Source organism: Phenylobacterium sp. (assembly GCF_031984885.1).
Classification (GTDB): domain Bacteria; phylum Pseudomonadota; class Alphaproteobacteria; order Caulobacterales; family Caulobacteraceae; genus Phenylobacterium.
Window position 1 is genome coordinate 1 of sequence record NZ_DAMABV010000012.1, and the last position, 55,096, is coordinate 55,096.

Consider the following 55,096-nt stretch of genomic DNA (forward strand, 5'->3'; position numbering starts at 1 on the left):
ACCGACACGGCATTCAGTTGGTGGGTCCAAAGTGAACGCATCGAGAAATACTGCCTGGGCGGACACTCACGAACCAGAGGGGGGAGCGAGAGGCGGCATGTCATCGAACACTGCGCAGCCGTCGGGGTATGCCATCCACGGCATGCCTTGCGCGCACCGTACTGCGATGGTGGGAACCGGCAGCGTCGGATCGGCGAAGCAGCCTCCAGCAAATCCTGTCTGGCCGGGCCTCCATGCTCCGAACGACCTCCAATAGATCGTTGAACCGCACCTTGAGCAGAACCAGCGTTTGCCGAAACCCTCGAGGATCGCCAGCGGACCTTCCACCCGACTGACCTGTTCATCGTGGAAGTAGACCGACCATCCGAACGGCGCGCCCGTACGCCGTTTGCAATTGTCGCAGCTACAGAGCCCGCTGCTGACCGGCTCGCCCTCAACCTCGACTTCGCACGCCTGACACGCACATCGCGCTGTTCGAACGGTCATGGCATTCCCCCTGATCCCGGCGGCCGCCAACATCACGGAGGCGGCAGCGGAAGCCTGATCGTAGCGTCATGCTACGTCCGCATTCCACCCCGCGCAGACCTTGAGCGTCGGCTTCCGGGGCGATGGTTCGACGCGCCCGCCGGTCAGGCCGCCGCGGGGGTGAGGTCGAGGCGGGCGGCGACGGCGGCGAGCGTGGCCATGATCGCCGCGCCGATCCACAGGGCGCCGACGCCGAAATAGCGGAAGGCCAGCGCGCCCAGCGCCGCGCCGAGCACCAGGCCCAGCCACAGCAGCAGGTACGGGGCCCAGGCGAAGCGGTCCTCGCCGAGCAGGGCGGCGGTGATCCCCTTGCCGAGCTTGACGAGGGCGCCGGTCATGTAGGTCAGGCCGATGCGGACCTCGCCGTCCTGGGCGAAGACGGTGTTCTCGGCCCCCATGGCGAAGGCGAGCGCCAGGATCGCCAAGGGCGCGGCCTCGAGCGAGGCCAGGGTCGCGGCGGCGGCCAGGCACAGGGCGACGAGGGTCAGGACCGTCGGCGCGCGGCGCGGGCCGGCCCGGCGTCCGAGCAGCGCCCCGGCCGACACCCCGGCCACGAAGGCGACGATCAGGCCGAGCGCGAAGAGCGCATAGGGCTCGCGGTCGGTGAGCCCGACGGCGAGCCGGGTGGAGTTGCCGCTCATGAAGGAGACGAAGAAGCCGCCGGTGATCAGGAACCCCACGGCGTCGACGAAACCGGCCACGGCCGAAAAGCCCGAAGCCAGCAGCCGGACTTGACCATCGAGACGTTTCAGAGCGCCCTCTCCTTGAACCCGGCGCCAGGGCGCGATCCGTTCCGGTGGAAGCGGATCGCGCTCAGGACTCTTTGAATTTACGGTGTTTTATTCGCCGAACCGGCGTCCGCTCCGGCGAAGGCTGCGCTAGGCCTTGGTGTCGACCGAGCCGCCGGATTCGCCGTCGCCCACGGCGTAGGGGTTGGCGCCGGACGGGGCCGGATCGGCGGCGGGCGCCTCGGCGCCCGAGCCCTTGGCGGCGACCACGACCATGGCCGGGCGGATCAGGCGGCCGAGCAGCTCATAGCCCGGCTGCAGCACCTGGATGACGCCGCCGGCGGGGACGTCGGCCGAGGGCTGTTCCATCATCGCCTGGTGCTGGTGGGGATCGAACTTCTCGCCCTTGGGCGGGTCGATCTTCTTGAGGCCATTGCTCTCGAAGGCGCCGATCAGCGACTTCTGGGTCATCTCCATGCCGATCACGAAATTCTTCACGGCCGGATCGTCGACCGGCGCGGCCAGGGCGCGGTCGAGGGTGTCGGCGACGGCCAGCAGGTCGCGGCCGAACTTCTGGATGGCGTAGGCGCGCGCGTCGTTGGCCTCGCGCTCGGCGCGGCGCTTGGCGTTCTCGGCGTCGGCGGCGACCCGCAGCACCTGGTCCTTCAGGGCCTGGTTCTCGGCGCGCAGGGCGATCAGCTCTTCGGCCGCGGCGTCCGCGACTTCGTTGAATTCTTCGGCCGGCGTTTGATCGTCGGACATCTTGTAATCCTCTACGAGTTCGTCACCTGGGACAGGACGCGGGCGGTATAGTCCACCAGCGGGATGACCCGGGCATAGTTTAGGCGGGCCGGACCGATCACCCCGATCGCGCCCAGCACCTTCTGCCGGCCCGTCATATAGGGCGCGGCGATGACGGCGGAACCCGAAAGGGAAAAGAGTCGCGTTTCGGCGCCGATATAGATGCGCACGCCCTGGGCGTCCCGCACGTCGTCCAGCAAACCGATCAACTGTTCCTTTTGTTCGAGGTCGTCGAACAGCATCCGCACGCGCTCGAGGTCGTCGAGGGTTTCGCGGTCGGCCAGCAGGTTGGCGCGGCCGCGCACGATCAGCGCCCGCTCGGCCCCCTCGCCGCCGCCCCAGGCGGCCATGCCGTCCTCGACCAGCCGCGCGGCGGTCTCGTTGAGCTGGCGGCGGGCGTCGTCCAGCTCGCGGCGGATCTCCAGTCCGGCCTCGCCCAGGGTGCGGCCGCGCAGCCGCGCGTTCATGAAGTTGGACGCCTCCTGCAGCGAGGAGGGGGTGACGCCGGCGGCCAGGCGCATCAGGCGGTTCTCGACCACCCCGTCCTCGAAGACCATCACCGCCAGGGCCTGGTCGGCCGAAAGGGCGACGAACTCGACGTGCTTGACGCCGGCGTCGCGCACCGGGGTGACGACGATGCCGGCCCCGCCGGCCAGCCCCGAGAGGATGGCCGAGGCCTCGTTCAGCGCCTCCTCGAAATTGTGGCCCTTGGCCGAGAGCCGGGCCTCGATCGACTTGCGGTCGTCCTCGGAGACGTCGCCCACCTCCAGCAGGCCGTCGACGAACAGCCGCAGGCCGGCATGGGTCGGCACCCGGCCGGCGCTGATGTGCGGCGCGCCCAGCAGGCCGAGCTGGGTCAGGTCCTGCATGGTGTTGCGGATCGAGGCGGGGGAAAGGTGGACCCCGCCCTTGGAGAGCGTGCGCGAGCCGACCGGCTCGCCGGTCTCCAGATAGCCCTCGACCACCCGGCGGAAGATCTCGCGGGCGCGCTCGTCGAGTTCGGCGAGCGAAGGCCCGGGGGAAAGCAACGGGGTCACCACGGGCGGCGGTGCTCGGTCTGGGCCATGGACGGAACCTCTTTCATCTAGGATAAGCCGCCCGACGCAAGACGCCAGACCCCATAGTTTCCCAGGACCGCCCCATGCGCCCCTCCGACCGCACGCCCGACATGCTCCGCACCGTGACCCTGGAGACCGGGGTCAACCGCTACGCCGAGGGCTCGTGCCTCGTCAGCTTCGGCCACACCAAGGTGCTGGTCACCGCCAGCGTCGAGGAGCGGGTGCCCGGCTTCATGCGCGGCCGCGGCGTGGGCTGGGTGACGGCCGAGTACGGCATGCTGCCGCGCGCGACCCACACCCGCGGCCGCCGCGAGGCCTCGGAAGGCAAGCAGTCGGGCCGCACCCAGGAGATCCAGCGGCTGATCGGCCGCTCGATGCGCGCGGTGGTCGATCCCGCGGCGCTGGGCGAGCGGCAGATCTCCATCGACTGCGACGTGATCCAGGCCGACGGCGGCACCCGCACCGCAGCGATCACCGGCGCCTGGGTGGCGCTGCGCATGGCCACGCAATACCTGCTGGACGAGGGCGTGATCGCCAAGGACCCGATCCTCGACCAGGTCGCGGCGGTCTCCTGCGGCGTCTACGACAACACCCCGGTGCTGGACCTGGAGTACGAAGAGGACTCCAACGCCGAGGCCGACGCCAACTTCGTGCTGACCGGCAAGGGCGACATCGTCGAGATCCAGGCCACCGGCGAGAAGCGCGGCTTCACCCAGGACGAGTTCGAGGCGCTGTTCAGCCTGGCCCGCAAGGGCATCGGCGAGCTGTGCGAAGCCCAGCGCGCGGCGACGGCGAAGTAGGGCGCTTCAACGCGTCGTCCCGCTTTCCGGCCCCAAAAACAAAAGACCCCGCCCCGGGGAGGGCGGGGCGGGGTCTCGTGGACTAGACGGGCGGCTGGGGGGAGGAGGGGCCGCTTGTCGTCTAGAAGCCGTTCAGCAGATAGCGGAACGACGATGCCGGCATGCGCGCGAGCTCGCGGGCGAAGGGGCCCAGCATCCAGTCGATGACGCGTTCGATAGCGTTAGCCATGCCCATCTCCTTTTTTGTGCGGCGCAGCAAATGTTGCGGTGCATCTAGGGAGGTCTTGGCGACTATGCAAGAGGCTTGGGGCTGAATCTTGCCTAGTGAAGCAAAATTTGGGGCATGTCCTTCCGGGTGATGCCTAAAGGTCACGCTCGGGCTTGCGCCGGGGCCGTTCGCGCATGACGCCGGGATAGCCCTTGAGCGGCGAGAGGGCGGCGCCCTCGTAGATCCAGTCGGCCTTCTCGTGCAGGGCGAGGTGGTAGCGCGGCTCGCGGCCGGTGCGGGTCTCGAACACGCCGCGGGGGATGTTGACCATCTTCGGCGAGCGCGGCCGCTCATAGAGCATCGGCGTGCCGCAGCGGGCGCAGAAGCTGCGGGCCGCGCCGGTGTCCGGGTCCTCGTAGCGGGTCAGGTGCTCCTCGCCGTCGAGCAGTCGGAAGCGGCTGCGCCAGGAGCCGACATAGGTGGCGTAGGCGCCGCCGTGGGCGCGGCGGCCGGCCTGGGAATGGTCGTGCCAGGCCCAGACGGCCGGGACGTCGATCTCCAGCCGCACGGCGCCGCAGGCGCACTGGCCGATCGACTGGATGGCGGAGCGTTTGGCGTCGGACATTCGGGACCCTCGACTTCGGACGCGAGCCTAGCGCGGCGCGAGGGCGGCCTCCAACGCGATCAAGCGGCTGGACTTCGCGGCGGCGGGCTTGCTTAGAAGCGCCAGCCTAAATGCGAGACCAGACATGAGCCGCTTCTGGAGCGACCTGACCCACCAGCTCAAGCCCTATACGCCCGGCGAGCAGCCGCGGATGGCGGACCTGGTCAAGCTGAACACCAACGAGAGCCCGACCGGGCCCTCGCCGAAAGCCATGGCGGCGATCGCGGCGGAGGCGGCCGACACGCTGCGGCTCTATCCGGACCCGGAGGCGCGGGCGCTGCGCGAGACCCTGGCGCGCTATCACGGCGTCGCGCCCGAGCAGGTGTTCGTCGGCAACGGCTCGGACGAGGTGCTGGCCCATGCGTTCGCCGCGCTGCTGAAGCACGAGGCGCCGCTGCTGTTCCCCGACATCACCTACAGCTTCTATCCGGTCTATTGCCGGCTGTTCGGGGTCGCCTATGAGACCGTGCCGCTGGACGGCGCGATGGCGGTGCGGATCGAGGACTACCGGCGCCCGGCGGGCGCGATCATCCTGCCCAACCCCAACGCCCCGACCGGGGTGGCCCTGAGCCGCGCGCAGATCAGGCAGTTGCTGGACGAGCATCCCGAGGCGCCGGTGGTGATCGACGAGGCCTATGTCGACTTCGGCGCCCAGACGGCGATCCCGCTGGTCGCAGAGCACCCCAACCTGCTGGTGGTGCAGACCATGTCGAAATCGCGGGCCCTGGCCGGCCTGCGGGTCGGCTATGCGATCGGAGACGCGGCCCTGATCGAGGGGCTGACGCGGGTGAAGGACAGCTTCAATTCGTACCCGCTGGGGCGCCCGGCCCAGGCCGGGGCCATCGCCTCGATCGAGGACGAAGCGTTCTTCCAGGCCTCGCGGGAAGCGGTGATCGCCGAGCGCGGCCGGCTGACGGCGGGGCTGGAGGCGCGCGGCTTCACGGCGTCGCCGTCCAGCGCCAACTTCGTGTTCGCGCGCCACGGATCGCGCGGCGGGGCGGACCTGGCCGCGGCGCTGCGCGAGCGGGCGGTGATCGTGCGCCATTTCGCGGCCCCGCGGACCGCCGACCATCTGCGCATCACGGTGGGGACCCCGGCCCAGACCGACCGGCTGCTGGAGGCGCTGGACGAGGTGCTGGGCGGTGGACCTGGCTGAGGAAGTCCGACAAGCTTGATCGGATGGAGAACGGGCACGGCCATCGGCGCGACCGGATGAGGCTGAGCCGGGTCGTCGCGGGGATCTACGCGCTGCTCTGCGTCGCGGCCCTGGCCCTGATCCCGATCAGCGCCCGGGGCTGGTTCGGCCTGGAGGCCGATCCGCTGGCGGCGGTGCTGGCGATCCTCCTGGCCATGCCCTGGAGCCTGGGCCTGCCCTTTCTGAAGGACCTGGGCGCCTGGACCGGCGCGGCCCTGCTGGCCATCGGCATGGGCGCGAACGTGGCGATCATCGTCTGGCTGGGGGCGCTGCTGCGGCGCCGGCGGGGGATCTAGGGTTGGCGCCCTTTGCTGGGCGATCCGGGATGACGCCTGTTTTTCCTCCGGTGGCGGTTGGCGCAAGCTGCTTGGTGGATTTTGAAACACCAAGACCACGAAGGACACTAAGAGCACGAAGGCGCCGTGGCGGGTGGATGGCGTGGTGCGAGGGGTGGAGTGCGCCTTTGGCGCGGTTGTCGCCTTCGTCGCGGGCGTGCTCCCCGTGTCATCCCGGAAAGCCCGCAGGGCTTGTCCGGGACCCGTTCGCGCCGGGCTTGACGAATGAGGCGCGGCCCCGCCCCAAAAGCTCAACTGCACCCCTGTAGCCTTGCTAGGCCGGGGCGATTTCGCCCTTCAGGAACTCGGCCAGGTCGCCGCCGGTGAAGTGCAGGGCGCGGACGCCGGCGCGGGCGGCGGCCTGGAGGTCGGAGTCCTTGTCGCCGACCATCACCGAGCGGGCGAGGTCGACCGGCCATTCGGCCAGGGCGCGCAGGATCATGCCGGGATTGGGCTTGCGGTCGGGCGGGTCGGGATGGCGATAGACCTCGACCTGGGCCAGCGGATGTTGCGGGCAGTAGTAGTAGGCGTCGATGCGGGCGCCGATCTCGGCCAGGCTCTCGCTCATCCTGGCGTGCAGGGCGACGACGTCGTCCTCGGCGTAGTAGCCGCGGCCGACCCCCGACTGGTTGGTCACCACGAACACCCACCAGCCGGCCTGGTTGAAGGCGGCGACGGCTTCGCGGGCGCCGGAGATCCAGTGGAAGTCCTCCCAGCGGTGCACGTAGCCGGGGTCTTCGTTCAGGACGCCGTCGCGGTCGAGGAACAGGGCGGGGCGGAGGATACTCATCGGGGCGGGCTCACGGTTCGCCATTCTATAGCCAAAGACTTGGGGCCCTGCGCGTGGTTTCGCCATGGCCGCGCACCAGTCTATGGTCGGCGCCTGTTTCTGACCCGAGGTCGAGTTGGCCGAGCCAGTCCTTTCCATCGACGATCTGAAGATCGACTTCAAAACCCACGACGGGATCGTCAGCGCCGTGCGCGGCGTCTCGCTGAACGTGGCGCGCGGCGAGGTGCTGGGCGTGGTCGGCGAGAGCGGCTCGGGCAAGAGCCAGACCTTCATGGCGGCCATGGGCCTGCTGGCCGCCAACGGCAAGGCGAGCGGCTCGATCCGCTTCAAGGGTCAGGAGCTGCTGGGGCTGAAGCCCCGGGCGCTGAACAGGATCCGCGGCTCGAAGATGACCATGATCTTCCAGGACCCGCTGACCGCGCTGACGCCGCACGTGCGCATCGGCGAGCAGATCGCCGAGCCGCTGCGGCTGCACCTGGGCATGAGCGACTCCGCGGCCCGCATCCAGGCGCGCCAGTGGCTGAAGCACGTGCGCATCCCCGAGGCTGAGCGGCGGATGGAGCAGTATCCGCACGAGCTGTCGGGGGGCATGCGCCAGCGGGTGATGATCGCCGCGGCCATGGCCTGCTCGCCGCAACTGCTGATCGCCGACGAGCCGACCACGGCGCTGGACGTGACCGTGCAGGCCGAGATCCTGGACCTGATGGCCGAGCTGGGCCGCGAGACCGGCGCGGCGATGGTGCTGATCACCCACGACATGGGGGTGATCGCGCGGCTGGCCGACCGGGTCTGCGTGATGAAGAACGGCGCCTATGTCGAGGAGGGCGAGGCGAGGGCCCTGTTCGCCGCGCCGAAGGACCCCTACACCCAGGCGCTGCTGGCGGCGATCCCGCGGCTGGACCGCGACGACCGCGGCGGGCGTCCGACCCTGGACCCGGTGGCGGCGGACGCGCCGGTGGTGGTCGAGGGCAAGGACATCAAGGTCCATTTCCCGGTGCGCGAGGGCGTGTTCGGGGCCAGGGCGGCGCTGCGGGCGGTCGACGGCGTCTCGTTCCAGGTGCGCCAGGGCGAGACCCTGGGCGTGGTCGGCGAGAGCGGCTGCGGCAAGTCCACCCTGTCGCGGGCGGTGCTGAACCTGATCCCGCCCACCCAGGGCGCGGTGACCGTGCTCGGCCGCGACATCACCCATGCCGACCGCGAGTCGATGCGCGCCGCGCGCCGCGACCTGCAGATCGTCTTCCAGGACCCGCTGGCCAGCCTCGATCCGCGCATGACCATCGGCGATTCCATCGCCGAGCCGCTGGCGGTGTTCCGCCCCGAGCTGAAGGGCGCGGCGCGCGAGACCCAGGTGCGGGCGATGATGGAACGGGCGGGGCTGTCGACGGGGCTGATCAACCGCTATCCGCACGAGCTGTCGGGCGGCCAGAACCAGCGGGTCGGCATCGCCCGGGCGATGATCCTGGAGCCCAGGCTGGTGATCTGCGACGAGGCGGTCTCGGCGCTGGACGTGTCGATCCGCGCCCAGATCATCGACCTGCTGATCGAGCTGCAGAAGCAGATGGGCATGGCGATGATCTTCATCAGCCACGACCTGGCGGTGGTGCGCGAGATCAGCCATCGGGTGATGGTGCTCTATCTGGGCCGGGTGATGGAGGAGGCCAGCCGCGAGCAGCTCTACGCCGACCCGCGGCATCCCTACACCAAGGCGCTGCTGTCGGCCGCGCCGATCCCCGACCCGGCGGCCGAACGCAGCCGCCAGCGGATCAAGCTGACCGGCGAGCCGCCCTCGCCGATGGACCCGAGGAGCGCCCTGCGGTTCCTGCCGTCCAAGCTGAGCGCCGAGGGGCCGGTCTATGTCCCGCAACTGAAGGAGGTCGCGCCTGGCCACCTGGTCAGCGAGTACGACCCGGCATGAGCGGCGTCGTGAAAGTAGATCCTCCCCCCTTGGGGGAGGTGGCGTGCGAAGCGCGACGGAGGGGGACTGCTCTCAGGCTGCTGAGTCAAAGTCCCCCTCAGTCAGCCATTCGGCTGACAGCTCCCCCAGCGGGGGAGCATCCCTGCGTTTGCGTTCTGGGATTTCCGGCATGACCACCCAGATCATTCCCGTCCTGATGTCGGGCGGTGCGGGGACGCGGCTTTGGCCGTTATCGCGCTCGGGGCGGCCCAAGCAGTTCCACCGGCTGGGCGGCGAGCACAGCCTGATCCAGGACACCGCCCTGCGGCTGGCCGGCGAGGGGTTCGCGGCCCCGGTGGTGGTCTGCGCCGCGGCGCATGCGGACCTGGCGCGCAGCCAGCTTCGGGAGGTGGGGATCACGCCGGCGGCGCTGATCACCGAGCCGGCCCCGCGCAACACCGCCCCGGCCTCGGTGGCGGCGGCGGCCTATGGGGCGGAAATCGACCCGCAGGCGCTGATGGTGCTGATGCACGCCGACAACCTGGTGGCCGACGTGGCGGCGCTGCACGGCGCCATCGCGGCCGGGCGGGCGGCGGCGGAGGCCGGCGAGATCGTGCTGCTGGGCCTCAAGCCCACCGGCCCCTCGACGCTCTACGGCTATATCCAGGCCAAGGGGCAGGGCGCGGTGCGCAAGGTGGCGCGCTTCGTCGAGAAGCCCGACCTGGCCACCGCCCGGCAGTTCGTGGCCGATCCGAACTTCACCTGGAACGGGGGGATGTTCCTGTTCAAGGCCGGGGCGTTCGTCGCCGAGGCGCAGCGGCTGGCGCCGGAGGTGGCGGCGGCGGCGCAGGCGGCGGTGGCCGGGGCGGCGCGGAGCGGCGACGTGGTGGCGCTGTCGGAGGCGTTCCTGGCCGCGCCCAGCATCGCCATCGACGTGGCGGTGATGGAGAAGACCGACAGGGCCAGCGTGGTCGAGGCCGACATCGGCTGGGCCGACGTCGGCAACTGGGGGGCGCTGTGGGAGCTGTCGGCGAAGACCGCGTCCGGCGACGCGCTGGAAGGCGAGGTGGTCGCCGTGGAGACGAAGGACTGCCTGGCGCGGACCGACGGGCCGGTGGTGGTGCTGGCCGGGGTCGAGGACCTGGTGGTGGTGGTCGAGAACGGGGTGGTGCTGGTCACCCGCCGCGACGCCCCCGCCGCGGTGGGGGCCGGGGTCGAGGCGCTGAAGGCCAGGGGGCGAGGCGAGTTGCTCTAGTTTGAGTTGCGGCAACCTCCGGGAAAGACTTGCTGGCTATGGTGCGCGCGAGTTCGGCGCCTGACGCGCCGCCAGGATCGCGCCCGTGGAAATCGACGTTGTTCGCCCGCAGGATCTGACGCCGGCCAGCCTGGAGCGCTGGGCGCAGTTGCAGACCGGGGTGCTGGATTCTCCGTTCCTCTCGCCGCAATGGACGCGCGCGGTCGATCGCGCCCAGAGCGGCGGCCGCCGGGCGATCGAGGTGGCGGTGCTGAAGCAGGACGGCCGCGAGGTGGGATATTTCCCGGCCCGGGTCGGCGCCTATACCGCCATCCCGGTCGGGGCGCCGATGTGCGACTATCAGGCCCTGGTCGCCGAGCCCGGCGTGCAGGTCGATCCCAAGGCGCTGGTCCAGGCCCTGGGCGTGCACCGGCTGGACTTCACCCACATGCTGGAAAGCCAGGCGAGCTTCGCCGCCCATGCGCGCGGCCGGGTGCTGTCGCACGTGGTCGACGTGCGGAACGGCTACGCCGCCTATGAGGCCGAGCGCCGGGCGGCGGGCAAGTCGATCCTGAAGGACAGCGACAAGAAGCGCCGCAAGGTCGAGCGCGAGGTCGGCGAGGCGACGTTCGGGGCGTTTTCGCGCTCGCGGACCGACTTCGACCGGCTGCTGGCCTGGAAGAGCGCCCAGTACAAGGCGACCGGCCAGACCGACATCTTCCAGACCGAGTGGACGCGGGGGCTGCTGCGCGACCTGTTCCAGAGCCGCGATCCCGATTTCGGGGCGGTGCTGTTCACCCTGCATTTCGGCGACCGGCTGGCGGCGGCGCACCTGCACCTGCACGGGCGCCGGACGATCCACGGCTGGCTGATCGCCCACGATCCGGAGTTCGAGCGCTATTCGCCCGGCATCCTGCTGTTCCAGGACATCCTGCGCTGGATGGACGAGACGCCCTATTGCCGGCTGGACCTGGGGGCCGGCGACTACCGGTTCAAGCGCGAGCTGGCCAATGACGGGCTGTGGGTGAACGACGGCTTCGTCGGCCTGCCCTCGCCGGCGGCGCTGGCGCGGGGGGCGGCCTATGGCGTGCGGCGGGCGGCCGAAGCGCTGCCGCTGGGCCGGGCCTCGGATCTGCCCGGCAAGGCCATGCGGCGGATGGACGTCTGGCGCGGGTTGCGCTGAGCGCGCTTTACACCGCCGGGCCCCTGCCCAATGCTCCGGCGACCAGAAGGAGCATGCGATGACCTCCACCATCGGACGGCGTCTGACCCTGGCCGCCGCCGCGGCCCTGGCCCTGGCCGGATGCGGCCAGCAGGCGGCCAAGCCCGCCGACGCCCCGGCCGAAGCCCCGGCGCCGGTCGCGGCCGCGCCGGCGCTCGACCCGGCGGCGCTGCAGGCGCTGCTGACGCCCGACGAGACGCTGGAGGTCGTGAGCCTCGATGCGGCCGGCGCGGCCAGCGCCAGCGGCGAGGTCAAGGGCTACAAGGCGCCGGTCTACGCCGTGCCGGTCGCCGCCGGGCAGACCTTGAGCGTGACCTTCGAGCCCTCGAACGCCAACCTCTACGTCAATGTGGCGGATGCGGCCGACACCAGCGGCGCGGCCGTGCACCGCGGCGAGGTCGATGGTCCCCAGGCCAGCGTCACCGCGGAGAAGGCCGGGGTCTATCTGATCAAGCCGTTCCAGCCGCGCGCCACCGCCCGCCGGGGCGAGGGCGGGACCTTCAAGCTGGCGGTGGCGGTGAAGTAGGCGGAACTCGGCCGGGTCAGCCGGCGGCGGTCATCGACACCACGACCTTCCCCTTGGCCCGGCCGGCTTCGAGGTAGGCCATGGCGTCCGCAATCCTGGAGAACGGGAAGGTGCGGTCGATGACGACCTGCAGCTGGCCGTCGGCGATCCACTGGGCGAGCTGGGCCAGGTCCGCGCCGCTCGGCCGCATGAACATGTAGCGATAGTCGACGCCCGCCGCGCGGGCCTGGCGGCGGACGCCGCGGCTGATCAGCCAGAAGAGGGCGGCCAGGCCCTTGCGTCCGCCCAGGTCGAGCATCGCCGTGCGCGGCTCTGGAACCGCAGCGACCGACACGACCTTGGCGCCCGGCTTCACGACCTGGAACATCCGCTCCAGCGTCGCGCCGCCGACGAGGTCGAGGCCGGCGTCGAACTCCCGGTCCAGGCGCGAGAGGTCGTCGCTCGTGTAGTCGATGACCGCGTCGGCCCCGAGGGCGCGGACCAGCGCCTCGCCGCGCGGCGAGGCGGTCGTGGTGACGTGGGCGCCCAGCAGCTTTGCGATCTGGATCGCGAACGTGCCCACGCCCCCGGCGCCGCCGGAGATGAAGACCTTCTGGCCGGCGGCGACGTGCAGTTCGTCGCGCAGCGCCTGCAGGGCGGTGAGCGCGGCCAGCGGGACCCCGGCGGCGGTCTCGAGGTCGAGCACGGCCGGCGCCAGGGCGGCGTAGTCCTCGCTCACGACGGCCAGTTCGGCGAAGGCGCCGGGACGGTCCTTCTCGACCCGCGCATACACCCGATCGCCCACCGAGAAGCGCGTGACCGTAGCGCCGACCGCCACGACCTCGCCCGCGAACTCGCAGCCCAGGACGATGGGGAGCTTCAACCGATAGAGGGGGCGCAGCCGGCCTTTGCGGAAGCCGATGTCGACCGGGTTCAGGCCCGCCGCGCGCACGGCGACGAGCAGCTCGTGGGGACCGGGCGTGGGCGCGGGGAAGTCCGTCAGAACCGCGTTGCCGGCGTCGCCGTACCGCTGGAGAACATAGGCTCGCATGGGGATGCTCCTCTCGACGACGGCTGCTCTAACCTTTAAGTCAAGTTGAAGGTCAACAGCGGAGGGCCGGGATCGTGCTGATCGGTGAGATCGCGAGACAGACGGGGCTGTCGGCGTCGCGCATCCGTTTCTACGAGTCGCAAGGACTGCTGAACGCCGAGCGCCGGCCCAACGGCTATCGGACCTACGCCGCCGATACGCTGACCGCGCTCAGCATCATCACAAGCGCGCAGGACGCCGGCTTCTCGCTGGACGAGATCCGTCGGCTGTTGCCGAGCGATCCGGCGGCCCCGCGCCACGGCGACCTTGTCGCCGCCCTGCGCGGGAAGCTCGCCGACATCCGCGCGATGGAGAAGCGGCTGGCGCGAACGCGGCGGCGGCTGGAGGACCTGGTCGCCGACATCGAGGCGCGGCCCGACGGGCTGTCCTGCGAGGAGAACGCCGACCGGATCCTGCGGAATTTCGCGGCCGCGCAATAGGCCGCGGCCAAGCGGTGATTGCCGTTGGGGGCCTGCACGGCTAGACGTGGCCCATCTCCCACATCGGCTCCGACATGACGCTTTCCATCGACGACATCCGCGCCGCCGCCGGCCGGCTGAAAGGCCACATCGAGCGCACGCCCTGCCGCCATTCGCGGACCCTGTCGGAGATCACCGGCGCCGACGTGTGGGTGAAGTTCGAGAACCTGCAGTTCACCGCCGCCTACAAGGAGCGCGGGGCGCTCAACACCCTGCTGCAACTGTCGGACAACGAGCGCGGGCGCGGGGTGATCGCCGCCTCGGCCGGCAACCACAGCCAGGGCCTGGCCTATCACGCCGCGCGGCTGGGCATTCCGGTGACCATCGTCATGCCGCGCTCGACCCCGTTCGTGAAGGTGCAGCAGACCCGCGGCCACGGCGCGCAGGTGGTGCTGGACGGCGACAATTACGACGAGGCCTCGCAGGTCGCCATGCGGCTGCGCGACGAGCAGGACCTGGCCTTCATCCATCCGTTCAACGACCTGCAGGTGATGGCCGGCCAGGGGACGGTGGCGCTCGAGATGTTCGAGGACGTGCCCGACCTGGAAGCCCTGCCGATCCCGATCGGCGGCGGCGGGCTGATCGCCGGCTGCGCGACGGTGGCCAAGTCGCTGAACCCCAAGGTCGAGGTGATCGGGGTCGAGCCGGCCATGTACCCGTCCTTCACCGCCAAGATGCGCGGCGTGAACGGGGCGACCGTCACCGGCGGCGGGGCGACCATCGCCGAGGGCATCGCGGTCAAGCAGGTGGGCGACCTCTCCTACGCCATCGCCCGGCCGCTGATCGACGACGTGCTGCTGATCGAGGAGCCGCACTTCGAGCGGGCGGTGGCGCTGTACTGCAACGTCGAGAAGACCGTGGTCGAGGGCGCGGGCGCGGCCTCGCTGGCGGCGCTGCTGGCCTATCCGGGCAAGTTCAAGGGCAAGAAGGTCGGGCTGATCATCACCGGCGGCAACATCGACACCCGGCTGCTGGCCTCGGTGCTGACCCGCGAGCTGGTGCGCGACCAGCGGCTGGTCTCGCTGCGGATCATCGGCGACGACCGGCCGGGCCTGCTGGCCACGGTCTCGGCGGTGATCGGCCAGATGGGGGCCAACATCATCGAGGTGGCGCACAACCGCCTGGCCCTGGACGTGCCGGCCAAGGGCGCGGAGTTCGACATCATGATCGAGACCCGCGACGCCCAGCACACCCAGGAAATCATGGACGCCCTGCGCGAGCACGGCTATCCGCCGCGCGCCGTCTAGGAACAGCCGACATGAAGCGCCTTCTTCCCGTCCTCGCCGTCCTGCTGCTGGCCGCCTGCGGCCGCGGCGGCGCCGATCCCGCCGACCTCGCCAAGTCCGCCGCCGAGGCCCAGGCGTTCATGGAGACCAACGGCAAGGCCGAGGGGGTCCAGACCCTGCCCTCGGGCGTGCAGTACAAGATCGTCCGCTCAGGTCCCGCCGGCGGCCTGAAGCCCGGTCCCAACGACGAGGTGAAGGTCCACTACGAAGGCAAGCTGACGGACGGCAAGGTGTTCGACTCGTCCTACGAGCGCGGCGCCCCGGCGGCGATGCCGCTGCCGGCGCTGATCCCGGCCTGGAAGGAAGCCCTGCAACTGATGCGGCCGGGCGACGAGTGGACGCTCTACGTCCCGCCGGCCCAGGGCTATGGCGAGGAAGGCGCGGGCGGCGGCGAGATCCCGCCCAACAGCGTGCTGATCTTCCGCATCGAACTGATCGACGTGCTGCCGGCGCCGGGGCGCATCGGGCGGGGGTAGGGACGGCCGGCGCGCCGGCTCAAGCAAGAGTGTCATCCCGGTTTGCGAAGCAGGACCGGGACCCATGAACACCGGATGGATCGAGGGGCGGCTCGTCCGCAGCCTCATCCCAGGGCCCAGGCGCGAATGGGTCCCGGTCTTCGGCCCTTGGCCGAAACCGGGATGACACGCGTGTCGGGAGCTTCCTCAGCCCAGCTTCATCCGCAGCGCGCCCATGTAGTCGCGCTTGCCGATCGGCACGCCGCGCGAACGCAGCAGGTCGTAGGCGGTGGTGGCGTGGAAGTGCAGGTTGGGCAGCGAGAACGACATCAGGAAGTTTTCGGCGACGAACGGGATCTTCGTGCCGCGGAATTCGAAGAACACGTCCTTGCCTTCGTAGGCGTTGATCTCGTCCGGCTTGATCGCCGAGAGCTTGGCGTGCGCGTCCTTGATCAGCGCGATCAGGGCCGGCAGGTCCTGGGCGCTCTGGTCGCCGCCGGGCGAGAAGACGCCGGCCTTCACGCCCTCGATGGCGCCCAGCGAGTGGTGGGCGACCGAGATCACCTGGAAGCGGAAGTCGAACATGTCCTCGCACATCTTCGAGGTCACGATGTCCTGCGGGTCGATCCCGTTGTCCTGGCAGTGGGCCAGGCCGCGTTCCAGGAAGCCGGCCACGCCGCCTACCGTCTGGAGAAATGAAGCCACGCTGACATCGTAGAGTGAGATCGCCATGTTCCGCCCTTATGTGATTTGGGCGGGCAATCTCCTCCGGCGCAGGCGCTGACGCCAGCGGTTTTGCTTCCCTACTTGAACATGCCCTCGCGCAGGTTGATCCCGTGCTCGAGCCAGGCCTTCAGCGCGCACTGCATCTGGGTCCAGCCCTGGCAGTTGCCGTAGGAGGCCTTGAGGCCGACCGGCGTCTGCTTCCAGCCGTGCTCCTCGATGGCGACCAGGGTGCGGCCGTCGTCCAGGCCCTCGAAGGTCATGGTGACCTGGGTCTTGTAGCCGACGTGGGTGACCAGGTTGTCGGCGTTCTCCGGCGGGCCGTCGTTGGCCTCCCACTCGAAGACGATCTTCTCGTTGGGGACCACCTCGATCACCCAGACCGGGAAGGCGCCGGGGAAGTCGGCGAAGTCCCAGTAGACGGTGGCGCCGGTCTCCAGCCGGCCCTTGGCGCCGCCGGTGGTGAAATAGCGCGACAGTTGGGCCGGATCGACGACGGCCTCGAACACCTCGGCCACCGGCCTGGCGATGCGGGCGCTCACCTTGAAGGTCAGATCCATGATCTTGCTCCTTGTTCTGCGGCCATTTATGTTATAAATTTATAACATGTCAAGCGATGACGAAAACGACCTGATTTTCAAGGCGTTGGCCTCGTCGACCCGGCGTCGGATGCTGGACGAGATCAAGGATCGGCCGCTGACCACCGGCGATCTTTGCCAGCGCTTCCCGGAGCTGGACCGCTGCACGGTGATGCAGCACCTGAAGGTGCTGGAGAACGCCGACCTGGTGATCGCCCGGCGCGAGGGGCGCGAGCGCTGGAACCACCTGAACTCGCTGCCGATCAAGCACATCCACGACCGCTGGATCGGTCCCTACGCCGAACGGGCGGTCGGCTTGCTGGACCGCCTGAAGAGCGACCTGGAGGGATGAGCATACCGCTCGCTTGAAGGGTTGCGCCGAGGGGCCGCGCCCTGTTTGCTGGACGCCAAACCAGAAACGAAAACAGGGAAACGCCGCATGCGCCTCGCCAAGCCCCGGATCGCGCCGGTCCAGGACGCCGACCTCAACGACGAGCAGAAGGAGATCCTGGCCCCGATGGGCGAGCGGGTGCTGAACATCTTCCGCACCATGGTCACCGCGCCGAAGGCGGCGAAGGGCTTCCTGGCCTGGGGCAACTATGTGCTGTCCAAGAAGAACGACCTGCCGGCCCGCGAGCGGGAGATCGTGATCCTGCGCATCGGCTATCTCTGCAGGTCGGGCTACGAGTGGACGCAGCACGTGCCGATCGGCCAGCGGGCCGGCCTGACCGACGAGGAGGTGGCGCGCATCAAGGGCGGGGCCGAGGCGGGCGGCTGGAGCGCCGCCGACCAGGCGCTGCTGCGCGCTTCCGACGAGCTGCACCACGACCAGTTCATCACCGACGCGACCTGGGCGGCGCTGAAGGCGCACTTCAGCGACAAGCAGTGCATGGACGTGGTGTTCACCGCCGGCCAGTACACCCAGGTCTCGATGATCCTCAATTCGTTCGGCGTGCAACTGGACGCCGGCCAGACCCTCGATCCCGACCTCAAGGGGTTCTGAGCGTGCGGCTGGCGGGCAAGAGCGCCATCGTCGTCGGCGCGGGCCAGACCCCGGGCGAGACGATCGGCAACGGCCGGGCGATCGCCATGCTGTTCGCCCGCGAGGGGGCGGACGTGCTCTGCGTCGACCGGGTGGCCGAGCGGGCCGAGGAGACGGTGGCGCTGATCGCCGCCGAGGGCGGCCGGGCCGCGGCCTTCGCGGCCAACATCACCCGGGCCGACGAGTGCGCGGCGGCGGTGGAGGCGGCCAAGGCGCGGTTCGGGGCCATCGACATCGTGGTCAACAATGTCGGGATCGGCGGGGGCGGCGACGGGCCGGTGCACAGGCTGACCGAGGAGGCCTTCGACCGCATCCTGGCGGTGAACCTGAAGGGCGCCTGGCAGGTCACCAAGGCGGCGCTGCCGACCCTGCGCGAGCAGGGGAAGGGCGCGATCGTCAACATCTCGTCCCTCGCCTCGATCGCCGGGGGAAACCAGGCCGCCTACGAGATCTCCAAGGCGGCGCTGAACCGGCTGACCACCAGCACCGCCCAGGCCAACGCCGGCAAGGGGGTGCGCTGCAACGCCATCGCCATGGGGCTGCTGGACACGCCGATGGCGGTGGCCGGCATCGCCCAGGCCAGCGGCCAGGAGCAGCAGGCGGTGCGCGAGGCCCGCAACGCCCGCGTGCCGCTGGGCGGCCAGATGGGCACGGCCTGGGACACCGCCTATGCGGCCCTGTTCCTGGCCAGCGACGAGGCGCGGTTCATCACCGGGACGGTGCTGTTCGTCGACGGCGGGATGTCGAGCCGGATCGGGTAGCGGGGACGCCGCCCCCGCGCGCATGCTAGGTCGGGGCTCTCGGCATCAACGGACGAAGCGCGATTCGGATGAAACTCCCCGGCCCCTCCTATGTGAACGACACCTTCTACGGCGTGGCCGACCTGAACAGCGCGATCGAGGCGCGCGGGGCCCTCATCGACCAGATCCGTGTGAAGTCGGGCATCTTCGCGGCGGACAACCTGATGACCTGGGACAAGACCCTGGGCTTCATCCGCGAGGAGGCGTTCGCCACGGCGGTGAACGCGCACACCCGGCCGGGTCCGGAACGCGCGGCGGTCTGGCGCTACAACACCCTGGTCTGGGCCGCGCGCCAGGCCGCGCCCCTGGAGGGGGATTTCGTCGAGTGCGCCTGCTATCGCGGCAACACCGCGCGCATCGTCGCCGACCTAGTCGACATCTCGAACCGCCGCTACTTCCTCTATGACCTGTTCGACCACGACGAGACCATGCCGCACCACGCGATGCCGGCGCATTCCAAGACCCTGTACGACGAGGTCCGGGCGCGCTTCCCCGAGCCGAACGTGATCATCACCCAGGGCCGCGTGCCCGAGAGCCTGGCGATCGCCTCGCCCGAGAAGATCGCGCTGATGCATATCGACATGAACAATGTCGACGCCGAGATCGGCGCGCTGGAGGTGCTGTGGGACCGGGTCGCGCCGGGCGGGGTGGTGGTGCTCGACGACTACGGCTGGCTCGCCTACCACCGCCAGCATTTCGCCGAGCGCGACTGGTTCAAGGCGCGGGGCCAGTTCGTGCTGGAGCTGCCGACCGGCCAGGGGCTGGTCGTCAAGCACGGCTGAGCCGCGAGGCTAGAGCCCGATCCCCCGCGCCATCATCGCGGCGAAGACCGGGATCAGGGCGAAGACGGCGACTTCGGCGATGAGGAAGGGGCGGACGGCCTTCACCTCGGCCAGGCCAAGGGCGAAGGCCGGTTCGGCGCGGGCGCGCTTGCGCCATTGCAGGATGCGGACGGTCGGCGGGGCCGAGAGCAGGCCGACCACGACGAAGGCGCCGATCTTGGCCCAGAACGTCCAGGCGCCGAGATAGGCCTCCGGGCCCTTGACGCCCATATAGACGCGCGCGAAGCCGACGATGAGGATCAGCGTCGCGATCAGGCCGTAGTGCATGTCGACGATCCCCAGCCGGCGCAGGGACGCGCCGGTGAGGCCCGGCCGGATCGTGGCCAGCTCGGCGGCCAGGATCGCCGCCAGGCTGAAGACCAGCAGGTGATGGACGATGGCGAGGACAAGGTCGGTCACGGGCGCGCTCCGTTGGCTGTCGGGCGACAGTGACGCTTTCGGCTTACAATGTAAATAGTCGACCTCAGGCCAGGCGCAGGACGACGGCGCCGGCGGCGATCAGCAGGGCCGAGGCGATCCGGGCCGGGGTCGGCTTCTCGCGCAGGACGAACACCGCGATGACCGTGGCGAACAGGATCGACGTCTCGCGCAGGGCTGCGATGACCGCCACCGGGGCGTGGGTCATGGCCCAGAGGGCCAGGCCATAGGAGACGAGGGTGCCGAGGCCGCCGACGACGCCCAGGTGCAGGTTGGCGCGGGCGTAGGGCAGGAAGCTGCGCCAGCGGGCGGCCAGCACCCAGACGACCAGCGGCGCGCCGCTGAGCAGGTTGAGCCAGAGCGTGTAGGCCGCCGGCGCTCCCGACGCGCGCACCCCGACCCCGTCGATCAGGGTGTAGCCGGCGATGACGAAGGCGTTGAGCAGGGCGGCGCGCACGCCCTTGCCGCTGGTCCCGCGCCCGGCCAGGGCCAGGCTGAGCACGCCGCCGCAGATCAGGGCGACCCCGGCCCAGGCGGGGGCGCTGAGGTGCTCGCCCAGCCACAGGCGGCTGACCAGGGCGACGATCAGCGGGGCGGTCCCGCGCATCAGCGGATAGGCTTGGCTCATGTCGGCGCCGCGATAGGCGCGGGCGACCAGCAGGTAGTAGCCGACCTGCAGCACGGTCGAGGCGGCCAGGAACGGCCAGCTCTCGCGCGCCGGCTGGGCCAGGAACGGCAGGGCCAGGGCCGAGATCGCCGCCGCCGAGGCCGCGACCAGGATGGTGGTCAGCAGCTTGTCGGGCGCGAGCTTGACGATCGCGTTCCAGCTTGCGTGCAGCAGGGCCGCGAACAGGACGACGCCGAAGACGCTGAGGGGCATGGGGCGACCCTAGCCGCGGGGGGCCTAGTCCGTGAACACCACGGTCTTGGCGCCGTTCAGCAGCACGCGGTCTTCCAGCCGCCAGCGGACGGCCCTGGCCAGGACCCGGCGCTCGATGTCGCGGCCCTTGCGGATCAGGGCGGCGGGGGTGTCGCGGTGGCTGATGCGCTCGACGTCCTGCTCGATGATCGGGCCTTCGTCGAGGGCGGCGGTGACGTAGTGGGCGGTGGCGCCGATCACCTTCACCCCGCGCTCGTGGGCCTGGTGGTAGGGGCGCGCGCCCTTGAAGCCCGGCAGGAACGAGTGGTGGATGTTGATGCAGCGCTCCTCCAGCTTGGCGGCCAGGCCGTCGGACAGCACCTGCATGTAGCGGGCGAGGACGACCAGCTCGGTCTGCGTCTCCTGGATCAGCTTCCAGATCGCCGCTTCCTGCTCCAGCTTGGTCGAGCGCGTCACCGGCAGGTGGTGGAACGGTACGTCCGAGAGGTCGAGGTTGGCGTAGGTCTCGATCGGGTGGTTGGAGACCACGGCGGCGATCTCCATCGGCAGCTCGCCGCGGCGCCAGCGATAGAGCAGGTCGGCCAGGCAGTGGTCCTGCTGGCTGGCCAGGATCATCACCTTGCGCCTGATCTTCGGGTCGCGCAGCGACCAGCGCATGGCCAGGCCCTTGGCCAGGTCCTCGAACTCGGCCCGCATGGCCTCGACGTCGGCGCCCTTGGCGTCGAAGACCACGCGCATGAAGAACTTGCCGGTCTCCTGGTCGTCGTACTGCTGGGCGTCGAGGATGTTGGCGCCGCGTTCGAACAGGAAGGCCGAGACGCGGGCGACGATACCGGGCTGGTCGGGACAGGCGAGGGTCAGGATCATGATGGCGCTGTAGGGCGCAATCCTGATCAATCCGTCAAGGCTGGAGGCTTCCCGGCTTGGAGGCGGACGGGGGGCGGGCGTAGGCTGGGCCCATGCCGAACCCGCAAGACCTGACCGCCCGCGCGCTGGAGATCCTCGAGACGCTCGTGGCCTTCGACACCACCTCGCGCCTGTCCAACCTCGCCCTGATCGAGTGGGTCGAGGCCTATCTGGACGGCCATGGCGTCGCCCATCGGCGGGTGCCCAATCACGACGGCAGCAAGTCGAACCTGATCGCCAGCGTCGGGCCGGCCATCCCGGGCGGGGTGGTGCTGTCGGGCCATACCGACGTGGTGCCGGTCGACGGCCAGGCCTGGACCAGCGACCCGTTCGTGCTGACGCCCAAGGACGACGGGCGGATCTATGGGCGCGGGACCTGCGACATGAAGGGGTTTCTGGCCCTGTCGCTGGCCGCTGTCCCCGGCCTGCTGGCCGTCCAGCCGAAAAAGCCGGTGCACCTGGCCTTCTCCTATGACGAGGAGATCGGCTGCCTGGGGGCGCCGGACCTCATTCGCGTCATCGCCGCCGAGCTGCCGCGCCCGGCGCTGGTGGTGGTGGGCGAGCCGACCGACATGGAGGCGGTGCGCGGCCACAAGGGCATCTCGACCTTCACCGTCACGGTGACCGGCAAGGAGGCCCATTCCAGCCAGACCCACCTGGGCGTCTCGGCGATCATGGAGGCGATCCCGCTGCTGGCCTCGCTGAAGGCGCTGGCGGCGCGGCTGGAGGCGGCGGCGGACCCGGCCTCGCCGTTCCTGCCCAGGCACGCGACCCTGACGGTCGGGCTGCTGCACGGCGGCACGGCGGGGAACATCCTGGCGCGGGAGTGTTCGTTCCAGTTCGACCTGCGCTGCCCGCCGGGGCAGGACCCGCTGGCGCTGCTGGCGCCGTTCCGAGCCGAGGTCGAGGCGCTGGACGCGCGGCTCAAGGGCCTGTTCCCGGCCGCCGGCGCGAAGATCGTCCAGCGCTCGGGCACCCCGCCGCTGTCGCCGGAGGAGGACGGCGTGGCTGAACGGTTCGCGCGGCGGCTGGCCGGCGACAACGGCCCGGCCCGGGTGGCGCCCTATGCGGCCGAGGCCGGGCAGTTCCAGGCGGCCGGCTTCTCGACCGTGATCTGCGGCCCCGGCTCCATCGACCAGGCGCACCAGGCCGACGAATATGTCGAGCGCGCCCAGATGGAGCGCGGCGGGGCGTTCATGGCGCGGCTGATCGACTGGGCCGCAACGGGCGAATGACCGCCCGGCGCTGGAAGAGGTCGTAGGGGTTCCAGGTCATGGCCCGGGCGATCTGCAGGGTCGAGGCGCGGCGCCGCTTCTGGACCTGGCGGCGGCTCTTCAGGATCGTCGGCAGGCCCTTGAGCGACTCCTTGAAGGCGCGCCAGACGATGTGGGCGTGGGGGTGGTTCTCGCGCCGGCTGGAGATGTAGGCGACGGCCGCCAGGTGCAGCGGCGCCACCACCGGCAGCAGCGGCCAGGGGGTGTCCTTGTAGACCACGTAGAAGCGGTTGCGGGTGCCGTGGAAGACCGCGAACTCGGACTTGCGCCCGCCGCTGGAGGCCGAGCCGACGTGGTGGATGGTGGCGGCGGGGACCAGGACGGTCGGCTCGCCGGCCAGTTGCAGCCGGTAGCCGAGGTCGACGTCCTCCGAATAGCAGAAGAAGAACTCGTCGAATCCGCCGAGGTCCAGGAACAGCGCCCGGTCGATCATCATCGCCGCGCCGCAGGGGGAGAACACCTCGCCCTCGGGGGTGTCCCCGGGATCGGGGGCCAGGTAGCCGCCGCGATAGGGAATGCCGTAGCCGGACATCACGTCGCCCAGCCCGTCGAGGTGGGTCGGGTCCTCGGCCATGACCTGGCGCGAGGTGAAGGAGCGCACCTGCGGATGGCGGCGGGCGGCGTCCACCAGCTTCTCCAGCCAGTCGGGCTCGGCATAGGCGTCGGGGTTGAGCAGCACGAACCAGCGGCCGCGCCCCAGCCGGGCGGCCTGGTTGCCGGCCCCGGCGAAGCCCAGGTTCTCGGCGTTCTGAATCAGCCGCACGAACGGGAACTCGCGCGCGATCGCCGCGTCGCCGGGGTCGGGCGAGGCGTTGTCGATCACCAGGGTCTCGAAGTCGCGCCAGGTCTGGCCGGCCAGATGCTGCAGGCAGGCGCGCAGGGTGGGGCCGGAATTGTAGGCGATGACGCAGACTGTGATCTGGACCGGGATCTCGACGGGGCTTTGCGGCGCTGGCGACTTGTGTTCCTGCGCGTGGTCGTTCATGCGGGGGCGGTTCCAAACTTGCAGGCAGTCATGACGTCGATCACGCCGCTTTCCATTCCAGAGGTCCTGCTTATCACGCCCAAGCGCCATGGCGATGCGCGCGGGTGGTTCGCCGAGACCTGGAGCCGGCGGTCGCTGGCGCAGGCGGGCGCCGACCATGAGTTCGTGCAGGACAACCAGGCCTTCAACGCCAGGGCCGGGACGGTGCGCGGCCTGCACTTCCAGAACGCGCCGCATCCGCAGGCCAAGCTGGTGCGGGTGCTGCGCGGCGAGATCTTCGACGTGGCGGTGGACATCCGCCCGGGCTCGCCGACCTATGGCCGCTGGGTCGGCGCCCGGCTGACCGCCGAGGGCGGCGAGCAACTGCTGGTCCCGCGCGGGTTCGCGCACGGCTACCAGACCCTGACCGACGGCTGCGAGCTGTTCTACAAGGTCGACGGCCAGTACGCGCCGCAGACCGAGGGGGCGCTGCTGTGGAACGATCCCGAGGTGGGGATCGAATGGCCGTGGGACGGCGAGGTCGTCCTGTCGGACAAGGACCGCGTGGCGCCGCGGCTGAAGGACATGCCGGTCCCGGCCTTCTAGCGGGACTTGCAAGAAAGACGGTCGGGGGGCCGAAGCGAGTGACGGGTATGAGTGAGCTGGTGCGGATCCTCGATATCGAGGCCATCGACCTGGACATGTTCCGCGGCCACAACGCCGACGGCGAGACGCGGCGCATCTATGGCGGCCAGGTGGTCGCCCAGGCGCTGGCCGCCGCCTACCGCACGGTCGACGCGCGGGTCTGCCACTCGATGCACGCCTATTTCATCCGCGGCGGCGACCCGAAGATCCCGATCCTGCTGAAGGTCGAGCGGGTGCGCGACGGCGGCAGCTTCACCATGCGGCGGGTCACGGCCCTGCAGCACGGCCAGCAGATCTTCAACCTGTCGGCCTCGTTCCAGGCCCCCGAGCCTGGCCTGGAGCACCAGATCGAGATGCCGGCCCTGCCCGGGCCCGAGGGCCTGCTCGACGAGGACCAGTTGCGCGCGGCCGGCGGCGAGACCGAGCAGCGGCGGACCTGGCCGGTCGAGGTGCGGCCGATCGATCCGCCGCCCTATGGGACCGCGCCGGTCATGGATCCCGAGCAGGCCATCTGGTTCCGGGCGCGCGAGCCGCTGGGCGCCGATCCGATGATCCACCAGTGCGCCCTGGCCTACGCCACCGACATGACCTTGCTGGACACCTCGCTGCGGCCGCACGGCATCCCATGGAGCGAGGGGCGGCTGCAGGTCGCCAGCCTCGACCACGCGCTGTGGTTCCACCACGCGACCGACTTCACGCAATGGCACCTCTATGTGCAGGACAGCCCCTCGGCCTCGGGCGGGCGGGGCTTCAACCGCGGCTCGATCTTCGATGCGAACGGCAAGCTGGTGGCCTCGGCGACGCAGGAAGCGCTGATCCGGTATCGGTAGAGCGCCGCTGTCATTCCGGTTTGCGCAGCGAGACCGGGAGCCATGAGCACTGAGGGCGGCGCCTCATTCGTCAGGCGCGGCGCGAATGGGTCCCGGACAAGCCCTGCGGGCTTTCCGGGATGACACTTGAGCGTGCGCGCGCCTTATTTTCCTCTCCCATTCATGGGGGAGGGGGACCGGCGCAGCCGGTGGAGGGGGCGGCGGCTGGCGATGAGCTTGCGGCTCGCCCCCTCCACCACGCTGGCGCGTGGTCCCCCTCCCCCGCTTCGCAGGGGAGGAAAGGATATGCGGGGCGTCTGCGGGTTCAGACCGTCTCTTCCTGCGCGACGAAGCCCTTCCAGGTGTTCATGTACTCGACGAAGGCGGGGCCCAGGCCCTCCTTGCGCAGGTGCTCGCGGGTGACCGGCAGGGCGATGGCCGCGAAGTCGGGGTCGGCGGCGACCTGTTGCGGGAAGTCGTGGTGCAGGATGGCGGCGCGGCCGATCAGGACGTAGTCGGCGCCGTCCGCCAGGCACTGGCGCGCGGTGGCGGCGGTCATGATCTTCCCCGCCACGCCCAGGCGCACCGAGCCGCGGTCGAGCTCGGTGAAGTAGGACATCAGGGTGCGGCCCTTGAACGCCTCTTCCACCGGCTCCTTGGCCACGTCCCAGAGCGACATGTCGAGATAGTCGATCGCGGCCTCGCTCATCAGCGACTGGGCGAGGTCGCGGATCTCGGCCAGTCGCAGGTCGAAGCGCTCGGGCGAGAGGCGGACGCCGAGGTTGAAGTCGGGGCGGCAGGCGGCGCGGACGCCGGCGATGATCTCGCGCAGCAGCCGGGCGCGGTTCTCCGGCGAGCCGCCGTAGCGGTCCTCGCGCCGGTTGAGGGTCGGGGAGAGGAACTGGCAGATCACATAGCCGTGGGCGCCGTGCAGCTCGACGCCGTCGAAGCCGGCCTTCTGCGCGCGGACGGCGGCGGCGATGAAGTCGTCGCGCAACTGCTCGACCTCGGCCAGGGTCAGGGCGCGCGCGCCGGTGTCGGCGTCCTGCGACGGGCAGACCGGGGCCTGGCCGATCAGCTCCTTGGGCGAGCGCATGCCGGCATGGTGCAACTGGACGACGGCGAGGCTGCCCTGCGCCTTGATGGCCGCGGCCAGGCGGGTGAGGCCGGGCAGGTGCTGGTCGCCGAACACGCCGAGCTGGCCGGGGAAGCCCTGGCCGACCGCCTGGACGTGGGCCGCGCAGGTCATGGTCAGGCCAAAGCCGCCCTTGGCCCGGAAGGTCAGCCAGGTGAACTCGTCGTCCGACAGCACGCCGTCGACATGGCTCTGCAGGTTGGTCAGCGGGGCCAGCATGAAGCGGTTCTTCATGGCCGGGCCGTGGTTGAAGGTCAGGGGGGCGAAGAGATCGGTCATGCTTCCACCTCGAACGAAAGGCCGGCGTTCTTCTGCAGGCGGGCGATGAGCCTGTCGCCGAGCGCCGCGCCGGGGACCCAGATCCCGCCCGGGACCTCGGGGGCGTCCTTGACCAGGCAGATGGCGGTTTCGGCGATGATCTTGGAGGTCGAGCCGTAGCCCGGGTCCTTGTCGCCCTTCACCGAGACCACGACCTTGCGGCCGTCGGCGGCCACGCCGATGAAGACGGCGTCGTAGAAGCCGGTCTCGCGCTCCTCCTTGCTGGGGCCTTCGCCCGGCTGCGGGCCGGCGCCCTCGTCCAGCGCGAACGAGGCCGGGGCCTTGGGATCGACCACGGCCATCTCGTCGTAGACGAAGTCCTGCCCGTAGGCGTGGCCCTGGAGGAAGTTCGAGCGGTGGACGTTCTTGGTGTTGATGGCGGCCATCATGAACGGGCCGACGTCGGCGCCCAGGTCCTCGTCATGCTCGACGGCGTCGCCGCGCGGCTGCTCGGGGCCCTTGAAGCCGGGGGTCAGGGCGAAGGGATCGACCATCAGGGCCAGCAGGCTGGGGTCCTTCTGGATCGCGGCCATGGTGGCGCGGCCGCTGGCGGCGGTGCCGCCGGAGAGGCCGCCCTTCAACTGGCGCATGCGGCCCTTCACGCGCGGGACCACGCCGCCCAGCTTCTGCCTGGCGGTCTGTTGCGCGAAGTAGACGCCGAGCTCGAAGGGGATGGAGTCGAAGCCGCAGGAGAACAGGATGCGCGCGCCGCTCTTCTTCGCCGCGGCCTCGTGGGCGCCGATCATCTGGGCCATCCAGTTCGGCTCGCCCGAGAGGTCGAGATAGTCGGTCCCGGCGGCGGCGCAGGCGGCGACCAGGTCCGAGCCGTAGAGCTGGTAGGGGCCGACGGTGGTCAGCACCGCCTTGGTGCGCTCGACCATCGCCTTGACCGAGGCGGGGTCGCCGGCGTCGGCGACGATCAGCGGGGTGTCCTTGGGGGCGCCGATCTCGTCGCGGACGGCCTGGAGCTTGTCCAGGCTGCGGCCCGCCATGGCCCATTTGACCTCGCCGCCGACGCCGTAGCGGGCGGCCAGGTGTTCGGCGACCAGCCGGCCGGTGAAGCCGGTCGCGCCATAGACGATGATGTCGAATTCCGCGCCTGGGTTCATGGCGTTCCTCTGTTTTCCACCCCTGGATGGGGGCGACCTTGCCGGGAAATTCGGGGCGGCGCAAACAAGCGTTTGAAAATTAGGACGTGTCGAACGGCGTCCGAGGCGTTTTTCTCGCGCCCAGCGCGTCTCGCCCTTGCCCCGACACCGGGGAAGCGGGTGAATGGGGGCGTCCGACGTCGGCGGCGACCGGCGCGAAGGGAGACGTCCGAGTGACAACGAACGCGCCGGCCCCACGGCCGCTGTCGACGCCGATGGCGCTCTCGTTCTCCACCCTGGCCCTGCCGCTGGGCGCCCTGGCGGTGGCGGTCTCGGTCTACATCCCGCCCTTCTTCGCCAGCCAGCTCGGCGTCAACCTGACCTCGATCGGCCTGGCCTTCTTCATCGTGCGGATGCTGGACCTGGGGGTCGACCCGGTGCTGGGCCTGGTGATGGACCGCACCCGCACCCGGATCGGCCGCTACCGCCTCTGGGTGCTGATCGGCGGGCCGATCCTGATGGCCGCGGTCTACGCCCTGTTCGAGGCGCCAAATGGAATCGGGCTCGGCTACCTGGTCGTCTGGCTGCTGGTCTTCTACCTCGGCAACTCGATCCTGAGCCTCGGCCACTCGGCCTGGGCCGCGACCCTGGCGACGGAGTACCACCAGCGCTCGCGGGTGTTCGGCATCCTGGCGGCGGCCGGGGTGGTCGGGGCGATGAGCGTGCTGCTGATCCCGATCGGCGCGGCCCACGTCGGCCTGAGCGAAGGCGAGGGGGTGCGGGCCATGGGCTGGTTCATCTTCGCCCTGATCCCGGTGGTGGTGATCCTGGTGGCGCTGCGCACGCCCGAGCGCGTCGTGCCCACGCCGCACGAGCATTTCGCGTTCAAGGACTACCTGTCGCTGATCACCAAGCCCGACCTGCTGCGGCTGTTCCTGGCCCAGATGGCCCTGACGCTCGGCCCCGGCTGGATGAGCGCGCTCTACATGTTCTTCTTCACCGACTCGCGCGGGTTCTCGGTGGAGCAGGCCTCGGCCCTGCTGCTGGTCTATGTGGTGGCGGGCATCGTCGGGGCGCCGCTGACGGCGCGGCTGGCCATGCGGTTCAGCAAGCACCGCACGCTGATGGTCACCACCACCGCCTATTCGCTGGGCCTGTGCACGGTGATGTTCCTGCCCAAGGGCAGCATGGCGGCGGGCGTCCCGATGATGTTCTGGCAGGGCTTCATGGCCGCCGGCTTCGACCTGATGATCCGCGCCATGCTGGCCGACGTCGCCGACGAGGTGCGGCTAGAGCAGGGCCAGGAGCGGCTGAGCCTGATCTATGCGCTGAACGCCCTGGCCAACAAGATCGCCTCGGCCTTCGCCATCGTGCTGACCTTCCGGCTGCTGGCGCAGATCGGGTTCAACGCGGCCGACGGGGCGGTCAACAGCGACGCGGCGATCCGGGGGCTGGAGCTGGCCTTCATCGCCGGGCCGATCGTGTTCGTGATGCTGGGCGGGGCCTGCGTGGTGGGCTGGAAGCTGGACGCGGCCAAGCACGCGGCGATCCGCGAGGAGCTGGAGCGGCGCGACGCGCTCTATGCCGAGGCCCCGATCCTGGAGAGCTTCGCGCCCGACCCGGCGCCGCCGGTGCTGCCGCAGGGCGGGCGCGACTGACGCGGGGTCATGGTGGGCGGCGGGGCAAATCCGTGACAGCGTAAGGCCAAAGCGCGCAGGAGGACGCCCCATGGAAGACCGCATCACAGTCGAGCTGAAGGACGGCGTGGCCGACGTCCGCCTGGTCCGCACCGACAAGATGAACGCCCTGGACGACGCGATGTTCTCGGCTCTGATCGAGACCGGCGAGCGGCTGAAGACCGAAAAGGGCGTGCGCGCCATCGTGCTGTCGGGCGAGGGGCGGGCGTTCTGCGCCGGGCTCGACATGGGCAATTTCGGCAAGATGGCCTCGGGCGAGCGCAAGGGCGGCCAGTCCTCGACCGGCGAATCCCTGCTGACCGACAAGCGCACGCCCGGCGGTTCGAACCGCGCCCAGCATGCGGTGATGGTCTGGCGCGAGCAGCCGGTCCCGGTGATCGCCGCGGTGCATGGCGTGGCCTTCGGCGGCGGCTTCCAGCTCGCTTTGGCGGCCGACCTGCGCCTGGTCGCCGCCGACGCGCGGATGTCGGTGATGGAGATCAAGTGGGGCCTGGTGCCGGACATGGCCGGGATGGTGCTGCTGCGCGGCCTGGTCCGCGACGACGTCGCCCGCGAGCTGACCTATACGGGCCGGGTCTTCGAGGGCGAGGAGGCCGCGCGGATCGGCCTGGCCACCCGGGTCTGCGCCGACCCGCGGGCCGAGGCCCTGGCCCTGGCCGCCGAGATCGCCGGCAAGAGCCCGACCGCGATCCGGGCGGCCAAGCGGCTGCTGGACATGACCCTCGACGCCGACCAGCACGCGATCCTCAAGGCCGAGAGCGTCGAGCAGGCGGCGCTGATCGGCTCGCCCAACCAGGTCGAGGCGGTGATGTCGAACCTGCAGAAGCGCGCCGCCGCCTACGCCGACTGATGCCGACGCTCTATCACTGCGCCGACGCCCGCTCGTTCCGCGCCCTCTGGGCGCTGGAGGAGCTGGGCGTTCCCTACGAGTTGAAATTGCTGCCGTTTCCGCCGCGGGTGCGGGCGCCGGAGTACCTGGAGGTCAACCCGCTGGGCACCATCCCGTTCTTCGTCGACGGGGAGACGAAGATGACCGAATCCTCGGCCATCCTGCAGTACCTGGCCGTTCGGCACGGCGGGCCGCTGAACGTGCCGAGCGACGATGGCGACTACGGCGCCTGGCTGAACTGGCTCTATCTGGGCGAGGCGACCCTGACCTTCCCGCAGACCCTGGTGCTGCGCTACACGCGGCTGGAGCCGAAGGAGCGGCGCAACCCGCAGGTGGCCGAGGACTATGCCCGCTGGTTCATGGCGCGGCTGCGGGTGGTGGACAACGCCTTGCAAGACAAGGACTTCCTGGTGGGCGGGCGGTTCACGGCGGCGGACATCTCGGTGGGCTACGCCCTGCTGCTGGCCGGGACCCTGGGGCTGGCCGAGCGGTTCAGCCCGGCGGTGAGCGCCTACTGGGCGCGGCTGCAGGCGCGCGAGGGCTTCGCGCGCGCCAAGGCGGCGCAGGGCGCCGAGGGAACCCCGGAGTGGCAGGTTTAGCGGCCGGCCCCGCAGGAACCCGCCGGTTCCGCTCCCAAAGGAATTTTCTATCGAAATAGATTGTTCAATCGATTGGACTGTGGGTCCACACGGGTGTCATCTCGAAAGTCCAGGGTCTAGCGCAAGATCCGAACTCAGGGAGGTACGTCATGGACGCCGAGAACAAATGCCCCGTGGACGGCGGCAGGGTCAGCGGCAAGGCTGTTCTGTTCGGGATGACCAACCGGCTTTGGTGGCCGAACCAACTGGACCTGTCGGTCCTTCACCAGAACCCGCCGGCGGGCAATCCGACCCCCGATCTCGACTACGCCTCGGCGTTCCGCAGCCTGGACCTGAAGGCGGTCAAGCAGGACGTCTTCGACCTGATGACTAAGTCGCAGCCCTGGTGGCCGGCCGACTATGGCCACTATGGCCCGCTGTTCATCCGCATGGCCTGGCACAGCGCCGGCACCTATCGCGTCGCCGACGGCCGGGGCGGCGGCGGGGACGGCGCCCAGCGCTTCGCGCCCCTGAATAGCTGGCCGGACAACGCCAACCTCGACAAGGCCCGCCTGCTGCTGTGGCCGGTGAAGCAGAAGTACGGGCAGAAGCTCTCCTGGGCCGACCTCCTGATCCTGGCCGGGAACTGCGCGCTGGAATCCATGGGCTTCAAGACCGCCGGCTTCGGCGGCGGCCGCGAGGACGTCTGGGAACCGCAGAACGACATCTTCTGGGGCCCCGAGCGCGAGTGGCTGGGCGACGAGCGCTATAGCGGCGAGCGCGACCTGGCCCACCCGCTGGCGGCGGTGCAGATGGGCCTGATCTACGTCAATCCCGAGGGGCCGAACGGCAAGCCCGACCCGGTGGCGGCGGCCCACGACATCCGCGAGACCTTCGCGCGGATGGCGATGAACGACGAGGAGACCGTCGCCCTGATCGCCGGGGGCCACACCTTCGGCAAGACCCACGGCGCGGCCAAGCCGGACGAGTATGTCGGCCCCGAGCCGGAAGGCGCGAGCATCGAGTCGCAGGGCCTGGGCTGGAGCAACAGCTTCGGCGACGGCGCGGGCGTGCACACGATCACCAGCGGCCTCGAGGGCGCCTGGACCAAGAACCCCATCAAGTGGGACAACAACTTCTTCGAGAACCTGTTCGAGTTCGAATGGGAGCTGACCACCAGCCCGGCCGGCGCCCATCAGTGGAAGCCGAAGAACCCGGAGGCGGCGAACACCGTCCCCGACGCGCACGACCCGGCCCGGCGGCACGCGCCGACCATGCTGACCACGGACCTGGCCCTACGGTTCGACCCGAACTACGAGAAGATCTCGCGGCGGTTCTATGAGAACCCCGAGCTGCTGGCGACGGCGTTCGCCGAGGCCTGGTACAAGCTGACCCACCGCGACATGGGGCCCCACAGCCTGTTGCTGGGGCCGGAGGTTCCGGCCGAGCCGCGGCTGTGGCAGGACCCGATCCCGCCGCTCGATCATCCGCTGATCGACGAGGCCGACATCGCCGCGCTGAAGGCCCAGATCCTGGGCTCGGGGCTGTCGACCGGCCGGCTGGTGGCCACGGCCTGGGCCTCGGCCTCGACCTTCCGCGGCTCGGACAAGCGCGGCGGCGCCAACGGCGGGCGCATCCGCCTGGCCCCGGCCAAGGACTGGGCGGTCAACGAGCCGGCCGAACTGGCCGACGTCCTGGCCAAGCTGGAAGCGATCCAGGCCGCGTTCAACGCCTCGGCGGCGGGTGGCAAGAAGGTCTCGATCGCCGACCTGATCGTGCTGGGCGGCAGCGCGGCCGTCGAGCAGGCGGCCAAGGCGGCGGGCCATGACGTGAAGGTCCCCTTCACGCCGGGCCGCACCGACGCCTCCCAGGAGGAGACGGACCCGTACTCCTACGCGGTGCTCGAACCCAAGGTGGACGGCTTCCGCAACTTCATCAGCGGCGACCAGACGCGCTCGCCCGAGGAGATGCTGCTGGACCGCGCCCACCTGCTGACGCTCAGCGCGCCGGAGATGACGGTGCTGATCGGCGGCCTGCGGGTGCTGGGGGCCAATGTCGGCGGCTCCAAGCTCGGCGTGTTCACCGACCGGCCGGGGGTGCTGACCAACGACTTCTTCGTCAACCTGCTGGGCACCAGCTTCGGCATGAAGTGGGCGGCGGCCGACGACAGCGACGACGTCTTCGAGGCCAGCGACCGCGTCACGGGCGAGAAGAAGTGGGCCGGCTCGCGGGTCGACCTGATCTTCGGCTCGAACTCGCAACTGCGGGCGCTGTCGGAAGCCTATGCGACCGACGACGCCAAGGAGGCCTTCGTGAACGCCTTCGTGGCGGCGTGGACCAAGGTGATGAACCTGGACCGCTTCGACCTGGCGGCCTAGCGGGCCGGCTCTGTTTCCTCCCCTGCGTCAGCGGGGGAGGAAAGGGCTTGAGGTCAGGCCGCCCACTCGGCGCGGACGTCGGGGTCGTTCTCGGCGGTCGCCGCGCGAAGGGCGGCGAAGTCGGCGGGGGCCAGCAGGCGTGAAAGCGCCCAGACCGCCGCGCCGCGGACCAGGGGCGCGGGGTCGTCCAGCAGCCGGCGGGCGGACGCCGCCAGGCCGGGCGCGCTCGAATTGCCGATGGCGTAGAGCACGTTGCGGATGAAGCGGTCGCGGCCGATGCGCTTGACCGGGCTCTTGGCGAAGAGGGCGCGGAAGGCGGCGTCGTCGAGGGCGGCGAGGTCGGCCAGCGCCGGCTCGCGCAGGGCCTCGCGCGCGTGCAGCCGCTGCTCGCGGGAGGTGGCGGCGAACTTGTTCCAGGGGCAGACCGCCAGGCAGTCGTCGCAGCCATAGATGCGGTTGCCGAGCAGGGGCCGGAACTCGGCCGGGATCGGGCCCTTCAGCTCGATGGTCAGGTAGGAGATGCAGCGGCGCGCATCGAGCTGGTAGGGCGCGGGGAAGGCGTTCGTCGGGCAGACGTCCAGGCAGGCGCGGCACTGGCCGCAGGAGCCGCCGCTGGGGCCGTCGGGGGGCAGGTCGAGTTCGGTGAGGATCGAGCCGAGGAACAGCCAGGAGCCGAACTCGCGGCTGACCAGGTTGGTGTGCTTGCCCTGCCAGCCGAGGCCGGCGCGCTCGGCCAGCGGCTTTTCCATCAGCGGGGCGGTGTCGACGAAGACCTTCAGCTCGCCGCCGAAGCGCGAGACCAGCCAGCCGGCCAGTTGCTTGAGCCGGCCCTTGATCAGCTCGTGATAGTCGTCGCCCTGGGCGTAGACCGAGATCGCCGCCCGGTCCTTGCGGGCCAGGACCTCCAGCGGGTCGTGGTCGGGGCCGTAGTTGACGCCGAGCATGATCGCCGAGCGGGCGGCCTCCCACATGGCGGTCGGATGCTGGCGGCGGCCTTGCGTGTCCTCGATCCAGCCCATCTCGCCGTGGCGGCCGTGTTCGACGAACGCGCGCAGTCGCTGGGAGGCGGCCCACTCGGCGCGGGCGTCGGCGATGCGGCAGGCGTCGAAGCCGAGCTCGGCGGCGCGCTGGCGGATCAGGTCTGCGGCCTTGGGATCAGAAGTCGAGGTCGTCATAATGCTGCGCCGGCGCGAGGCCGGGCCAGCGATCGGCCAGCAGCGGCCGGAAGCACGGCCTCGATTTCAGCTTCATGTACCAGGTCTTGACCGCGGGGAAGTCGCGCCAGGGCACGTCGCCGAAATAGTCGATCACCGACAGGTGCGCGGCGGCGGCGAAATCGGCCATCGACAGCCGCCGGCCGGCCAGCCAGTCGCGGCCCGACAGCAGCGCCTCGACATAGACCAGGTGCGCGCGCAGGGCCTCGCGGCCGGCGCGCATGGCGGCTAGGTCCGGGGCGCCGAGGCCGAGCAGGCGCTTTTCCATCTTCTCGTGCAGCAGGAAGCCGCCGACCTCGTAGTCGAACTTGCGGTCGAACCATTGCAGCAGGCGGCGGGCCTCGGCGCGCTCGGCCGGGTCGCGGCCCAGCAGCGGCGGCTCGGGATGGGCCTCCTCCAGGTGGTCGAGGATGGCGCGGCTCTCGCACAGCACGAGCTGGTCGCGGCCGCTGGCGGCGATCAGCACCGGGGTGAGGCCCGAGGGATTCAGCTTCACCAGCGCCGCGGGCCGTTCCCAGTAGCGCACCTGCTCCTCGCTGAACGGCAGGCGCTTTTCCCCGAGCGCCAGGCGCACCTGGCGAGACGCGGGATCCAGGGGGAAGTGCAGGAGGGTGAGGTCGGGGCTCATCAGGCGACCGAGTATCGCTAATCCTCGTTAAGGCCGCGTTTACCGAGGGCGGTCTCGGCGAAGGCGCCGCCGTGCGGTTCGGCCGCGCCGCGGGGGTCGGGATGGATGATGATGTCGGCGCTGGGGAATTCGGCCAGGATGCGCTTCTCGGCGGCGACCACGGCGGCGTGGGCCTGCTGGAGCGACAGGGCGGGGTCGAGGTCGACGTGCATCTGCATGTGAACGTATGGACCCGAGGCGCGGGTCCGGAGCTGGTGCACGTCGGTCAGGCCGGGGTCCTGGGTGACCAGGGCCTTGATCCGCTCGCGCGCCTCGTGCGGCAGTTCGCGGTCCATGAGCTGGTTGGCCGCCTCGCGGAAGACGCTGATCGCGCCCCAGAGCAGCAGGGCGGTCACCACCAGGGCGGCGATGGCGTCCAGGCCGTTCCAGCCGAGCACGGCGGCGGCGGCGATGCCGATCAGGGCCGCGGCGTTGGAGGCCAGGTCGGTGGCGTAGTGGGCGCGGTCGCCGGCCACGGCCACGGAGGCGGTCCGCCGCAGGACGTAGCTCTGGGCGGTGATCAGGCCGGCGGTCAGCAGGGTCGAGACCAGCATCACCGCCACGGCGAGGCCCTCCTGGCGCATCTCCTGCGGTTCGACCAGGCCCATGATCGCCTCGCGGCCGATCAGGGCGGCGGAGGCGAAGACCAGGCCGCCCTGCATCAGGCTGGCGAAGGCCTCGGCCTTGCCGTGGCCGAACCGGTGCTCGGCGTCGGGCGGGCTGGCGGCGTAGCGCACCGCGAAGAAGGTGATCAGCGAGGCCAGCAGGTCGAGCGCCGAATCGGCGGCCGAGGCCAGCAGCGCGACCGATCCGCTCAGCGTCCAGACCACCGCCTTGAGGGTGACCAGCAGTAGCGCCACCCCGGTCGAGGCCAGGGTGATCCTGCGGGTCAGGACGGAAGCCTCGGCGAGGCTGAGGCGGGGTTGAGCGGCCATGCCCCCCTCATAGCGCCGCCGCGGCGGCGACCCCAGCGCGAACGACTCGCGGCGCTGAGCGGAGGGGGCGGGGCCGAGCCGCCTCCTGGTCCCATCCGGTGTTCATGGGCCGCGGTCTTGCTGCGTAAACCGGGATGACACCTGTTTTTCTCCGGTGGCGGTTGGCGCAAGCTGCTTGGTGGATTTTGAAACACCAAGATCACGAAGGACACGAAGAGCGCGAAGGCGCCGTGGGGGTGGCGGGCGTGGTGCGAGGGATGGAGTGCGCCTCTGGCGCGTTTGTCGCGGGCGTGCTTCCCGTGTCATCCCGGAAAGCCCGCAGGGCTTGTCCGGGATCCATTCGCGCCGCGCCTGACGAATGAGGCGCGGCCCCGCCGCAAAAGCTCAACTGACTTGATGACACCCTGGGGGTTTAGGCGGCCTTCAGCGGGGCGGGGCCGACATAGACCGACTGCGGCCGGATCAGGCGTCCGCCGGCGACCTGTTCGCGGGCGTGGGCGATCCAGCCGGCGACGCGGCCCATGGCGAAGACGCAGGTGAAGGCGCTGGGCGGGAAGTCCAGCGCCTCCAGCAGCAGGGCCGTATAGAACTCGACATTGGTGTCGAGCGGGCGGTTGGGCTTGTGCGCCTTGAGGATCGCCAGGGCGGCGGCCTCGACCGCCTCGGCGAAGGCGATGCGGCCGGGGCGCGCGTCGCCGGCCAGGCGGCGGACGGCGGCCTTCAGCGCGTCGGCGCGCGGGTCGCGGACCCGGTAGACGCGGTGGCCGAAGCCCATCAGCCGGTCGCCCCGGGCCAGGGCCTGCTCGATCCAGGCGCGGGCGTTGGCCGGTTCGCCGATCTCGTCCAGCATCTCGATCACCGGGCCGGGGGCGCCGCCGTGCAGCGGGCCCTTCAGCGCGCTGATCCCGCCGAGCACGGCCGAGGTCAGGCCCGCGCGGGTCGAGGCGATCACCCGGGCGGCGAAGGTCGAGGCGTTGAGGCCATGGTCGCTGACCGTGACCAGGTAGGTGTCCAGGGCGCCCGCCTGGGCCGGGCCGGGGGCCTGGCCGCTGATCATGCGCAGCGCGTCGGCGGCGTGGCCGAGCGCCGGGTCGGGGGCGACCGGGGCCTGGCCGGCGTGGGCGCGGACCACGGCGGCGGTGAAGACGGCGGGCGCCGCGATCAGGCGCAGGGCGGTCGCCAGGTCGTCGCCGTCCGCGAGCCGCGCGGTCAGGGCGCGCACGGCTTCGACGGGGCTGAGGTCCAGCAGGCCGGGGTCGAGGGCGGCGACCTCGGAGAACACCTCGGCGCGGGCCGCGCCCAGGGCCGGGGCCAGGTCGGCGGGCAGGTCGTCGAAGAAGCCGTCGAACAGGATGCGGACCAGATCCTCGAACCGCGTGGCGCCGGCCAGTTCGTCGAGGGAATGGCCACGGATGATCAGCACCCCGCGCTGGCCGTCGACCTCCGACATCACGGTGTTGGCGGCGACGACGTCTTCAAGGCCATCGGACATGGGAAACTCCTCTTGCTGAGCGCGATATTTGCTCGCAAGCTGAATGGGTCAATCTTGATCAATATAATCAACGTATGAGCCCCCAGGCCGCCGCCGCCCGACCGCCCGAATGGATCGCCGCCGAGGAGGCGCGCGAGCGGCTGGGGGTGCGGGCCCAGACGCTCTACGCCTATGTCAGCCGCGGGCGGGTGCAGGTGCGGCCCGATCCGCGCGATCCGCGCCGCAGCCTCTACCGGGCCGCCGACATCGCCGCCCTGACCGACCGCAAGAGCCGCAGCCGCAAGGTGGCGGAGGTGGCGGCCGGGGCGATCACCTGGGGCGAGCCGGTGCTGACCTCGGCGATCACCACGATCTCGGGCGGGCGGCTGTTCTATCGCGGCCGCGACGCGGTGGAGCTGGCCCAGACCGAGACCCTGGAGTCGACGGCCCGGCTGCTGCGCGGCGGCCATGGGGCGGCGCTGAAGCGGACCGACCGCCCGCCGCCGCCGCAGGCCGGCGACATGCGCTCGCGCGCGTTCCTGGCGCTGGCGACGCGGGCCGGGGCGGACCCGCCGGCGCGGGGGCGCAACCCGCTGGCCCTGGCGGTGGAGGCCGCGACCCTGCTGGACGTGCTGACCGACGCCGTCGCCGGCCAGGTGGGCGGCGGGGCGATCGCCGGGCGGCTGGCCCTGGCCTGGGGGCAAGGTCCCGGCGGGCCGGGGGCGGACCTGATCCGCCGGGCGCTGGTGCTGCTGGCCGACCATGAACTCAATCCCTCGACCTTCGCCGCGAGGGTGGCGGCCTCGACGGGGGCCTCGCTGGCCGCCTCGGCCCTGGCCGGGCTGGCGGCGCTGTCGGGTCCGCGCCACGGCGGGGCGCCGGCCGCGGTGCAGGGCCTGGCGCGCGAGGCCGCCGCGGTCGGGCCGCGGGCGGCGATCGCCGCGCGGCTGGCCGAGGGGCGGACGGTCCCGGGCTTTGGCCATGTGCTCTATCCCGACGGCGACCCGCGCGCCCAGGCGCTGCTGGAGCGGTTCGAGCCCCCGCCGGAGATGGTCCGCCTGCAGTCGGCGGTCGGGGCGGTGACGGGGCTGGCGCCCAATGTCGACTTCGCGCTGGTGGCGATGTCGCAGGCGCTGAAGCTGCCGGACGACGCCCCCTTCGCCCTGTTCGCCGTCGCCCGCTGCGCCGGCTGGATCGCCCACGCCATCGAGCAGGGCCAGGGCGGCGGGGTGATCCGGCCGCGGGCGCGGTATGTCGGCGAGGCGGGGTAGCCCCTCACCCAACCCTCTCCCTGGGGGAGAGGGCAGGCCGATCGCATATGGCCCGGACCCCTTTTCCTCCCCTGCGCAGCGGGGGAGGGGGACCGCCCGAAGGGGGGTGGAGGGGGCGAGCCGCGAGCTCATCGCCGGCCGCCGCCCCCTCCACCGGCTGCGCCGGTCCCCCTCCCCCATGAATGGGGGAGGAAAATAAGGCGCGCTCGATCTGCGATCGCCCTGCCATGAATGGGGAGAGGGGTCGTTCCTAGGCCCGGTGGTGCACGGCTTCTTCCTCGGCCAGGGGCTTGTCGAGGCGGTGGACCATTTCCTTGGGGACGACCTGCCAGAACTTGGGCAGCAGGCGGTCCCAGTCGCGCAGGACGCCCTGGGCGAAGCTGGAGCCGGTTTCGCGGGCGTGCTCCTCGACCAGGGCCTTGAGCTCGGCCTCCCAGTGCAGGGTCCCGATCCGCTGGACCACGACGCTGTCGGGGTTGAGCATGGTCAGGAAGCGGTCGTGCAGGTCGAGCACATAGGCCATGCCGCCGGTCATGCCGGCCGCGAAGTTGAAGCCCACGGGCCCGAGCACCACCGCCCGGCCGCCGGTCATGTATTCCAGGCCGTTGGCGCCGCAGCCCTCGACGACGGCCGAGGCGCCGGAGTTGCGGACCCCGAACCGCTCGCCGGCCAGGCCCGCGGCGAACAGCTTGCCGGCCGTGGCCCCATAGAGGACGGTGTTGCCGATGATGGCGTTGGACTCCGCGCCGGCCAGGTGCGGCGAGGGACGGACGACCAGGGTCGCCCCCGACAGGCCCTTGCCGACATAGTCGTTGGCCTCGCCGGTCAGCTCGATGCGCAGGCCCTGGACGGCGAAGGCGCCGAGGCTCTGGCCGGCCGAGCCCTTGAGCTGGACGGTCAGGTGGCCCGGCGGCAGGCCCTCCATGCCGAACTTGCGGACGATGTGCGAGGAGGTGCGCGAGCCGATCGCCCGGGCGGTGTTCCTCACGGTGTAGGTGAGCTGCATCTTCTCGCCGCGCTCGAGCAGCGGGGCGGCGTCGCGGACGATCTGGGCGTCGAGGGTGTCGGGCACCTCGTTGCGGCCCTCGACCGTGCAGAACGGCGCGTGCGGGCCGGGGTCGGCGCGGACCAGCAGCGGGTTGAGGTCGAGGTCGTCGAGGTGCTCGCCGCCGCGGGAGACCTGCTGCAGCAGGTCGGTGCGGCCGACGATCTCGTTGAGGCTGCGGAAGCCCAGGCCCGCCAGGATCTCGCGCACCTCCTCGGCGATGAAGGTGAAGAGGTTGATGACCTTTTCCGGGCTGCCGGAGAACTTGGCGCGCAGGGCCTCGTCCTGGGTGCAGACCCCGACCGGGCAGGTGTTGGAATGGCACTGGCGGACCATGATGCAGCCCATGGCGATCAGGCTGGCGGTGCCGATGCCGAACTCCTCGGCGCCCAGCATGGCGGCGATGACCACGTCGCGGCCGGTGCGCATGCCGCCGTCGGCCCTCAAGCGAACCGAGTGGCGCAGGTTGTTGAGGGTCAGGACCTGGTTGGCTTCGGAAAGGCCCATCTCCCAGGGGCCGCCGGCGTACTTGATCGAGGTCTGCGGCGAGGCGCCGGTGCCCCCGACATTGCCGGAGATCAGGATCACGTCTGCTTTCGCCTTCGCGACCCCGGCGGCGATGGCGCCGATGCCGGTCATGGCCACCAGCTTCACGCAGACCCGCGCCTCCGGGTTGATCTGCTTGAGGTCGTAGATGAGCTGGGCCAGGTCCTCGATCGAATAGATGTCGTGGTGCGGCGGCGGGCTGATCAGCATCACGCCGGGCGTGGAGTGACGCAGCCTGGCGATCAGCTCGGTGACCTTGAAGCCGGGCAACTGGCCGCCCTCGCCGGGCTTGGCGCCCTGGCTGACCTTGATCTCGATCTCGCGGCACTCGTTCAGGTACTGGGCGGTGACGCCGAAGCGGCCCGAGGCGATCTGCTTGACCGCCGAGTTGGGGTTGTCGCCGTTGGGCAGCGGCCTGTAGCGGGCCGGGTCCTCGCCGCCCTCGCCCGAGACGCTCTTGGCGCCGATCCGGTTCATGGCGATGTTGAGCACGCCGTGCGCCTCGGGGCTCAGCGCGCCCATGCTCATGCCCGGCGTCAGGAAGCGCTTGCGGATCTCGTTGACGCTTTCGACCTCGTCGAGGCTGACCGGGCGCTCGGTGGAGCGCAGGTCGAGCAGGTCGCGGAGCTGGATGGTCGGCATGCGGCGCATGCCCTCGGAGAACGCCTTGAACGCCCCGTAGTCGCCGGTGTCGCAGGCGCGCTGCAGGGTGTGGATCATCCGCGCCTCGAAGGCGTGGGCCTCGCCGGCGCGGCGGGCCTTGTAGAAGCCGCCGACCGGCAGGGAGATGGCGCCGGCGTCCCACGCCTTGCGGTGCAGCTCGATCGCCTTGGCCTCGATGCCGGCCAGGCCGATGCCGGAGATGCGCGAGGGCATGCCGGGGAAGAACTCGGCGACCAGGGCGCGCGAGAGGCCCAGCGCCTCGAAGTTGTAGCCGCCGCGATAGGACGAGATCACCGCGATGCCCATCTTGGCGATGATCTTCAGCAGGCCGCCCTCGACGGCGTGCTTGAAGTTCACGCAGAGGTCGCGGAGCGTCAGGTCGCCGGTCAGGCCGCGGTCGAGGCGGTCCTGGAAGCTCTCCTGGGCCAGGTAGGCGTTGACCGCCGTGGCCCCGACCCCGACCAGCACCGCGAAATAGTGGGTGTCGAGGCACTCGGCCGAGCGGACCACCAGCGAGACGTAGGAGCGCAGGCCCTTGGCGACCAGCGAGGAATGCACCCCGCCGGTGGCCAGGATCATCGGCAGGGCGACGCGGCCCGGACCGCTGCCCTCGTCGGTGAGCACGATGGTGGCGCAGCCGCGCAGGGCCGCGTCCTCGGCCTCGGCCCGGATGCGGTCGAGATTGGCGCGCAGGGCGTCGCCCGGCCGGCTCTCGGGCGCGGGGAGGGGCATGGTGCAGTCGATGACCGCGACGTTCTTCTCGCCGATGAACTCGATGATGCGGCCGTACATGCCGGTGGTCAGCACCGGGCTTTCCAGCACGAAGACGTCGGTCTGGGCCTCGTCCTGGGCCAGGATGTTGCCGAGGTTCTTGAACCGGGTCTTCAGGCTCATCACCGAGGTCTCGCGCAGCGAGTCGATCGGCGGGTTGGTCACCTGGCTGAAGTTCTGGCGGAAGTAGTGCGACAGCGGCCGGTACTGGTCGCTGAGCACGGCCAGGGGCGCGTCGTCGCCCATCGAGCCGACGGCTTCCTTGGCGTCCTCGACCATGGGGGCGAGGATCAGCTCCAGGTCCTCGAGGCTGAGGCCGGCGGCGACCTGGCGGCGGACCAGCTCCTCGCGCGAATAGGCGCGCGGCTCGGGGCCTGGCGCGATCTCGCTCTCCAGGTCGATCATGTTGCCCAGCCACTGGTCGTAGGGGTGGCGCTGGGCCAGGTGGTCGATGATCTCGTCCTCGCCGTAGAGGCGGCCCTCGACCAGGTCGACGGCCAGCATGCGGCCGGCGGCGATATGGGTCTTCCTGACGATGCGGGCCTCGTCGACGCGGCACATGCCCGCTTCCGAGCCCATGATCAGCAGGCCGTCGTCGGTATAGGCCACGCGCAGCGGGCGCAGGCCGTTGCGGTCCTTGCCGGCCACGACCCAGCGGCCGTCGCTGGCGCAGATGGCGGCCGGGCCGTCCCAGGGCTCCATCACCGCGTTGCAATAGGCGTAGAGCGCCTTGTGCGCCGGCTTGATCTGCTCGTCCGAGCGGGCGTTCCAGGCCTCCGGGATCAGCAGGGCCTTGGCCATGGGCGCGTCGCGGCCGGCGCGGACCAGCACCTCGAAGGTGTTGTCCAGCGCCATGGAGTCCGAGCCGTGCGGGTCCTGGATGACCGGCTTCACGTCGTCGCCCATCTCGCCGAAGGCGTCGGCCGCCATCCGGATCTCGTGGGACTTCATCCAGTTGACGTTGCCCTTCTTGGTGTTGATCTCGCCGTTGTGGGCCAGCATGCGGAAGGGCTGGGCCAGGCGCCATTCGGGGAAGGTGTTGGTCGAATAGCGCTGGTGGAAGATCGCCACCGCGGCGGCGAAGCGCTCGTCGCGCAGGTCGGGATAGAACTCGTCGATGTGCTGGGCGAGGAACATGCCCTTGTAGATGAGCTGCCGGGCCGAGAACGAGCACAGGTAGAAATGCTGGATGCCGGCGGCGGCGACGCGCTTCTCGATGCGCTTGCGGCACAGGAACAGGGCGCGCTCCAGCGCCTCGCCGGTCAGGCCGGCGGGGGGCGAGAGCATGATCTGCTCGATCTCGGGGCGGGTGGCGTTGGCTTTCTCGCCGATCACCGAGGTGTCGACCGGCACCTGGCGCCAGCCGTAGATGTAGAAGCCGAAGCGCAGGGCCTCGGCCTCGACGATGGTGCGGGCCGATTCCTGGGCGCCGAGGTCGTTGCGCGGCAGGAAGACCTGGCCGACGGCGATGGGGCCGGGGCGCAGGACGTGGCCGATGCGGGTCACCTGGTCGGCGAAGAAGTCCTGCGGCACGGACAGCAGCACCCCGGCGCCGTCGCCGGTCTTGCCGTCGGCGTCGACCGCGCCGCGGTGCCAGACGCTCTTGAGCGCGGTGATGGCCAGTTCGACCACCTCGCGGCGCGGCTTGCCGTCCAGCGCGCAGACCAGGCCGACGCCGCAGGCGTCGCGCTCGTCGCCGGGGGAATAGGCGTGGGCCGCGGTGAGGGCGGCGCGGTTGGCGAGGTAGCGGGCGGTGTCGCCCTCGAACCATTCGTCGTGGTGGTCGCTCATCGGGATCACTCCGCGGCCAGCAGCGCGCGCTGCGAGAGGTATTGGTGGATGGCGTCGGCGGCGTCGCGGCCGTCGCGGATGGCCCAGACCACCAGCGAGGCGCCGCGGACGATGTCGCCGGCGGCGAAGACGCCGGGCAGGCTGGTCGCCTGGGTCCTGAAGTCCGCCTTCAGCGTGCCCCAGCGGGAGACGGCGAGGTCGGGGGCGCCGAACAGGTTCGGCAGGTCCTCGGGGTCGAAGCCCAGGGCCTTGATCACCAGGTCGACGGGCAGGTCGAAGTCGCCGCCCTCGACCTCCTCGGGCGCCTGCCGCCCCGAGGCGTCGGGCGGGCCGAGCCGCATGCGCGCGGCGCGCAGGCCGTCGGCGCGGCCGGCGTCGCCCAGCACGGCGCGCGGGGCGGCCAGCCATTCGAACACCACGCCCTCCTCCTCGGCGTGGGCGACCTCGCGGGCCGAGCCGGGCATGTTGGCGCGGTCGCGGCGATAGAGGCAGGTGACGGACTTCGCGCCCTGGCGCACGGCGGTGCGCACGCAGTCCATGGCGGTGTCGCCGCCGCCGACCACCACCACGTCGCGGCCGGCCGCATTGAGCTCGCCGCTGTCATAGGCCGGGACGTGGTCGCCCAGGCCCACGCGATTGGAGGCGATCAGGTAGTCGAGGGCCGGCGTCACCCCGGCCGAGCCGGCGCCCGGGGCGATCAGCTCGCGGGCCGCATAGACGCCGGTGGCGATCAGGATCGAGTCGTGACGGGCGCGCAGCTCGGCCAGCGAGGCGTCGCGGCCGACCTCGAAGGAGAGCTTGAACTGGACGCCGCCCTCGGCCAGGCGCCGGGTGCGGCGCTCGACCACGTCCTTCTCCAGCTTGAAGCCGGGGATGCCGTAGATCAGCAGGCCGCCGGCGCGGTCGTGGCGGTCGTAGACGACGACCTCGTAGCCGGCTTCGCGCAGCCGCTCGGCCGCGGCCAGGCCGGCCGGGCCGGCGCCGACGATCCCCACCGACTGGCCGCGGGCGGGGCCGGGGCGGAGCGGCTGGACCCAGCCTTGCTCCCAGGCCTTGTCGGTCAGGTAGCGCTCGACCGCGCCGATGGTGACGGTGCCGTGGCCGGACTGCTCGATGGTGCAGGAGCCCTCGCACAGGCGGTCCTGCGGGCAGATGCGGCCGCAGATCTCGGGCATGGAGTTGGTGGCCTGGCTGAGGGCGTAGGCTTCCTCCAGCCGGCCCTCGGCGGTCATCCGCAGCCAGTCGGGGATGTTGTTGTGCAGCGGGCAATGGGTCTGACAGAACGGGATGCCGCATTGCGAGCAGCGCGAGGCCTGCTCGGCGGCCTTGGCGTCGATGAAGTCGGCGTAGATCTCGTGGAAGTCGCCGGCGCGCGCGTCGGCCGCACGCTTCGGGGGCGTAGTCCGCTCGACGGTCGTGAACTTCAGCATGCGCTCGGCCATGGCCGCAAAACCTCCACACCCGGATGTCAGGCAGGCTGCTGTAGCGGCGAATGCGCCTCGGCAAAAGTTGATGGTAAAATTATGAGACCAATTGAGGCGTCACGACTTCGCGTTCGGGCCAGCATATCGTTTTCCACCCGCTAAATAGTCCCAAAAATGGATGAACTGGAAATTTACCCTGTTCATCGCCCTTGATCGCTCAACCTCGTTCCATGGAGTCGCCAGTGTCGGACTGGATCGCCGCCGTCATCCTCGGCCTTGTCGAAGGCCTGACGGAGTTCATTCCAGTCTCCTCGACCGGGCACCTTTTGCTGACCAAGAAGCTGCTGGGGCTGCCCAGCGGGTTCTGGGACACCTTCAGCGTCATGATCCAGCTCGGCGCGATCATGGCGGTGGTGGTGCTGTATTTTCAGCGGCTGTGGGGGGTGTTCGTCCGCCTGCCCAGCGATCCGAAGGCGCGGTGGTTCGCCGCCAGCGTGGTGATCTCGGTGCTGCCCTCGATGGTGGTGGCGTTCTTCGCGCACGACTTCATCAAGACCGTGCTGTTCGAGAGCATCGGGCTGATCTGCGTGATGCTGATCGTCGGCGGGGTGATCCTGCTGGTCGTCGACCGCTGGGCGCCGGCGCCCAAGGAGCACGACGCCATGGACCTGACCTGGAAGCGGGCGCTGGGGGTCGGCTTCTGCCAGTGCCTGGCCATGGTGCCGGGGGTGTCGCGCTCGGGCGCGACCATCGTCGGCGGGGTGCTGATCGGCATCGATCGCCGGGCGGCGGCCGAGTTCTCGTTCTTCATGGCCATCCCGACCATGGTCGGGGCCTTCGTGCTGGACTTCTGGGAAAACAAGGACGTGCTGACCAGCGACAACCTGGGGCTCATCGCCATCGGCTTCGTGGTCAGCTTCATCTCGGGCCTGGTCGTCGTGAAGACGATGCTCGACTTCATCAACCGCTTCGGCCTGGCCCCCTACGGCTGGTGGCGGATCGTCGCGGGCCTGGTGGGGCTGGGCGTGCTCTACGCCCACGGGGGCTGAGCGGCCGGTCTTCGCCCCTTTTCCTCCCCTGCGAAGCGGGGGAGGGGGACCGCCCGAAGGGGGGTGGAGGGGGTGAGCCGCTAGCTCATTGCCGGCCGCCGCCCCCTCCACCGGCTGCGCCGGTCCCCCTCCCCCATGAATGGGGGAGGAAAAATAAGGCGGGGGATTAGTATTCCGGTGTCATCCCGGATTGCGTAGCAAGACCGGGATCCATTCGCGCGGTGATGGCGGAATGGGGCGCGGGCGGGCTAGAGCTTGCGAGATCAGGCCGCGGGGACGACCTGGTCGGCGAACTGGCCGCCCTTGCGGAAGCGGTAGAGATAGGTCGGCAGCACCGCCTCGACGGAGATCGGCGCGGTGACGCCCAGCTCGGCCAGGCCCGGCGCGGCCGGGTCGACGACGTTGTCGCTCTTGAGCAGCTCGACCTGGTCGGCGGTCAGCGGCGGGGCGATCGGGGTGAGCAGGGCGATCGGCTGGCAGAGCTTGCCGATCAGGGCCGCGACGCCGAACGGCAGCGGAACCAGGATGCGGCGGCGCTCGGTCTCGGCCAGGACCAGCTCGAGGATCTGCCGGAAGCTGAACACGCCCGGGCCGCCCAGCTCGTAGGTGCGGCCGGCGTCCGCCGGCTTGACGATCGCGGCGGCCACGGCGCGGGCGACGTCGGCCACGAACACCGGCTGGAACCGGGTTTCGCCGCCGCCGATCAGCGGCAGGACCGGGCTGAACACCGCCATCTCGGCGAGCTTCTCGAACAGGCCGTCGCCCTGGCCGAAGGCCACCGAGGGACGAAGGATCACCGCGTCGGGGAACGCCTCGCGGACGGCGGCTTCGCCCTCGCCCTTGGTGCGGGCGTAGCTGGAGGACGAGGCCGGGTCGGCGCCGATGGCGGAGATGTGGACCAGGCGCTCGACGCCGAGCTCGCGGGCGGCCTTGGCGACGTTGCGGGCGCCGTCGACGTGGATGGCCCGGAACTTCTGGCGGCCGGTCTCGTAGAGGACGCCGACCGCGTTGATCGCGGCCTGGGCGCCGCTCAGCGCCCGGCGCACCGAGGCCTCGTCGCGGATGTTGGCCTGGACCACCTCGACCTGGCCGACGTCGCCCATCAGCCGCATGGTGTGGGCCAGATGCGGCTGGCGCACGGCGACTCGAATGCGCAGGCCCTGCTTGGCGAGGGCCCGAACAATCTGGGTTCCGATGAAGCCCGATCCGCCGAAGACCGTGACCAGATCCTGCATGCCGTGCGTCCGCATATAAAACAAAGAGGGTTCCGAGCCGCCCGGATAGACGAAGCCGCCGCGCGCCGCAACGTGACTCACATAAACACTCACGAGGGCGTTGACCGCGATCAGGCGGCGCCCTAAGAGACGCGCCTCGCTCGATCCGACGGGTCGGGCCCAGGTGGCGGAATTGGTAGACGCGCTGGCTTCAGGTGCCAGTGGCCGAAAGGTCGTGGAGGTTCGAGTCCTCTCCTGGGCACCATTCTCTGGCAAGGGAATGGCGCCGTTCAGCTCCCAGACATCATGGTTCCTGCAGGTTGCGCCGGCGTGGCGCGGCCGCGACAGGTGTAGGTTCATGACGCGTCTGCGCCTGTGCGGCGGAGATCGCGCGCTATATAGGGTGGCGCGACGTGAAGTTTCGGAGACGGCCCTTGGCCAATCATCTGCATGTGGGCGACCTGCCCGACGGCCTTTTCGCGGACGCCGAGGCGGTGGCCGTCGATTCGGAGACCATGGGCCTGCAACTGGGGCGCGACCCGCTCTGCGTGGTGCAGCTCTCGGACGGCAAGGGCGACGCCCACGTCGTCCAGCTCGACCGCTCGACCTATGACGCGCCGAACCTGAAGCGGGTGCTGACCGACCCGAAGATCGTGAAGATCTTCCACTTCGGCCGCTTCGACATCGCCATGTTCCACCTGCACCTGGGGGTGGTCACCGCGCCGGTCTACTGCACCAAGATCGCCTCGAAGCTGGCCCGCACCTATACCGACCGCCACGGCCTGAAGGACGTCAGCAGGGAACTGCTGGGCGTCGACATGTCCAAGGCGCAGCAGAGCTCGGACTGGGGGGCGGCCAAGCTCAGCGACGAGCAGATCGCCTATGCGGCCTCGGACGTGCTGCACCTGCACGCCCTGCGCGACAAGCTGGACGCCATGCTGGCGCGCGAGAACCGCGACGGCCTGGCCCGGGCCTGTTTCGACTTCCTTCCGCACCGCGCCCTGCTGGACGTCAGGGGCTGGGAAGAGGTCGACATCTTCGCCCACGCCTGAGGCCCGGGATGACGCTGGCCGCCGCGACCGTCCATCAGCCCGTCCGGGGCGACTTCGAGCGCTGGCGCCGCCGCTCGCGGCTGATCCGGCGGCTGCGGGTGATCCTGCCGGCGCTGATCGTGGCGATCCTGCTGATGCTGCTGGGCTTCATCCTGCACACGACCTTCCTGGGCCGCGACGCCGCCCCGCGCGAGGCGGACGCGCCGATCGAGCTGGTCAATCCGCGGTTCGTGGGCAAGGACGACAAGGGCCGGGCCTTCGTGCTGACCGCGGCCACGGCGGTGCGCGACGAGAACGACTACCAGCGGGTGCTGCTCGACCAGCCGGCCCTGATCCTCGACGCCGAGGGGGTCAACCCGACCCGGGTGACGGCCAAGTCGGGGGTCTATCGCGAGGACCGGCGGGTGCTGAACCTGGACGGCGGGGTCAAGATGAGCGGCGGCGACGTCACCTTCGACACCGCCAGTTCGATCTTCAACACCGCCACCGGCGAGCTGGAGGGCGAGGGGCTCATCTCGGGCGCCTCGTCGCTTGGAGAAATCACGGCGAAGTCCTATGGCGTGTACGACAAGGGCGAGCGGCTGGTCTTCAAGGGCGGGGTGCGCGGACGCATCGATTCGAAGTAGAGCTTACGAACTCGACTTTTCGCACTCGACCTTTCGGACCGGGCATCCCAAATGGGCTTCATGAGCATGAGCGGGCTTGAAATGACGAAGCTGGCGGGCCTGGCGGCCGTCGCGATGGCGCTGGTCGCCGGCCCTGCGGCCGCGCAGCTCAGCCAGAGCTCGGACGCGCCGGTGGACATCACCGCCGACGCGCTGGAGGTCGTGAACAACCAGTGCATGTCGATCTGGAGCGGATCGGCCGAGGCGCTGCAGGACCGCACGCGGCTGCGGGCCGACGTGATCAAGACCTTCTCCAAGAAGGCGACGGGCCGGCCGGGCGTGGCGACGGGCGCCTGCGGCACGCTCGACCGCATGGAGGCGATCGGCAACGTCTATTACGTGACCCCGCAGCAGAAGGTCCGCGGCGACAACGCCAACTATGACGTCGCCGGCGAGCGCATCGTCATCACCGGCGACGTGGTGGCGGTCTCCGGCCAGAACGTGATCCGCGGCGACCGCCTGGTGGTCAATGTCGCGACCGGCGACGCGCAGATGGAATCGGGCGCCAAGGGCCCGGGCAAGGCCCGTCCGCGCGCGGTGATCTATCCGAACCAGCAGGCGGGCCAGCCCGCCGCGCGGCGCTAGGAGCTCCCTTGAAGGCGGACGCCGATCAATCGCTGCCGGGGCTGGCCGGCGAAGGCCTCGTTGTCGACAACATCGGCAAGTCCTTCCGCAAGCGCCCGGTGGTGAAGGGCGTCTCGCTGCGCCTGGCGCGGGGCGAGGTCGCGGGCCTGCTGGGCCCCAACGGCGCGGGCAAGACCACCTGCTTCTACATGATCACCGGCCTGATCCCGGCCGACTACGGCTCGATCTATCTGGACGGCGAGAACATCACCCGCCAGCCGATGTACCAGCGCGCGCGCATGGGCGTCGGCTACCTGCCGCAGGAAACCTCGATCTTCCGCGCCATGACTGTGGAAGAGAACGTGATGGCCGTGGTCGAGCTGCGCGAGCGCAGCCAGGCGCGGGCCCGGCAGACGGTGACCGAGCTGCTGCAGGAGCTGCGCATCGAGCACCTGCGCAACTCGCCGGCCATCTCGCTGTCGGGCGGCGAGCGGCGGCGGGTCGAGATCGCCCGCGCCCTGGCCAGCGAGCCCTCGTTCATGCTGCTGGACGAGCCGTTCGCCGGCATCGACCCGCTGGCCATCGCCGACATCCGCGAGGTGATCACCTATCTGAAGGGCCGCGGCATCGGCATCCTGATCACCGACCACAATGTCCGCGAGACCCTGGACATCATCGACCGCGCCTCGATCATCCACGCCGGCGAGGTGCTGTTCGAAGGCACGCCCGACCAGATCGTCGACGATCCGGAAGTGCGCCGCGTCTATCTCGGCGAGCGCTTCGGCCAGGATTAGGCGGGACGACGGCTTTCCCAGCCTGAAAGACGGTCAGTTGGCCGGGTGCTGTTCGTGGTAGCGGCGGCGTTCCGCCTCCAGCGCCGCACGCCAGCGGGCGCGGAGCAGGGAGGGGCGCTCGGGGTAGCGGTCCTCGAGGAACTGCGCGCTGACCACGCGGTCGGTGCGGAAGTTGCGGAAGTCGGTGCGCAGCTCGCACCAGGCCACCAGCATGCGGACGGTCTCGTGGTAGCCGACGGTGACCGGCCAGACCGTGCGCTCGCTCTGGCGGTCCTGTTCGTCGCGGTAGCGGAGGGAGATCTTGCGCCCGCCGCGGATGGCGGCGCGGACCTGCGCCATGTCGAGCTGGTCGGGAGGCTGGGTGCGCCAGCCGGCCACGGCGCGGCCGGCCGGCTCCAGCACGTAGGGGCGCAGGCGTTCGGGCACCGAGGCGCCGATCTTGGCGATCAGGTCCTGGGCGGCGCGGGCCAGGGACGGGTCGCCCCGGCTGGCCACCCACTGGGCGCCGAGCACGGCGGCCTCGATCTCGTCGGGGGTCAGCATCAGCGGCGGCAGGTCGAAGCCCTGGTCGAGCACGTAGCCCATGCCGGCCTCGCCGCGGATCGGCACCCGCTGGCCCATCAGGGTGGCGATGTCGCGATAGACCGTGCGCTTGGAGGTCTCGAGCTCCTCGGCGATGGCGTCGGCGGTGATCGGCGCGCGCGCCCGGCGCATGATCTGGATGATCTGGAACAGGCGGTCGGCGCGTCGCATGGAGATCCGCTTCATGGGGCTGGAGCATCGGCCTGCGATGCTGACAGCATGGTGGCAGCAGCAGGCTTCTAAGCCAACGGAGTTCTTTCAGGGAGAGACTCCATGATCACGCTTTACGGAACCGGCGCGAACTTCGGTCTGCCCGAGGCGAGCCCCTATGTGACCAAGACCGAGGTCCATCTGCGCCTGGCGGGACTGCCCTACGTCAAGGAGGCGGCGGCGCCGCAGATGTCGCCCAAGGGCCAGTTGCCCTGGCTGGACGACGACGGCGAGCTGATCGCCGACAGCCACTTCATCCGCCAGCACCTGGAGCGGAAGTACGGCGTCGACTTCGACGAAGGCCTCGGCGTGGCCGAGCGGGCCCAGGCCTGGGCCATCGAGCGGATGGTCGAGAATCACCTGGGCTGGACCCTGGTCGCCATGCGCTGGCTGATCCCGGAGAACTACGCCAAGGGCCCGGCGCGGTTCTTCAGCGCCCTGCCGCCGGCCATGCAGGAGGACATGCGCCGCGACATCCAGGGCCGGATGGGCGAGAGCCTGCGGGCCGTCGGCATCGGGCGGCATACGGAGGACGAGATGCTGGGCCTGGGCGTGCGCTCGCTGGCGGCGCTGGCGGCCCTGCTGGACCGCAAGCCGTTCCTGATGGGCGCGCGGCCGACCGGCGTGGACGCCATCGCCTTCGGGGTGCTGGCCGGGCTGATGGTCCCGTTCTTCGACGCCCCGATCCGCGAGCGGGCGATGAACTTCTGCAACCTGAAGGCCTATGTCGACCGGATGATGGCCGGGGTCTATCCCGAGTTCGACTGGGCGCCGCTGGCCGCGGAGACCCAGACCATGGCGGCGTGAACAAGCGCCGCCGTGCGGTTAACACTTCGGTTGCGATGCGCGCGCTAACCTCGCCAGCAAGAAACAGGCCAGGAGGCGGATTTGGCGCTCGGCGCGCGTTTGGAGCTGAGGCAAGGGCAGGGGCTGGTCATCACGCCCCAGTTGCAGCAGGCGATCAAGCTGCTGCAGTTGTCGAACCTCGAGCTCGAAGCCTTCGTCGAGGGCGAGCTGGAGCGTAACCCGCTGCTGCAGCGCGACGAGCGCGACGCGGAGGGCGAGCGCGAGGAGCCGCCGCGCGAGGCCGCCGACGATTTTTCCGCCGACCAGGTCTCCGACCACGCCGCCGCCGCGGACATGGACACCGCCCACGACCAGGCCTCGCCCGGCGAGCACGCCACCGGCGACGCCCACGAGGCGCAGCACGCCGGCGGGGCGGTCGACTGGTCGAAGGCCGGCAAGGGCGGCGGCTTCGAGGACACCGACGACTTCGAGGGCCGGCTGACCCGCGAGAAGACGCTGGCCGAACACCTGCACGACCAACTGGCGGTGGCCGGGCTGACGCCGACGCAGAACGCCATCGCCGCGATCCTGATCGACGGGGTCGACGACGGCGGCTACCTGCGCTGCGACCTGGTCGAGACCGCCGAGCGGCTGGGCTGCGAGCCGGCTGCGGTCGAGGGGGTGCTGACCACGCTGCAGGGCTTCGAGCCGACCGGGGTGTTCGCCCGCGACGTGCGCGAGTGCCTGATGCTGCAGCTCAAGGAACGCGACCGCTGCGACCCGGCCATGATGGCCATGCTGGACAATCTGGAGCTGCTGGCCCGCCGCGACATGGCGGCCCTGCGCAAGGTCTGCGGCGTCGACGACGAGGACCTGCGCGACATGGTCGCCGAGCTGCGCGGCCTGACCCCGCGGCCCGGGGCGGCGTTCGGCGGCGAGCCGAGCCAGCCGGTGGCGCCCGACGTCTTCGTGCGCGAGGGCCTGGGCGGCCTGTGGCACGTGGAGCTGAACACCGACACCCTGCCGCGGCTGCTGATCGACCAGCGCTATCACGCCCGCGTGGCCGGCGGGGCGCGGACCGACCAGGAGAAGGTCTTCGTCTCCGACTGCATGGCCAGCGCCAACTGGCTGGTGAAGAGCCTGGACCAGCGGGCCAAGACCATCCTGAAGGTGGCCAGCGAGATCGTGCGCCAGCAGGACGGCTTCCTGGCCTTCGGGGTCGAGCACCTGCGGCCGCTGAACCTGAAGACCGTGGCCGACGCCATCGGCATGCACGAGAGCACGGTCAGCCGGGTGACCTCGAACAAGTACATCGCCACCCCGCGCGGCATGTTCGAGCTGAAGTTCTTCTTCACCTCCTCGATCGCCTCGAGCTCGGGCGGCGAGGCGCACTCGGCCGAGAGCGTGCGCCACAAGATCAAGCAGCTCATCGACACCGAGCGCGGCGAGCGCGACGTGCATTCCGACGACCGGATCGTCGAGATCCTCAAGGAGACCGGCGTCGACATCGCCCGGCGGACGGTGGCCAAGTACCGCGAGGCCATGCGCATCCCCTCGTCGGTGGAGCGTCGCCGGATGCTGAAGGAAGCGGTCTAGGTTCTGGGCTGTCATCCTGGTTTGCGCAGCAAGACCGGGACCGATGAACACCGGATGGAGGGGGATGCGGCAAGGCCGCGCCTCGTTCGCCAGGCGCGGCGCGAATGGGTCCCGGACAAGCCCTGCGGGCTTTCCGGGATGACACGGGACCGCGCCAAAGGCGCGCTCCACCCCTCGCAACGCGCTAGCCACCCCCACGGCGCCTTCGTGCTCTTCGTGTCCTTCGTGGTCTTGGTGCAGAGCAGCCGCGCGAGGAAAGCAGATGTCATCCCGCCGGCGCAGCCGAAGACCGGGACGGCACTTGGCGGGGCGGAGCCGATGGGGCGCGGCTGCGTTCATCCATGATCAGCCGGAGCTGGATGGTCATGGACGTCATCAGAGAAAATCGCAGTGAGCGGCTTCCCGGGCGCAGTGCGGAATACGCCGTGGTCCTGGTGCTGCTGCTGGCCTTTTCGGGCCTGTTCTTCGGGTTCTCGGTCGCCACCTTCATCGGGATCCTGAACGGCACGGGCTGAGCCCGTGGGGCACGTTCGACCCTTGAGCTAAGCCCTTTCCGAGAAATTCTGTCTTGAGCCTGGCCGGTCTCGGGCTAGGGATGGGCGGTGATCAGCTTTCAATCCGTCGGCAAGACCTATGCGCGCGCCCCGGCGCCGGCGCTGCGCGACGTCAGCCTGGAGATCGGCGCGGGCGAGGTGTTCGGCGTCATCGGCCAGTCGGGCGCAGGCAAATCCACCCTCATCCGCCTGATCAACGGGCTGGAGCGGCCCGGCGCCGGGCGGGTCGTCACCGACGGCGAGGATGTCGGGGCGCTGGACCCGGCCGCGCTGCGGGCCTTGCGCCGCCGGGTCGGGATGATCTTCCAGCACTTCAACCTGCTGTCCTCCAGGACCGTGGCCGACAACGTCGCCTATCCGCTGAAGGTGGCGGGCGTCCCGAGGGGCGAGATCGGCCCGCGGGTGGCGCAACTGCTGGGCCGGGTGGGCCTGGCCGACCAGGCGCACAAGTATCCGGCCCAGCTCTCGGGCGGGCAGAAACAGCGGGTCGGCATCGCCCGGGCCCTGGCCAACGGCCCGAAGATCCTGCTGTGCGACGAGGCGACCAGCGCCCTGGACCCGCAGACCACCGAGCAGATCCTCGACCTGCTGGCGAAGCTGAACCGCGAGCTGTCCCTGACCATCGTGCTGATCACCCACGAGATGGAGGTGATCCGCCGGGTCTGCCACCGGGTCGCGGTGCTGGACGCCGGATCGGTGGTGGAGAGCGGCGAGGTCGCGCAGGTGTTCCTGCATCCGCAGCATGCGGTGACGCGGGCGCTGGTGGCGGACGCCGCCGGCCTGGGCGCGGCCGCCACGCCGGGCGCCTTGCGGCTGACCTTCCGGGGCCAGGCGACCTTCGAGCCGATCCTGGGCCGCATCGCCCGCGACACCGGGGTCGACTATTCGATCCTGGCCGGGCGGATCGACCGCATCCGCGACGAGCCCTATGGCCAGTTGCTGGTCTCGCTGGTCGGCGGCGACGTGGCCGCGGCGCGCGCGCGGCTGAGCGCCGCCGGCG

Annotated in this window: 54 protein-coding genes and 1 tRNA gene (1 of these 55 cut by a window edge); 32 read left to right on the forward strand and 23 right to left on the reverse strand. The window is 70.5% G+C overall.

What is annotated here, in order from left to right; translation table 11 throughout:
* Window positions 1-66 precede the first annotated feature (66 nt).
* The 4 genes from RTL41_RS20900 to hrcA form a co-directional block, all read right to left on the reverse strand.
* Window positions 67-519, reverse strand: coding sequence for a GFA family protein (locus RTL41_RS20900; protein ID WP_409418344.1), 453 nt, complete (start codon window positions 517-519; stop codon window positions 67-69).
* Window positions 520-629: 110 nt separating this feature from the next.
* Window positions 630-1,313: a YoaK family protein gene (locus RTL41_RS16095; protein WP_409418345.1), complete on the reverse strand. Its 684-nt coding sequence runs from the start codon at window positions 1,311-1,313 to the stop codon at window positions 630-632.
* A gap of 90 nt (window positions 1,314-1,403) precedes the next feature.
* Window positions 1,404-2,015, reverse strand: coding sequence for a nucleotide exchange factor GrpE (gene grpE, locus RTL41_RS16100; RefSeq protein ID WP_312166096.1), 612 nt, complete (start codon window positions 2,013-2,015; stop codon window positions 1,404-1,406).
* A gap of 11 nt (window positions 2,016-2,026) precedes the next feature.
* A complete protein-coding gene (gene hrcA / locus RTL41_RS16105) occupies window positions 2,027-3,094 on the reverse strand; it encodes a heat-inducible transcriptional repressor HrcA (RefSeq protein WP_312166097.1) in 1,068 nt (355 codons plus the stop codon).
* Between the two features lie 101 nt (window positions 3,095-3,195).
* Between hrcA and rph the strand changes: the two genes are divergently transcribed.
* Entirely contained in the window at window positions 3,196-3,912 is a 717-nt protein-coding gene (rph, locus tag RTL41_RS16110; RefSeq protein WP_312166098.1) for a ribonuclease PH, read from the forward strand.
* A 362-nt stretch (window positions 3,913-4,274) separates the two neighbouring features.
* Here the strand turns inward: rph and RTL41_RS16115 are convergent, their stop codons facing one another.
* Window positions 4,275-4,745: a GFA family protein gene (locus tag RTL41_RS16115; protein ID WP_312166099.1), complete on the reverse strand. Its 471-nt coding sequence runs from the start codon at window positions 4,743-4,745 to the stop codon at window positions 4,275-4,277.
* A gap of 124 nt (window positions 4,746-4,869) precedes the next feature.
* On the opposite strand from RTL41_RS16115, the gene hisC reads away from it, so the two are divergent.
* Together hisC and RTL41_RS16125 are read left to right on the forward strand one after the other, a co-directional pair.
* Window positions 4,870-5,940, forward strand: a complete 1,071-nt coding sequence (gene hisC, locus RTL41_RS16120; RefSeq protein ID WP_312166100.1) for a histidinol-phosphate transaminase — start codon at window positions 4,870-4,872, stop codon at window positions 5,938-5,940.
* 56 nt (window positions 5,941-5,996) lie between these two features.
* Entirely contained in the window at window positions 5,997-6,275 is a 279-nt protein-coding gene (locus RTL41_RS16125) for a hypothetical protein (protein WP_312166101.1), read from the forward strand.
* 313 nt (window positions 6,276-6,588) lie between these two features.
* Here RTL41_RS16125 and RTL41_RS16130 read toward each other — a convergent pair whose 3' ends face one another.
* A complete protein-coding gene (locus tag RTL41_RS16130) occupies window positions 6,589-7,104 on the reverse strand; it encodes an HAD family hydrolase (protein ID WP_312166102.1) in 516 nt (171 codons plus the stop codon).
* A gap of 115 nt (window positions 7,105-7,219) precedes the next feature.
* Between RTL41_RS16130 and RTL41_RS16135 the strand changes: the two genes are divergently transcribed.
* From RTL41_RS16135 to RTL41_RS16150, 4 genes are all read left to right on the forward strand, one after another.
* Window positions 7,220-9,019 (forward strand): dipeptide ABC transporter ATP-binding protein, encoded by a 1,800-nt coding sequence (locus RTL41_RS16135; RefSeq protein ID WP_312166103.1) that lies wholly within the window; start codon window positions 7,220-7,222, stop codon window positions 9,017-9,019.
* Window positions 9,020-9,188: 169 nt separating this feature from the next.
* On the forward strand, window positions 9,189-10,253 hold the full coding sequence (locus RTL41_RS16140) for a sugar phosphate nucleotidyltransferase (RefSeq protein WP_312166104.1): 1,065 nt from the start codon (window positions 9,189-9,191) through the stop codon (window positions 10,251-10,253).
* An 85-nt stretch (window positions 10,254-10,338) separates the two neighbouring features.
* Window positions 10,339-11,415 (forward strand): GNAT family N-acetyltransferase, encoded by a 1,077-nt coding sequence (locus tag RTL41_RS16145; RefSeq protein ID WP_312166105.1) that lies wholly within the window; start codon window positions 10,339-10,341, stop codon window positions 11,413-11,415.
* 58 nt (window positions 11,416-11,473) lie between these two features.
* Window positions 11,474-11,980: a hypothetical protein gene (locus RTL41_RS16150; protein WP_312166106.1), complete on the forward strand. Its 507-nt coding sequence runs from the start codon at window positions 11,474-11,476 to the stop codon at window positions 11,978-11,980.
* A 16-nt stretch (window positions 11,981-11,996) separates the two neighbouring features.
* Here the strand turns inward: RTL41_RS16150 and RTL41_RS16155 are convergent, their stop codons facing one another.
* Entirely contained in the window at window positions 11,997-13,010 is a 1,014-nt protein-coding gene (locus RTL41_RS16155; protein ID WP_312166107.1) for an NADP-dependent oxidoreductase, read from the reverse strand.
* A 74-nt stretch (window positions 13,011-13,084) separates the two neighbouring features.
* On the opposite strand from RTL41_RS16155, the gene RTL41_RS16160 reads away from it, so the two are divergent.
* The 3 genes from RTL41_RS16160 (at window position 13,085) to RTL41_RS16170 (ending at window position 15,290) form a co-directional block, all read left to right on the forward strand.
* Entirely contained in the window at window positions 13,085-13,489 is a 405-nt protein-coding gene (locus tag RTL41_RS16160; RefSeq protein ID WP_312166108.1) for a MerR family transcriptional regulator, read from the forward strand.
* A gap of 74 nt (window positions 13,490-13,563) precedes the next feature.
* Window positions 13,564-14,775 carry a threonine ammonia-lyase gene (locus RTL41_RS16165; RefSeq protein ID WP_312166109.1) on the forward strand — a complete coding sequence of 404 codons (1,212 nt, stop codon included), beginning with the start codon at window positions 13,564-13,566 and terminating at the stop codon, window positions 14,773-14,775.
* A gap of 11 nt (window positions 14,776-14,786) precedes the next feature.
* Window positions 14,787-15,290: an FKBP-type peptidyl-prolyl cis-trans isomerase gene (locus RTL41_RS16170; RefSeq protein WP_312166110.1), complete on the forward strand. Its 504-nt coding sequence runs from the start codon at window positions 14,787-14,789 to the stop codon at window positions 15,288-15,290.
* A gap of 186 nt (window positions 15,291-15,476) precedes the next feature.
* Here the strand turns inward: RTL41_RS16170 and RTL41_RS16175 are convergent, their stop codons facing one another.
* Together RTL41_RS16175 and RTL41_RS16180 are read right to left on the reverse strand one after the other, a co-directional pair.
* Window positions 15,477-16,001, reverse strand: a complete 525-nt coding sequence (locus tag RTL41_RS16175) for a DUF1993 domain-containing protein (RefSeq protein ID WP_312166111.1) — start codon at window positions 15,999-16,001, stop codon at window positions 15,477-15,479.
* Window positions 16,002-16,072: 71 nt separating this feature from the next.
* On the reverse strand, window positions 16,073-16,552 hold the full coding sequence (locus RTL41_RS16180; RefSeq protein ID WP_312166112.1) for an SRPBCC family protein: 480 nt from the start codon (window positions 16,550-16,552) through the stop codon (window positions 16,073-16,075).
* A 46-nt stretch (window positions 16,553-16,598) separates the two neighbouring features.
* Here RTL41_RS16180 and RTL41_RS16185 point away from each other — a divergent pair, with 46 nt between their 5' ends.
* The 4 genes from RTL41_RS16185 (at window position 16,599) to RTL41_RS16200 (ending at window position 19,194) form a co-directional block, all read left to right on the forward strand.
* Complete coding sequence (locus tag RTL41_RS16185; protein ID WP_312166113.1) at window positions 16,599-16,922, forward strand: metalloregulator ArsR/SmtB family transcription factor; 324 nt, start codon at window positions 16,599-16,601, stop codon at window positions 16,920-16,922.
* Window positions 16,923-17,009: 87 nt separating this feature from the next.
* Complete coding sequence (locus RTL41_RS16190; protein ID WP_312166114.1) at window positions 17,010-17,573, forward strand: carboxymuconolactone decarboxylase family protein; 564 nt, start codon at window positions 17,010-17,012, stop codon at window positions 17,571-17,573.
* A gap of 2 nt (window positions 17,574-17,575) precedes the next feature.
* The gene (locus RTL41_RS16195; RefSeq protein WP_312166115.1) at window positions 17,576-18,373 is read left to right on the forward strand and encodes an SDR family NAD(P)-dependent oxidoreductase; all 798 of its coding nucleotides are present in this window, start codon (window positions 17,576-17,578) and stop codon (window positions 18,371-18,373) included.
* A gap of 68 nt (window positions 18,374-18,441) precedes the next feature.
* The gene (locus RTL41_RS16200; protein ID WP_312166116.1) at window positions 18,442-19,194 is read left to right on the forward strand and encodes a TylF/MycF/NovP-related O-methyltransferase; all 753 of its coding nucleotides are present in this window, start codon (window positions 18,442-18,444) and stop codon (window positions 19,192-19,194) included.
* A 9-nt stretch (window positions 19,195-19,203) separates the two neighbouring features.
* On the opposite strand, the gene RTL41_RS16205 is transcribed toward RTL41_RS16200, so the two are convergent.
* From RTL41_RS16205 to purU, 3 genes are all read right to left on the reverse strand, one after another.
* Window positions 19,204-19,653 carry a DUF2214 family protein gene (locus RTL41_RS16205; RefSeq protein WP_312166117.1) on the reverse strand — a complete coding sequence of 150 codons (450 nt, stop codon included), beginning with the start codon at window positions 19,651-19,653 and terminating at the stop codon, window positions 19,204-19,206.
* A gap of 64 nt (window positions 19,654-19,717) precedes the next feature.
* Window positions 19,718-20,551: an SMR family transporter gene (locus tag RTL41_RS16210; RefSeq protein WP_312166118.1), complete on the reverse strand. Its 834-nt coding sequence runs from the start codon at window positions 20,549-20,551 to the stop codon at window positions 19,718-19,720.
* Between the two features lie 24 nt (window positions 20,552-20,575).
* Window positions 20,576-21,418 carry a formyltetrahydrofolate deformylase gene (gene purU / locus RTL41_RS16215; protein ID WP_312166119.1) on the reverse strand — a complete coding sequence of 281 codons (843 nt, stop codon included), beginning with the start codon at window positions 21,416-21,418 and terminating at the stop codon, window positions 20,576-20,578.
* A 92-nt stretch (window positions 21,419-21,510) separates the two neighbouring features.
* On the opposite strand from purU, the gene argE reads away from it, so the two are divergent.
* On the forward strand, window positions 21,511-22,692 hold the full coding sequence (gene argE, locus RTL41_RS16220) for an acetylornithine deacetylase (protein ID WP_312166120.1): 1,182 nt from the start codon (window positions 21,511-21,513) through the stop codon (window positions 22,690-22,692).
* Here argE and RTL41_RS16225 read toward each other — a convergent pair.
* On the reverse strand, window positions 22,652-23,716 hold the full coding sequence (locus tag RTL41_RS16225) for a glycosyltransferase family 2 protein (RefSeq protein WP_312166121.1): 1,065 nt from the start codon (window positions 23,714-23,716) through the stop codon (window positions 22,652-22,654). The two genes, argE and RTL41_RS16225, sit on opposite strands and share 41 nt — an antisense overlap.
* Before the next feature lie 30 nt (window positions 23,717-23,746).
* Between RTL41_RS16225 and rfbC the strand changes: the two genes are divergently transcribed.
* Both rfbC and RTL41_RS16235 read left to right on the forward strand, forming a co-directional pair.
* Entirely contained in the window at window positions 23,747-24,301 is a 555-nt protein-coding gene (rfbC, locus tag RTL41_RS16230) for a dTDP-4-dehydrorhamnose 3,5-epimerase (RefSeq protein WP_312166122.1), read from the forward strand.
* A gap of 47 nt (window positions 24,302-24,348) precedes the next feature.
* A complete protein-coding gene (locus RTL41_RS16235) occupies window positions 24,349-25,170 on the forward strand; it encodes an acyl-CoA thioesterase II (RefSeq protein ID WP_312166123.1) in 822 nt (273 codons plus the stop codon).
* Between the two features lie 304 nt (window positions 25,171-25,474).
* Here RTL41_RS16235 and RTL41_RS16240 read toward each other — a convergent pair whose 3' ends face one another.
* Both RTL41_RS16240 and RTL41_RS16245 read right to left on the reverse strand, forming a co-directional pair.
* Entirely contained in the window at window positions 25,475-26,563 is a 1,089-nt protein-coding gene (locus RTL41_RS16240; RefSeq protein WP_312166124.1) for an NADH:flavin oxidoreductase, read from the reverse strand.
* Window positions 26,560-27,711, reverse strand: a complete 1,152-nt coding sequence (locus tag RTL41_RS16245; RefSeq protein ID WP_312166125.1) for a saccharopine dehydrogenase NADP-binding domain-containing protein — start codon at window positions 27,709-27,711, stop codon at window positions 26,560-26,562. The genes RTL41_RS16240 and RTL41_RS16245 overlap by 4 nt, the downstream gene beginning before the upstream one ends.
* A 212-nt stretch (window positions 27,712-27,923) precedes the next feature.
* Between RTL41_RS16245 and RTL41_RS16250 the strand changes: the two genes are divergently transcribed.
* The 4 genes from RTL41_RS16250 (at window position 27,924) to katG (ending at window position 33,232) form a co-directional block, all read left to right on the forward strand.
* Window positions 27,924-29,348, forward strand: a complete 1,425-nt coding sequence (locus tag RTL41_RS16250; protein ID WP_312166126.1) for an MFS transporter — start codon at window positions 27,924-27,926, stop codon at window positions 29,346-29,348.
* 70 nt (window positions 29,349-29,418) lie between these two features.
* Window positions 29,419-30,237, forward strand: a complete 819-nt coding sequence (locus tag RTL41_RS16255; RefSeq protein ID WP_312166127.1) for a crotonase/enoyl-CoA hydratase family protein — start codon at window positions 29,419-29,421, stop codon at window positions 30,235-30,237.
* Entirely contained in the window at window positions 30,237-30,875 is a 639-nt protein-coding gene (locus RTL41_RS16260) for a glutathione S-transferase family protein (protein ID WP_312166128.1), read from the forward strand. The genes RTL41_RS16255 and RTL41_RS16260 overlap by 1 nt, the downstream gene beginning before the upstream one ends.
* A gap of 149 nt (window positions 30,876-31,024) precedes the next feature.
* Entirely contained in the window at window positions 31,025-33,232 is a 2,208-nt protein-coding gene (katG, locus tag RTL41_RS16265; protein ID WP_312166129.1) for a catalase/peroxidase HPI, read from the forward strand.
* A gap of 53 nt (window positions 33,233-33,285) precedes the next feature.
* Here katG and queG read toward each other — a convergent pair whose 3' ends face one another.
* The 4 genes from queG to RTL41_RS16285 form a co-directional block, all read right to left on the reverse strand.
* Window positions 33,286-34,407 (reverse strand): tRNA epoxyqueuosine(34) reductase QueG, encoded by a 1,122-nt coding sequence (queG, locus tag RTL41_RS16270; RefSeq protein WP_312166130.1) that lies wholly within the window; start codon window positions 34,405-34,407, stop codon window positions 33,286-33,288.
* On the reverse strand, window positions 34,388-35,074 hold the full coding sequence (locus RTL41_RS16275; protein ID WP_312166131.1) for a glutathione S-transferase family protein: 687 nt from the start codon (window positions 35,072-35,074) through the stop codon (window positions 34,388-34,390). The genes queG and RTL41_RS16275 overlap by 20 nt, the downstream gene beginning before the upstream one ends.
* A 17-nt stretch (window positions 35,075-35,091) precedes the next feature.
* Window positions 35,092-36,048, reverse strand: coding sequence for a cation diffusion facilitator family transporter (locus RTL41_RS16280; RefSeq protein WP_312166132.1), 957 nt, complete (start codon window positions 36,046-36,048; stop codon window positions 35,092-35,094).
* 412 nt (window positions 36,049-36,460) lie between these two features.
* A complete protein-coding gene (locus RTL41_RS16285) occupies window positions 36,461-37,540 on the reverse strand; it encodes a citrate synthase/methylcitrate synthase (protein ID WP_312166133.1) in 1,080 nt (359 codons plus the stop codon).
* Between the two features lie 74 nt (window positions 37,541-37,614).
* Here RTL41_RS16285 and RTL41_RS16290 point away from each other — a divergent pair, with 74 nt between their 5' ends.
* Entirely contained in the window at window positions 37,615-38,790 is a 1,176-nt protein-coding gene (locus tag RTL41_RS16290) for a citrate synthase (RefSeq protein ID WP_312166134.1), read from the forward strand.
* Window positions 38,791-39,040: 250 nt separating this feature from the next.
* On the opposite strand, the gene gltB is transcribed toward RTL41_RS16290, so the two are convergent.
* Window positions 39,041-43,606 carry a glutamate synthase large subunit gene (gltB, locus tag RTL41_RS16295; protein WP_312166135.1) on the reverse strand — a complete coding sequence of 1,522 codons (4,566 nt, stop codon included), beginning with the start codon at window positions 43,604-43,606 and terminating at the stop codon, window positions 39,041-39,043.
* A 5-nt stretch (window positions 43,607-43,611) separates the two neighbouring features.
* Window positions 43,612-45,048, reverse strand: coding sequence for an NAD(P)-dependent oxidoreductase (locus RTL41_RS16300; RefSeq protein ID WP_312166136.1), 1,437 nt, complete (start codon window positions 45,046-45,048; stop codon window positions 43,612-43,614).
* Between the two features lie 224 nt (window positions 45,049-45,272).
* On the opposite strand from RTL41_RS16300, the gene RTL41_RS16305 reads away from it, so the two are divergent.
* Entirely contained in the window at window positions 45,273-46,079 is an 807-nt protein-coding gene (locus tag RTL41_RS16305; RefSeq protein WP_312166137.1) for an undecaprenyl-diphosphate phosphatase, read from the forward strand.
* 263 nt (window positions 46,080-46,342) lie between these two features.
* On the opposite strand, the gene RTL41_RS16310 is transcribed toward RTL41_RS16305, so the two are convergent.
* The gene (locus RTL41_RS16310) at window positions 46,343-47,314 is read right to left on the reverse strand and encodes a complex I NDUFA9 subunit family protein (protein WP_312166138.1); all 972 of its coding nucleotides are present in this window, start codon (window positions 47,312-47,314) and stop codon (window positions 46,343-46,345) included.
* Window positions 47,315-47,471: 157 nt separating this feature from the next.
* On the opposite strand from RTL41_RS16310, the gene RTL41_RS16315 reads away from it, so the two are divergent.
* The 5 genes from RTL41_RS16315 to lptB all read left to right on the forward strand — a co-directional run bounded on the left by RTL41_RS16315 (window position 47,472) and on the right by lptB (window position 50,368).
* Window positions 47,472-47,558 (forward strand) — tRNA-Leu (locus RTL41_RS16315).
* A 169-nt stretch (window positions 47,559-47,727) separates the two neighbouring features.
* Window positions 47,728-48,345 (forward strand): ribonuclease D, encoded by a 618-nt coding sequence (locus RTL41_RS16320; RefSeq protein WP_312166139.1) that lies wholly within the window; start codon window positions 47,728-47,730, stop codon window positions 48,343-48,345.
* Between the two features lie 8 nt (window positions 48,346-48,353).
* Complete coding sequence (gene lptC, locus RTL41_RS16325; protein WP_312166140.1) at window positions 48,354-48,971, forward strand: LPS export ABC transporter periplasmic protein LptC; 618 nt, start codon at window positions 48,354-48,356, stop codon at window positions 48,969-48,971.
* Between the two features lie 81 nt (window positions 48,972-49,052).
* Window positions 49,053-49,595, forward strand: coding sequence for an LptA/OstA family protein (locus RTL41_RS16330; RefSeq protein ID WP_312166141.1), 543 nt, complete (start codon window positions 49,053-49,055; stop codon window positions 49,593-49,595).
* Between the two features lie 32 nt (window positions 49,596-49,627).
* Complete coding sequence (gene lptB / locus RTL41_RS16335) at window positions 49,628-50,368, forward strand: LPS export ABC transporter ATP-binding protein (protein WP_312166192.1); 741 nt, start codon at window positions 49,628-49,630, stop codon at window positions 50,366-50,368.
* A gap of 33 nt (window positions 50,369-50,401) precedes the next feature.
* On the opposite strand, the gene RTL41_RS16340 is transcribed toward lptB, so the two are convergent.
* The gene (locus RTL41_RS16340) at window positions 50,402-51,121 is read right to left on the reverse strand and encodes a YafY family protein (protein ID WP_312166142.1); all 720 of its coding nucleotides are present in this window, start codon (window positions 51,119-51,121) and stop codon (window positions 50,402-50,404) included.
* A gap of 102 nt (window positions 51,122-51,223) precedes the next feature.
* On the opposite strand from RTL41_RS16340, the gene RTL41_RS16345 reads away from it, so the two are divergent.
* The 4 genes from RTL41_RS16345 to RTL41_RS16360 form a co-directional block, all read left to right on the forward strand.
* A complete protein-coding gene (locus RTL41_RS16345) occupies window positions 51,224-51,967 on the forward strand; it encodes a glutathione S-transferase family protein (RefSeq protein ID WP_312166143.1) in 744 nt (247 codons plus the stop codon).
* Window positions 51,968-52,048: 81 nt separating this feature from the next.
* Window positions 52,049-53,542 carry an RNA polymerase factor sigma-54 gene (gene rpoN, locus RTL41_RS16350; RefSeq protein ID WP_312166144.1) on the forward strand — a complete coding sequence of 498 codons (1,494 nt, stop codon included), beginning with the start codon at window positions 52,049-52,051 and terminating at the stop codon, window positions 53,540-53,542.
* Window positions 53,543-53,907: 365 nt separating this feature from the next.
* Entirely contained in the window at window positions 53,908-54,057 is a 150-nt protein-coding gene (locus RTL41_RS16355) for a hypothetical protein (protein ID WP_312166145.1), read from the forward strand.
* A gap of 87 nt (window positions 54,058-54,144) precedes the next feature.
* Window positions 54,145-55,096, forward strand: partial view of a methionine ABC transporter ATP-binding protein gene (locus RTL41_RS16360; RefSeq protein WP_312166146.1) — the 5' portion only. Its footprint extends 20 nt past the window's final position; the window shows 952 of its 972 coding nt (coding positions 1-952); the start codon lies at window positions 54,145-54,147; its stop codon lies beyond the right edge, outside the window.

Excerpts from the sequence above, each read along its gene's own strand:
- RTL41_RS16180 (WP_312166112.1), bottom strand. The coding sequence starts at position 16,552 with ATGGATCTGACCTTCAAGGTGAGCGCCCGCATCGCCAGGCCGGTGGCC.
- RTL41_RS16255 (WP_312166127.1), top strand. The coding sequence starts at position 29,419 with ATGGAAGACCGCATCACAGTCGAGCTGAAGGACGGCGTGGCCGACGTC.
- RTL41_RS16140 (WP_312166104.1), top strand. The coding sequence starts at position 9,189 with ATGACCACCCAGATCATTCCCGTCCTGATGTCGGGCGGTGCGGGGACG.
- RTL41_RS16155 (WP_312166107.1), bottom strand. The coding sequence starts at position 13,010 with ATGCGAGCCTATGTTCTCCAGCGGTACGGCGACGCCGGCAACGCGGTT.
- hisC (WP_312166100.1), top strand. The coding sequence starts at position 4,870 with ATGAGCCGCTTCTGGAGCGACCTGACCCACCAGCTCAAGCCCTATACG.
- RTL41_RS16200 (WP_312166116.1), top strand. The coding sequence starts at position 18,442 with ATGAAACTCCCCGGCCCCTCCTATGTGAACGACACCTTCTACGGCGTG.
- RTL41_RS16170 (WP_312166110.1), top strand. The coding sequence starts at position 14,787 with ATGAAGCGCCTTCTTCCCGTCCTCGCCGTCCTGCTGCTGGCCGCCTGC.
- gltB (WP_312166135.1), bottom strand. The coding sequence starts at position 43,606 with ATGAGCGACCACCACGACGAATGGTTCGAGGGCGACACCGCCCGCTAC.
- RTL41_RS16260 (WP_312166128.1), top strand. The coding sequence starts at position 30,237 with ATGCCGACGCTCTATCACTGCGCCGACGCCCGCTCGTTCCGCGCCCTC.
- RTL41_RS16330 (WP_312166141.1), top strand. The coding sequence starts at position 49,053 with ATGACGAAGCTGGCGGGCCTGGCGGCCGTCGCGATGGCGCTGGTCGCC.
- argE (WP_312166120.1), top strand. The coding sequence starts at position 21,511 with ATGCCGAACCCGCAAGACCTGACCGCCCGCGCGCTGGAGATCCTCGAG.
- queG (WP_312166130.1), bottom strand. The coding sequence starts at position 34,407 with ATGACGACCTCGACTTCTGATCCCAAGGCCGCAGACCTGATCCGCCAG.
- RTL41_RS16345 (WP_312166143.1), top strand. The coding sequence starts at position 51,224 with ATGATCACGCTTTACGGAACCGGCGCGAACTTCGGTCTGCCCGAGGCG.
- RTL41_RS16185 (WP_312166113.1), top strand. The coding sequence starts at position 16,599 with ATGTCAAGCGATGACGAAAACGACCTGATTTTCAAGGCGTTGGCCTCG.
- RTL41_RS16150 (WP_312166106.1), top strand. The coding sequence starts at position 11,474 with ATGACCTCCACCATCGGACGGCGTCTGACCCTGGCCGCCGCCGCGGCC.
- RTL41_RS16190 (WP_312166114.1), top strand. The coding sequence starts at position 17,010 with ATGCGCCTCGCCAAGCCCCGGATCGCGCCGGTCCAGGACGCCGACCTC.
- RTL41_RS16235 (WP_312166123.1), top strand. The coding sequence starts at position 24,349 with ATGAGTGAGCTGGTGCGGATCCTCGATATCGAGGCCATCGACCTGGAC.
- RTL41_RS20900 (WP_409418344.1), bottom strand. The coding sequence starts at position 519 with ATGTTGGCGGCCGCCGGGATCAGGGGGAATGCCATGACCGTTCGAACA.
- RTL41_RS16290 (WP_312166134.1), top strand. The coding sequence starts at position 37,615 with ATGAGCCCCCAGGCCGCCGCCGCCCGACCGCCCGAATGGATCGCCGCC.
- RTL41_RS16280 (WP_312166132.1), bottom strand. The coding sequence starts at position 36,048 with ATGGCCGCTCAACCCCGCCTCAGCCTCGCCGAGGCTTCCGTCCTGACC.
- RTL41_RS16130 (WP_312166102.1), bottom strand. The coding sequence starts at position 7,104 with ATGAGTATCCTCCGCCCCGCCCTGTTCCTCGACCGCGACGGCGTCCTG.
- lptC (WP_312166140.1), top strand. The coding sequence starts at position 48,354 with ATGACGCTGGCCGCCGCGACCGTCCATCAGCCCGTCCGGGGCGACTTC.
- rph (WP_312166098.1), top strand. The coding sequence starts at position 3,196 with ATGCGCCCCTCCGACCGCACGCCCGACATGCTCCGCACCGTGACCCTG.
- RTL41_RS16225 (WP_312166121.1), bottom strand. The coding sequence starts at position 23,716 with ATGAACGACCACGCGCAGGAACACAAGTCGCCAGCGCCGCAAAGCCCC.
- grpE (WP_312166096.1), bottom strand. The coding sequence starts at position 2,015 with ATGTCCGACGATCAAACGCCGGCCGAAGAATTCAACGAAGTCGCGGAC.
- RTL41_RS16300 (WP_312166136.1), bottom strand. The coding sequence starts at position 45,048 with ATGGCCGAGCGCATGCTGAAGTTCACGACCGTCGAGCGGACTACGCCC.
- RTL41_RS16175 (WP_312166111.1), bottom strand. The coding sequence starts at position 16,001 with ATGGCGATCTCACTCTACGATGTCAGCGTGGCTTCATTTCTCCAGACG.
- RTL41_RS16115 (WP_312166099.1), bottom strand. The coding sequence starts at position 4,745 with ATGTCCGACGCCAAACGCTCCGCCATCCAGTCGATCGGCCAGTGCGCC.
- RTL41_RS16340 (WP_312166142.1), bottom strand. The coding sequence starts at position 51,121 with ATGCGACGCGCCGACCGCCTGTTCCAGATCATCCAGATCATGCGCCGG.
- RTL41_RS16240 (WP_312166124.1), bottom strand. The coding sequence starts at position 26,563 with ATGACCGATCTCTTCGCCCCCCTGACCTTCAACCACGGCCCGGCCATG.
- RTL41_RS16285 (WP_312166133.1), bottom strand. The coding sequence starts at position 37,540 with ATGTCCGATGGCCTTGAAGACGTCGTCGCCGCCAACACCGTGATGTCG.
- rfbC (WP_312166122.1), top strand. The coding sequence starts at position 23,747 with ATGACGTCGATCACGCCGCTTTCCATTCCAGAGGTCCTGCTTATCACG.
- purU (WP_312166119.1), bottom strand. The coding sequence starts at position 21,418 with ATGATCCTGACCCTCGCCTGTCCCGACCAGCCCGGTATCGTCGCCCGC.
- RTL41_RS16245 (WP_312166125.1), bottom strand. The coding sequence starts at position 27,711 with ATGAACCCAGGCGCGGAATTCGACATCATCGTCTATGGCGCGACCGGC.
- RTL41_RS16275 (WP_312166131.1), bottom strand. The coding sequence starts at position 35,074 with ATGAGCCCCGACCTCACCCTCCTGCACTTCCCCCTGGATCCCGCGTCT.
- RTL41_RS16355 (WP_312166145.1), top strand. The coding sequence starts at position 53,908 with ATGGACGTCATCAGAGAAAATCGCAGTGAGCGGCTTCCCGGGCGCAGT.
- RTL41_RS16310 (WP_312166138.1), bottom strand. The coding sequence starts at position 47,314 with ATGCAGGATCTGGTCACGGTCTTCGGCGGATCGGGCTTCATCGGAACC.
- katG (WP_312166129.1), top strand. The coding sequence starts at position 31,025 with ATGGACGCCGAGAACAAATGCCCCGTGGACGGCGGCAGGGTCAGCGGC.
- RTL41_RS16125 (WP_312166101.1), top strand. The coding sequence starts at position 5,997 with ATGAGGCTGAGCCGGGTCGTCGCGGGGATCTACGCGCTGCTCTGCGTC.
- RTL41_RS16165 (WP_312166109.1), top strand. The coding sequence starts at position 13,564 with ATGACGCTTTCCATCGACGACATCCGCGCCGCCGCCGGCCGGCTGAAA.
- RTL41_RS16210 (WP_312166118.1), bottom strand. The coding sequence starts at position 20,551 with ATGCCCCTCAGCGTCTTCGGCGTCGTCCTGTTCGCGGCCCTGCTGCAC.